Annotated in this window: 54 protein-coding genes; 31 read left to right on the forward strand and 23 right to left on the reverse strand. The window is 68.1% G+C overall.

From position 1 onward, the window contains the following. Nucleotides 1–206: 206 nt before the first annotated feature. The 7 genes from H261_RS09005 to H261_RS09035 form a co-directional block, all read right to left on the reverse strand. The gene (locus H261_RS09005) at nt 207–1,505 is read right to left on the reverse strand and encodes a M16 family metallopeptidase (protein WP_008616665.1); all 1,299 of its coding nucleotides are present in this window, start codon (nt 1,503–1,505) and stop codon (nt 207–209) included. Nucleotide 1,506: 1 nt separating this feature from the next. Beyond that, nucleotides 1,507–2,901 carry a M16 family metallopeptidase gene (locus H261_RS09010; protein WP_008616666.1) on the reverse strand — a complete coding sequence of 465 codons (1,395 nt, stop codon included), beginning with the start codon at nt 2,899–2,901 and terminating at the stop codon, nt 1,507–1,509. Nucleotides 2,902–3,019: 118 nt separating this feature from the next. Continuing rightward, nucleotides 3,020–3,607: a DUF3035 domain-containing protein gene (locus H261_RS09015; protein WP_008616667.1), complete on the reverse strand. Its 588-nt coding sequence runs from the start codon at nt 3,605–3,607 to the stop codon at nt 3,020–3,022. Nucleotides 3,608–3,611: 4 nt separating this feature from the next. Continuing rightward, nucleotides 3,612–4,130 carry a signal peptidase II gene (gene lspA, locus H261_RS09020; protein WP_008616668.1) on the reverse strand — a complete coding sequence of 173 codons (519 nt, stop codon included), beginning with the start codon at nt 4,128–4,130 and terminating at the stop codon, nt 3,612–3,614. Nucleotides 4,131–4,134: 4 nt separating this feature from the next. Beyond that, on the reverse strand, nt 4,135–6,984 hold the full coding sequence (ileS, locus tag H261_RS09025; RefSeq protein WP_008616669.1) for an isoleucine--tRNA ligase: 2,850 nt from the start codon (nt 6,982–6,984) through the stop codon (nt 4,135–4,137). A 9-nt stretch (nt 6,985–6,993) separates the two neighbouring features. After that, nucleotides 6,994–7,983, reverse strand: a complete 990-nt coding sequence (locus H261_RS09030; RefSeq protein ID WP_008616670.1) for a bifunctional riboflavin kinase/FAD synthetase — start codon at nt 7,981–7,983, stop codon at nt 6,994–6,996. A gap of 106 nt (nt 7,984–8,089) precedes the next feature. Next, nucleotides 8,090–8,524, reverse strand: a complete 435-nt coding sequence (locus tag H261_RS09035) for a MaoC family dehydratase (protein WP_008616671.1) — start codon at nt 8,522–8,524, stop codon at nt 8,090–8,092. Nucleotides 8,525–8,694: 170 nt separating this feature from the next. Between H261_RS09035 and H261_RS09040 the strand changes: the two genes are divergently transcribed. Beyond that, nucleotides 8,695–8,970: a hypothetical protein gene (locus tag H261_RS09040; RefSeq protein ID WP_008616680.1), complete on the forward strand. Its 276-nt coding sequence runs from the start codon at nt 8,695–8,697 to the stop codon at nt 8,968–8,970. A gap of 11 nt (nt 8,971–8,981) precedes the next feature. Further along, nucleotides 8,982–9,428, forward strand: coding sequence for a hypothetical protein (locus H261_RS09045; RefSeq protein WP_008616681.1), 447 nt, complete (start codon nt 8,982–8,984; stop codon nt 9,426–9,428). Here H261_RS09045 and H261_RS09050 read toward each other — a convergent pair. Together H261_RS09050 and H261_RS26500 are read right to left on the reverse strand one after the other, a co-directional pair. Continuing rightward, on the reverse strand, nt 9,412–9,858 hold the full coding sequence (locus H261_RS09050; RefSeq protein ID WP_008616682.1) for an acyl-CoA thioesterase: 447 nt from the start codon (nt 9,856–9,858) through the stop codon (nt 9,412–9,414). The genes H261_RS09045 and H261_RS09050 overlap by 17 nt on opposite strands. A 20-nt stretch (nt 9,859–9,878) precedes the next feature. Continuing rightward, nucleotides 9,879–10,772 (reverse strand): DMT family transporter, encoded by an 894-nt coding sequence (locus H261_RS26500; RefSeq protein ID WP_040476103.1) that lies wholly within the window; start codon nt 10,770–10,772, stop codon nt 9,879–9,881. 104 nt (nt 10,773–10,876) lie between these two features. On the opposite strand from H261_RS26500, the gene H261_RS09060 reads away from it, so the two are divergent. From H261_RS09060 to H261_RS09080, 5 genes are all read left to right on the forward strand, one after another. Then, on the forward strand, nt 10,877–11,767 hold the full coding sequence (locus tag H261_RS09060; protein ID WP_008616684.1) for a LysR substrate-binding domain-containing protein: 891 nt from the start codon (nt 10,877–10,879) through the stop codon (nt 11,765–11,767). 84 nt (nt 11,768–11,851) lie between these two features. After that, nucleotides 11,852–12,343: a bacterioferritin gene (gene bfr, locus H261_RS09065; protein WP_008616685.1), complete on the forward strand. Its 492-nt coding sequence runs from the start codon at nt 11,852–11,854 to the stop codon at nt 12,341–12,343. Next, nucleotides 12,340–12,822, forward strand: a complete 483-nt coding sequence (bfr, locus tag H261_RS09070) for a bacterioferritin (protein ID WP_008616686.1) — start codon at nt 12,340–12,342, stop codon at nt 12,820–12,822. The genes bfr (H261_RS09065) and bfr (H261_RS09070) overlap by 4 nt, the downstream gene beginning before the upstream one ends. 80 nt (nt 12,823–12,902) lie before the next feature. After that, nucleotides 12,903–15,284 carry an ATP-binding protein gene (locus tag H261_RS09075; protein WP_008616687.1) on the forward strand — a complete coding sequence of 794 codons (2,382 nt, stop codon included), beginning with the start codon at nt 12,903–12,905 and terminating at the stop codon, nt 15,282–15,284. Nucleotides 15,285–15,339: 55 nt separating this feature from the next. Then, complete coding sequence (locus H261_RS09080; protein ID WP_008616688.1) at nt 15,340–15,546, forward strand: hypothetical protein; 207 nt, start codon at nt 15,340–15,342, stop codon at nt 15,544–15,546. Nucleotides 15,547–15,549: 3 nt separating this feature from the next. Here H261_RS09080 and H261_RS09085 read toward each other — a convergent pair whose 3' ends face one another. Further along, complete coding sequence (locus H261_RS09085) at nt 15,550–16,005, reverse strand: DNA polymerase III subunit chi (protein ID WP_008616692.1); 456 nt, start codon at nt 16,003–16,005, stop codon at nt 15,550–15,552. Nucleotides 16,006–16,062: 57 nt separating this feature from the next. On the opposite strand from H261_RS09085, the gene H261_RS09090 reads away from it, so the two are divergent. After that, nucleotides 16,063–16,995, forward strand: a complete 933-nt coding sequence (locus H261_RS09090) for a glycosyltransferase family 2 protein (protein WP_008616699.1) — start codon at nt 16,063–16,065, stop codon at nt 16,993–16,995. On the opposite strand, the gene H261_RS09095 is transcribed toward H261_RS09090, so the two are convergent. From H261_RS09095 to amrS, 4 genes are all read right to left on the reverse strand, one after another. After that, nucleotides 16,992–18,455 (reverse strand): leucyl aminopeptidase, encoded by a 1,464-nt coding sequence (locus tag H261_RS09095; protein ID WP_008616701.1) that lies wholly within the window; start codon nt 18,453–18,455, stop codon nt 16,992–16,994. The genes H261_RS09090 and H261_RS09095 overlap by 4 nt on opposite strands. Before the next feature lie 131 nt (nt 18,456–18,586). After that, nucleotides 18,587–20,089, reverse strand: coding sequence for a leucyl aminopeptidase (locus H261_RS09100; protein ID WP_008616703.1), 1,503 nt, complete (start codon nt 20,087–20,089; stop codon nt 18,587–18,589). Between the two features lie 254 nt (nt 20,090–20,343). After that, complete coding sequence (locus tag H261_RS09105) at nt 20,344–21,237, reverse strand: lysylphosphatidylglycerol synthase transmembrane domain-containing protein (RefSeq protein ID WP_008616704.1); 894 nt, start codon at nt 21,235–21,237, stop codon at nt 20,344–20,346. Nucleotides 21,238–21,305: 68 nt separating this feature from the next. Then, nucleotides 21,306–22,394 (reverse strand): AmmeMemoRadiSam system radical SAM enzyme, encoded by a 1,089-nt coding sequence (gene amrS / locus H261_RS09110; RefSeq protein ID WP_008616705.1) that lies wholly within the window; start codon nt 22,392–22,394, stop codon nt 21,306–21,308. Nucleotides 22,395–22,472: 78 nt separating this feature from the next. Between amrS and H261_RS09115 the strand changes: the two genes are divergently transcribed. Genes H261_RS09115 through cysQ form a run of 5 tightly spaced genes read left to right on the forward strand, consistent with a single transcriptional unit; the run spans nt 22,473 to nt 27,465 of the window. Beyond that, entirely contained in the window at nt 22,473–22,712 is a 240-nt protein-coding gene (locus H261_RS09115; protein WP_008616706.1) for a type II toxin-antitoxin system Phd/YefM family antitoxin, read from the forward strand. After that, nucleotides 22,709–23,092 (forward strand): type II toxin-antitoxin system VapC family toxin, encoded by a 384-nt coding sequence (locus tag H261_RS09120; RefSeq protein WP_008616707.1) that lies wholly within the window; start codon nt 22,709–22,711, stop codon nt 23,090–23,092. The genes H261_RS09115 and H261_RS09120 overlap by 4 nt, the downstream gene beginning before the upstream one ends. Before the next feature lie 33 nt (nt 23,093–23,125). After that, a complete protein-coding gene (gene amrB, locus H261_RS09125) occupies nt 23,126–24,496 on the forward strand; it encodes an AmmeMemoRadiSam system protein B (protein WP_008616708.1) in 1,371 nt (456 codons plus the stop codon). Next, nucleotides 24,493–26,688, forward strand: a complete 2,196-nt coding sequence (locus H261_RS09130; RefSeq protein WP_008616710.1) for a xanthine dehydrogenase family protein molybdopterin-binding subunit — start codon at nt 24,493–24,495, stop codon at nt 26,686–26,688. The genes amrB and H261_RS09130 overlap by 4 nt, the downstream gene beginning before the upstream one ends. Then, nucleotides 26,689–27,465, forward strand: coding sequence for a 3'(2'),5'-bisphosphate nucleotidase CysQ (gene cysQ, locus H261_RS09135; RefSeq protein WP_008616711.1), 777 nt, complete (start codon nt 26,689–26,691; stop codon nt 27,463–27,465). A gap of 308 nt (nt 27,466–27,773) precedes the next feature. On the opposite strand, the gene H261_RS09140 is transcribed toward cysQ, so the two are convergent. From H261_RS09140 to H261_RS09150, 3 genes are all read right to left on the reverse strand, one after another. After that, complete coding sequence (locus H261_RS09140; protein ID WP_008616713.1) at nt 27,774–28,037, reverse strand: hypothetical protein; 264 nt, start codon at nt 28,035–28,037, stop codon at nt 27,774–27,776. Between the two features lie 77 nt (nt 28,038–28,114). After that, the gene (locus tag H261_RS09145; RefSeq protein WP_152426793.1) at nt 28,115–30,310 is read right to left on the reverse strand and encodes a SulP family inorganic anion transporter; all 2,196 of its coding nucleotides are present in this window, start codon (nt 30,308–30,310) and stop codon (nt 28,115–28,117) included. A gap of 94 nt (nt 30,311–30,404) precedes the next feature. Further along, entirely contained in the window at nt 30,405–32,111 is a 1,707-nt protein-coding gene (locus H261_RS09150; protein WP_008616717.1) for a sensor histidine kinase, read from the reverse strand. 203 nt (nt 32,112–32,314) lie between these two features. Here H261_RS09150 and H261_RS09155 point away from each other — a divergent pair, with 203 nt between their 5' ends. From H261_RS09155 to H261_RS09195, 9 genes are all read left to right on the forward strand, one after another. Then, on the forward strand, nt 32,315–32,725 hold the full coding sequence (locus H261_RS09155) for a hypothetical protein (RefSeq protein ID WP_008616718.1): 411 nt from the start codon (nt 32,315–32,317) through the stop codon (nt 32,723–32,725). Between the two features lie 158 nt (nt 32,726–32,883). Continuing rightward, complete coding sequence (locus tag H261_RS09160) at nt 32,884–34,182, forward strand: PP2C family protein-serine/threonine phosphatase (protein ID WP_235062903.1); 1,299 nt, start codon at nt 32,884–32,886, stop codon at nt 34,180–34,182. Between the two features lie 4 nt (nt 34,183–34,186). After that, complete coding sequence (locus H261_RS09165) at nt 34,187–34,960, forward strand: ATP-binding protein (RefSeq protein WP_008616720.1); 774 nt, start codon at nt 34,187–34,189, stop codon at nt 34,958–34,960. A 177-nt stretch (nt 34,961–35,137) separates the two neighbouring features. Further along, a complete protein-coding gene (locus H261_RS09170; protein WP_008616723.1) occupies nt 35,138–35,443 on the forward strand; it encodes an STAS domain-containing protein in 306 nt (101 codons plus the stop codon). A gap of 60 nt (nt 35,444–35,503) precedes the next feature. Next, nucleotides 35,504–37,213 (forward strand): methyl-accepting chemotaxis protein, encoded by a 1,710-nt coding sequence (locus tag H261_RS09175; protein WP_008616725.1) that lies wholly within the window; start codon nt 35,504–35,506, stop codon nt 37,211–37,213. A gap of 94 nt (nt 37,214–37,307) precedes the next feature. Next, the gene (locus tag H261_RS09180) at nt 37,308–37,577 is read left to right on the forward strand and encodes a hypothetical protein (RefSeq protein ID WP_008616727.1); all 270 of its coding nucleotides are present in this window, start codon (nt 37,308–37,310) and stop codon (nt 37,575–37,577) included. Nucleotides 37,578–37,674: 97 nt separating this feature from the next. Further along, a complete protein-coding gene (locus H261_RS09185) occupies nt 37,675–40,569 on the forward strand; it encodes a molybdopterin oxidoreductase family protein (RefSeq protein WP_008616729.1) in 2,895 nt (964 codons plus the stop codon). Nucleotides 40,570–40,571: 2 nt separating this feature from the next. Beyond that, a complete protein-coding gene (locus tag H261_RS09190) occupies nt 40,572–41,309 on the forward strand; it encodes a 4Fe-4S dicluster domain-containing protein (RefSeq protein WP_008616731.1) in 738 nt (245 codons plus the stop codon). 17 nt (nt 41,310–41,326) lie between these two features. Continuing rightward, complete coding sequence (locus H261_RS09195; RefSeq protein ID WP_008616732.1) at nt 41,327–42,268, forward strand: dimethyl sulfoxide reductase anchor subunit family protein; 942 nt, start codon at nt 41,327–41,329, stop codon at nt 42,266–42,268. 10 nt (nt 42,269–42,278) lie between these two features. On the opposite strand, the gene H261_RS25765 is transcribed toward H261_RS09195, so the two are convergent. Further along, nucleotides 42,279–42,476, reverse strand: coding sequence for a hypothetical protein (locus tag H261_RS25765; protein ID WP_008616735.1), 198 nt, complete (start codon nt 42,474–42,476; stop codon nt 42,279–42,281). A gap of 15 nt (nt 42,477–42,491) precedes the next feature. After that, entirely contained in the window at nt 42,492–42,683 is a 192-nt protein-coding gene (locus H261_RS09205) for a hypothetical protein (RefSeq protein ID WP_008616738.1), read from the reverse strand. Between the two features lie 369 nt (nt 42,684–43,052). Here H261_RS09205 and H261_RS09210 point away from each other — a divergent pair, with 369 nt between their 5' ends. From H261_RS09210 to H261_RS09240, 7 genes are read left to right on the forward strand one after another with little or no spacing between them, the layout of a single operon-like run. Further along, a complete protein-coding gene (locus tag H261_RS09210; RefSeq protein WP_235062904.1) occupies nt 43,053–43,415 on the forward strand; it encodes a DUF2946 family protein in 363 nt (120 codons plus the stop codon). Between the two features lie 48 nt (nt 43,416–43,463). After that, nucleotides 43,464–45,548: a TonB-dependent receptor family protein gene (locus tag H261_RS09215; protein WP_008616740.1), complete on the forward strand. Its 2,085-nt coding sequence runs from the start codon at nt 43,464–43,466 to the stop codon at nt 45,546–45,548. 13 nt (nt 45,549–45,561) lie between these two features. Then, nucleotides 45,562–46,782, forward strand: coding sequence for a sialidase family protein (locus H261_RS26015; protein ID WP_008616741.1), 1,221 nt, complete (start codon nt 45,562–45,564; stop codon nt 46,780–46,782). Continuing rightward, nucleotides 46,779–47,429: an energy transducer TonB gene (locus H261_RS26020; protein ID WP_008616742.1), complete on the forward strand. Its 651-nt coding sequence runs from the start codon at nt 46,779–46,781 to the stop codon at nt 47,427–47,429. Before H261_RS26015 ends, H261_RS26020 begins: the two co-directional genes overlap by 4 nt. A 14-nt stretch (nt 47,430–47,443) precedes the next feature. Continuing rightward, a complete protein-coding gene (locus tag H261_RS09230; protein WP_235062905.1) occupies nt 47,444–48,232 on the forward strand; it encodes a MotA/TolQ/ExbB proton channel family protein in 789 nt (262 codons plus the stop codon). Next, nucleotides 48,232–48,666, forward strand: coding sequence for an ExbD/TolR family protein (locus H261_RS09235; RefSeq protein ID WP_008616751.1), 435 nt, complete (start codon nt 48,232–48,234; stop codon nt 48,664–48,666). Before H261_RS09230 ends, H261_RS09235 begins: the two co-directional genes overlap by 1 nt. 11 nt (nt 48,667–48,677) lie before the next feature. Further along, a complete protein-coding gene (locus tag H261_RS09240) occupies nt 48,678–49,097 on the forward strand; it encodes an ExbD/TolR family protein (RefSeq protein ID WP_008616752.1) in 420 nt (139 codons plus the stop codon). Here the strand turns inward: H261_RS09240 and H261_RS09245 are convergent. After that, nucleotides 49,094–49,999 carry a sulfite exporter TauE/SafE family protein gene (locus H261_RS09245; protein WP_008616753.1) on the reverse strand — a complete coding sequence of 302 codons (906 nt, stop codon included), beginning with the start codon at nt 49,997–49,999 and terminating at the stop codon, nt 49,094–49,096. The genes H261_RS09240 and H261_RS09245 overlap by 4 nt on opposite strands. Nucleotides 50,000–50,195: 196 nt before the next feature. On the opposite strand from H261_RS09245, the gene H261_RS09250 reads away from it, so the two are divergent. Then, nucleotides 50,196–53,156, forward strand: coding sequence for a methyl-accepting chemotaxis protein (locus H261_RS09250; RefSeq protein ID WP_008616754.1), 2,961 nt, complete (start codon nt 50,196–50,198; stop codon nt 53,154–53,156). Here the strand turns inward: H261_RS09250 and H261_RS09255 are convergent. After that, nucleotides 53,146–55,053, reverse strand: coding sequence for a sensor histidine kinase (locus H261_RS09255; protein WP_008616755.1), 1,908 nt, complete (start codon nt 55,051–55,053; stop codon nt 53,146–53,148). The two genes, H261_RS09250 and H261_RS09255, sit on opposite strands and share 11 nt — an antisense overlap. Before the next feature lie 183 nt (nt 55,054–55,236). On the opposite strand from H261_RS09255, the gene H261_RS09260 reads away from it, so the two are divergent. Further along, entirely contained in the window at nt 55,237–55,599 is a 363-nt protein-coding gene (locus tag H261_RS09260; protein ID WP_235062906.1) for an argininosuccinate lyase, read from the forward strand. Nucleotides 55,600–55,702: 103 nt separating this feature from the next. Here H261_RS09260 and rpsI read toward each other — a convergent pair whose 3' ends face one another. Together rpsI and rplM are read right to left on the reverse strand one after the other, a co-directional pair. Next, nucleotides 55,703–56,173, reverse strand: a complete 471-nt coding sequence (gene rpsI, locus H261_RS09265; RefSeq protein ID WP_008616758.1) for a 30S ribosomal protein S9 — start codon at nt 56,171–56,173, stop codon at nt 55,703–55,705. Between the two features lie 4 nt (nt 56,174–56,177). Next, nucleotides 56,178–56,636: a 50S ribosomal protein L13 gene (rplM, locus tag H261_RS09270; RefSeq protein WP_008616760.1), complete on the reverse strand. Its 459-nt coding sequence runs from the start codon at nt 56,634–56,636 to the stop codon at nt 56,178–56,180. Between the last annotated feature and the right edge of the window lie 156 nt (nt 56,637–56,792).

A 56,792-nucleotide genomic window follows, 5' to 3' on the forward strand; every position in this document is an offset into this window, starting at 1 on the left:
TTCTACCCCCAGGGCGCCGACGGTTCCTCGCCCAAGGTCGAGGACCTGCAGGCCAGCGTTTCGGCCCTGCAGAAGCAGATCGACCAACTGACCAAGCAGAAGTAAGGGGCCTGCGGGCGGGACGCCCGCGCTCCACTCTTGGACAATGGCCGGGACGCCCGCGCTCCAAATCCGGCCGGAGCGCGGGCGTCCCGCCCGCCTCTCTTCTATTGGGCCGGCTTTCCCACCGCCACGAAGGACAGCGCGTCGGGGTCGAGCAGCCGTCTGGCGGCACGCCGGGCATCCTCCAGGCTCACCGCCGAGATCATCGCCGCCCGCCGGTCGAGGAAGTCGATGCCGAGCTTGTCCACCTGCATCTGGACCAGCAGCCCGGCGATGGCGGCGGTGGAATCCTGCGACAGCGGGAATGAGCCGTTGAGATAGGTCTTGGCGTCGGCCAACTCCTTCTCGCTCGGGCCCTCGCCCTGCATGCGGCGGAACTCCTCCTTGATCAGGCGGACCGATTCGGGAAAGCGCGAGTTCTCGGTGGCCACCGAGCCGACGATCAGCCCCGAATGGGCAAAGGGCATCAGGTACGAGGTGACGGAATAGGCCAGTCCGCGCTTTTCCCGCACCTCCTCGGTCAGGCGCGACGAAAAGCCGCCGCCGCCCAGGACGTAGTTCACCACATAAGCGGCGTACCAGTCGGGATCGTTGCGGCGCAGGCCGGGCAGGCCGAACAGGGCCAAGGTCTGGGGGTTGTCCTTGGGGATCACCGCCAGACCGGCCGGCGGCGCCGCATCGACATCGGGAATGACGCCCAGCGGACCGCTGGCCGGCAGGGCGCCGAACACCGCGTCGAGACGGCGCGCCAGTTCCTCGGGGCTGATGTCGCCCACCACGCCGACCACCAGCCGGTCGCGGATCAACTGCGCCTTGGCCAGGGCGCGCAGATCGGCGACCTGGATGGCCTTGACGCTTTCCAGGGTGCCGCGCGGCGAGCGGGCGTAAGCGTGGCCGGCGAAGGCCACCTCGAAGAAGCGGCGCGACGCCTGGGCGTTGGGGTCCTGGCTTTCACGCATCAACCCGGCCAGCAACTGGCCGCGGATTCGCTCCACCGGCTCCTTGTCGAAGCGCGGCTGGGAGAGCGCCAGCCGGAACAGGTCGAAGGCGGTATCCTTGTTCTCGGACAGGGTCTTCAAATGCCCGGCGAAGGAATCGCGGCCGGCGTTGAAGCCCAGGCTGATCACCTTGTCCTCGAGAATCTGCTGGAACGCCTGGGAATCGTGGGGACCGGCCCCTTCGTCCAGCAGGGCGGCCATCATGCCGGCCAGCCCGGACTTGGCCGCCGGGTCATGGGCGGCGCCGCCCCTGAAGGCCACCTCCATGGCGATGATCGGGTTGGAATGGTCACGAACCAGCCAGGCCTCGATGCCCGAGGCGCTGGTCACCTTCTCGACGGTGACGGCGGCGGCGGGCAGGCTGAACAGCAGCAGGCCCAGCAGGACGGCGATACGCCCCAGCATCTCAATGCACTCCCTTGGTCGGGCGGCCCGGAGGCGGCGGCGCTGCCCGGCCGGGGGGCGGAACGGCGGCGGGATCGGGCAGCAGCAGGCCGGTCACCGACGAGGCCGGCTTGAACAATGCGGCGGCGGCCTTGGCCACCTGCTCGGGGGTCACGGCCTCGATCCGTTCGGGCCAGGACTCCACTTCCTCGACGGAAACACCCGAGGCCAGGGCCTGGCCCAGGGTCTGCGCCCCGGTATGGAGCGAATCGCGGCCATAGGCGGCGCTGGCCCGCAGGCGGGCCTTGGCGCGCTCGATCTCCTCGGCGGTGAAACCGTCCTTGAGGATACGGGCCAGTTCCTGCTCGATCAGGGTCTCCAGCTTGTCCAACGGCACGCCGGGACGCGGCACCGCCGCCACCCGGAAGGTGGTCTGGCCGACCGCGACGGGATCGTAGGCGGCGCTGGCGGCGGCCGCCGCCCCCTTGTCCACCACCAGGGAGCGGTAGAGCCGCGAGGTGGCGCCGCCGCCCACCAGATCGGCCAGTACTTCCAGCGGATAGGCCAATTCGCGCGCCCCGCCGCCCAGGCTGGGGGCGAGGTAGAGGCGGCTCCACGACGGCTGGGCGACCCGGCCGTCCTTCAGCGTCACCCGGCGCTCGGCCCGATGGGGCGGCTCCTCGGTACGGGCGCGCGGCGGGGTGTCGGCGCGGGGAATGCCGCCATAATACTTCTCGGCCAGGGGCCGCACCGTCTCGGCCGTCACGTCGCCGGCCACCACCAGGATGGCGTTGTTGGGGGCGTACCAGCGGCGGTAGAAGGCCAGGGCGTCGTACAGGGTGAGCGCGGCGATCTCGTCGGGCCAGCCGATGATCGGGCGGCGGTAGGGCGAGTTGAGGTAGAGCGCCGCTTCCATCTGCTCGCCCAGCAGGGCGGCGGGATTGTTGTCGGTGCGCGAGCGGCGCTCCTCCAGCACCACGTCCCGCTCGGTGCGGAAATCGGCCTCGCCCAGCACCAGATTGGTCATGCGGTCGGCCTCCATGCGCATCACCAGTTCCAGCTTGTCGGCGGCGACGTTCTGGTAATAGCCGGTGTAGTCCGACGAGGTGAAGGCGTTGTCGCGGCCGCCGTTGCGCGCCACGATCTTGGAGAACTCGCCGGGGGGAATCGCGGGCGTACCCTTGAACATCAGGTGTTCCAGCAGATGGGCGATGCCGCTCTTGCCCGGATTCTCGTCGGCGGCGCCCACCTTGTACCAGACCATGTGGCTGACGATGGGCACCCGGCGGTTGGAGATCACCACCACCTGCATGCCGTTGGACAGGGTGAAGGTCGCCGGGTCGAATACCCCGGCCCAGGCCGGAACGGCAGCCAGCAGCGCCCCCAGAAACAGCGCGCACGAACGGATCGGGCTCATCGGGCCTCCTGAAAATCAGACGCGACGGATATGGGCCGTATTGTGGGGCTTGGCAAGCAACCTGAACAAACCGTCATGCCGGGCGCGACGGCCCGGCGGCGGCGACGGTGGCGGGATGCTAGTTGAAGACGCCTTCCAGCCAGGCCTTCTTGCGGCGCTGGACCTGGGGGGTCTCGCCCTCGGACACCGACTTGCCGAGCGCCTGATTCTCGCGCAGGCGCTGGGTCTCCTTGGTGGCGTCCACGGCGGTGCCCGGGGGCTCGGCCTTGCGCCAGAACATGACGCGGTCCTGGAAGCTCTTGTCCGCCTCGACCAGGGCCTGGCTTTCCTTGTTCACCAGGACGCGGATCTCGGGCTGGATGGAATCGGCGCCGACCCGCTTCATCATGGCCAGATCGCCGGCGGTGCGGCCCTCGGTCGAGATGGGGGTGGCGGTGCGCCCGCCCACCAGGACCTGGCGGGCCTGATCGCGGGTCGTGCCTTCCTGCGGCCGGACGGCGCCCGGCTGCGGCGGCCGCAGGGTGAATTCCGGCGGCATGGAGAGCGGCGCGCGCTGCACCACCTGGAATTCGTCCGGCGGCTGCTTCTCGTAGCCAAGCGAGCGCTTGACGTCGGTGCAGGCGGACAACGCCACCGGCGCCAGCAGGGCGGCCAGGGCCAGCAGGCGGGCGGTGGACAGGCGGGTGGTGGGGCGCTTGGTCTTCATGGCCTTAATTCTTAGACGAATCCCGGCCGGCAAACAAGGAGTCGGCGATGAGAAAAACCGCGCCGATGGTAATGGCCGAATCCGCCACGTTGAAGGCCGGCCAGTGATAGCCCGCCACATGGACGTCGAGGAAGTCGGCCACCGCCCCGAACCGCGCCCGGTCGATGACGTTGCCCAGCGCGCCGCCGATGATGCCGCCCAGCGCCAGTTGCAGCGGCAGGGTCTCGGCCTTGGCCAGCCAGACGGCCATGCCGACGCAGATGGCCACCGCCAGGGCCGAGAGGATCACCGCGTTCCATTCCCCGCCGCTATTGCCGATGCCGAAGCTGACGCCTCGGTTCCAGGCCATCACCAGATCGAAGAACGGCAGCACCTCGATGCGGGTGGCGGAATGGAACGGCGTGCCGTCCACGCCTTCGGGCCGCATCACCTTCTCGATGATCCAGTACTTGGACAACTGGTCGAGGAGGATGATCAGGCCGGCGACGGACAGCCCCCGGGGCAGCGCGTTGGACAGCATCATCGCCCTACCCCGCCTCGACCGCGTCGGAGCAGCGGTGGCAGGCGCCCTCGTGCCGGGCGGTTCCCACCTCGTGCAACACCTTCCAGCAGCGCTGGCATTTCTCGCCCTCGGCCGGATTGGGCGACACCGAGACGCCGGGCACCTCGGGCAGTTGGAATTCGCCCTCGGCCGGCAGGCCGTCGATGACGCGGATACCCGACGTGATGCAGATTTCCGCCATGTCGAGGCCGGTCAGCAACTCATGAATTTCCGAGGACACGGTCAGGCGCGGGCTGGCCTGCAGGCTCGATCCGATGCGCTTTTCGCGCCGTTCGATCTCCAGGGCGCCGGTGACCACCTTGCGCACGTCGCGGATTCTGGCCCATTTGGCGGCCAGGTCCCCGTCGCGCCACTCGGCCGGTATCTCGGGGAACAGCTCCAGATGGACCGAACCGTCCTCGGACGGATGGCGGGCCAGCCAGGCCTGCTCGGCGGTGAAGCACAGGAAGGGGGCCAGCCACTTGGTCAGGGCGTCGAGCACGATATCCATTACCGTGCGCGCCGCCCGGCGGCGGATGGACGAGGCCGCGTCGCAGTACAGCGCGTCCTTCCGGATGTCGAAGTAGAAGGCCGAGAGGTCGACGGCGCAGAAATTGTGCAGTTCGGTGAACAGCCCGTGGAATTGGAAACCGTCGCAGGCATCCCTGAACTGCGCATCCAGTTCGGTCAGGCGGTGCAGAACCCAGCGCTCCAACTCGGGCATCTCGGCCGCCGGCAGCTTTTCCGCATCCGTGAAGCCGTCGAGCGCCCCCAGCAGATAGCGCAGCGTGTTGCGCAGGCGGCGGTAGATATCCACCTGGGTCTTGAGGATCTCGGGGCCGATGCGCAGGTCGTCGGAATAGTCCGAGCCCACCACCCACAGGCGCAGGATGTCGGCACCCATGCTGCCCACCACTTCCTGCGGCGCCACCACGTTGCCCAGCGACTTGCTCATCTTGCGGCCGTCCTCGTCGAGGACGAAGCCGTGGGTCAGCACCGCGTCATAGGGGGCGCGGCCCCTGGTGCCGCAGGATTCCAGCAGGGAGGAATGGAACCAGCCGCGATGCTGGTCCGAACCCTCCAGATACAGCGACGCCGGCCACGACAGGCGCGGCCACTCCTCGCCCTCCAGCACGAAGGCGTGGGTGCAGCCGGAATCGAACCAGACATCGAGAATGTCGGTGACCTTGTCGTAATCGGCGGGATCGCGGTCCGGCCCCAGGAAGCGCGAAGGATCGGAGGTAAACCAGGCGTCGGAGCCCTCGGCCTTAAAGGCGGCGACGATGCGGTCCATGACGCCCTGGTCGCGCAACGGCTGGCCGGTCTTCTTGTCCACGAACACGGTGATGGGCACGCCCCAGGCGCGCTGGCGCGACACGCACCAATCGGGGCGGTTCTCCACCATGGAGCCGATGCGGTTGCGCCCCTGGTCGGGCACGAAGCGGGTGTCGGCGATGGCCTGGAGAGCCTTGGCGCGCAGGCCGGTGCTCTCCATGGAGATGAACCATTGCGGCGTGTTGCGGAAGATCAGCGGCGCCTTGGAGCGCCAGGAATGGGGATAGGAATGCTCCACCTTGCCGTGGGCCAGCAAATTGCCGGTGGCGGTCATGGCCTCGATCACCGGCTTGGCGACGGGGGAGTAGTACTTGCCGTTCTTGCCCTGGTTCAGCACCTCCATCCCGGCGAAGATCGCCACATGGGGGAAGTACTTGCCGTCGGGCTGCACGGTATCGGGAATGGCCAGCCCATGCTCCTTGCCCAGGTGCCAGTCGTCCTCGCCGTGGCCCGGCGCGATGTGGACGAAGCCGGTACCGGTGTCGGTGGTGACGAAGCCGCCGGCCAGCAGCGGCACGGTGAAGTCGTAGCCGCCCGCCGCCGTCTCATGCAGCTTGAGCGGATGATGGCAGACGGTGCCGGCCAAGGCCGCGCCCTTCAGGGTATGCAGGATCTTGAAGGCGCACTTGGCGTCCTTGGCCACCTGCCCGGCCAGATCGGCGCAGACCACCAGCCTGTCGCCCACGCCGGCCAGGGAACCGGGCTCGGCGCTTTCCACCTCGACCACCACGTAGTCGAAATCGGCGCCGTAGGCGACGGCGCGGTTGCCGGGCATGGTCCACGGCGTGGTGGTCCAGATCACCACGGACGCGCCCTCGACCTCGGGCACGCTGGCCGTGACCACCGGGAACTTGACCCAGATGGTGATGGAGGTGTGGTCGTGATACTCCACCTCGGCCTCGGCCAGGGCGGTCTTCTCCACCACCGACCACAGCACCGGCTTGGCGCCCTTGTAGAGCGAGCCGTCCAGCAGGAACTTGCCCAGCTCGGCGCAGATCACCGATTCGGCGTGGTTGGTCATGGTGGTGTAGGGATGGTCCCAATCGCCGGTGATGCCGAGACGCTTGAACTCTTCCTTTTGAATTCCGATCCACTTGGCGGCGAACTGGCGGCATTCCTCGCGGAAGGCGACGATGTCGACCTCGTCCTTGTCCTTGCCGGATTCCCGGTATTTCTCCTCGATCTTCCACTCGATGGGCAGGCCGTGGCAGTCCCAGCCCGGCACGTACTCGGCATCACGGCCCAGCATCTGCTGCGAGCGGGTGATGACGTCCTTGAGGATCTTGTTCAGCGCGTGCCCGATATGCAGGTTGCCGTTGGCGTAGGGCGGGCCGTCGTGAAGGATGAACTTCTCCCTGCCCTTGGCGGTGGCACGCAGGCGGCCGAACAGGCCGATCTTCTCCCAGCGGGCCAGCAGCTCGGGCTCCAGCTTGGGCAGTTCGCCCTTCATGGGGAAATCGGTCTTGGGCAGGAAGACGGTGTTCTTGTAATCGGCGCTCATGATCGGCTCTCAAACGGCAGGGGCGACGGGCACCATGGGCCCGGCGGCGGCGGAAAATCGGCGGGCGGCCAGCATGCGCCGGCCGGCCTCGACGTCGGCGGCGATCTGGCTGGTCAGTTCGCTGAGCCCGGCGAAGCGGCGTTCCGGGCGGATGTGCTCGACCAGAGCCACCCGCAGATGGCGGCCGTAAAGGTCTTCGTCGAAGCCGAGCAGGTGGACTTCCATCAGTTCGTCGGTCTTGTCGAAGGTGGGGCGGCGGCCGAAATTGGCGACGCCGTCATGCCACATGGTGGCCCCGCCCTTGTCGATACCGGCCCGCACCGCGTAGACGCCGGTGGCCGGGCGCTGATACTCGCCCAGGCGCAGGTTGGCGGTGGGAAAGCCCAGCAGGCGGCCGCGGGCGTCGCCGTGCTCAATGCGTCCCTCCACCTCCCAGTAATGGCCGAGCAGGCGGGCGGCGGCATCGGGGCGGCCGGCCACCAGATGGTCGCGCACGGCGGTGGAGGAATAGGTCTCGCCGCTGTCGGACATGGCGGGCGGCACCACGGTGACGCCGAAGCCCGATTCCTCGCCGCATTTCTGCAAGAAGGCGCAGGTGCCCAGGCGGCCCTTGCCGAACACGTAGTCGTAGCCCACCACCACATGGCTGGCCTTCAGGCAGGAGACCAGCACGTCGCCGACGAATTCCAGCGCCGTCATGGCGGCAAAGTCGCGGTCGAAATGCTGCTGATAGAGGAAGTCGGTGCCCAGCGCCTCGATCAGGCGGGCCTTGACGCGGAAGGGGGTCAGGCGGAAGGGCGGCTGGTCGGGATTGAACAGCGAGCGCGGATGGGGCTCGAAGGTCATCACCGCATGGGCGACGCCCAGTTCGGCGGCGATGCGGCGCGCCGTCAGGATCACCGACTGATGGCCGAGATGGACGCCGTCGAAATTGCCCAGCGCCACCACGCAACCGCGGTGGTCGGGGGAAAGCTCGCCGCAATGCCGGATCAGGCGCATCTTAAGGACTGGACCCCAGGAAGAAACCAAGGGGCAAGGGGTAGTGCAAAAGGCTTCGAAGCGCAAGACTTCCCCCTCTCCCGCCGGGAGAGGGGGGCGCCTGGCCTCAGCCCTTGGAGGGGACCATCAGGGTGGCTTCGCCGTCCATGACGATCTTGCCGGCCACCGAGCAGGTGGTCTTGAAGGTGGCGAACTTCTTTTCCGGGGTCAGCGCGGTGACCTCGACGCGGGCGGTGACGGTGTCGCCGATGCGCACCGGAGCCTTGAACTTCAGCAGCTGCGAGACGTAGATGCAGCCTGGGCCGGGCAGCTTGGTGCCGAACACGGTGGAGACGAAGGCCGCCGACAGCATGCCGTGGGCGATGCGGCCCTTGAACATGGTCTGGGAGGCGAATTCCTCGTTGATGTGGACCGGGTTGAAGTCGCCCGACACGCCGGCGAAGGCGACGATGTCGGCTTCGGTGACGGTCTTGGCGAAGATGGCCGACTGGCCGACCGACAATTCCTCGAAATACATTCCGTTCAACGACTCGCCGCTCATTCTTCGTCTCCACATTTATGGTTGTTGCTGCGACGCAGCGCAAAGCGCGGGCGGAGTATAGACGCAAGGAGGGGCGATCCTCAACCGACGGATTGGAGCGGTTCAAGCCTTGCCTTGGCGCGCCGGCTGTGGCCGAATGCCGGCCTTGCAACAGCCATGCGTGCCCGCCCGTGAGATACCGCATCATCCTCCTGCTTCCCCTGCTGCTGGGCGCCTGCGCCGCCGGCAATCCCTGGATGCATCCGCAATTGCCCAAGGACCAGTGGAGCCGCGACTATTCCGCCTGCCGCCGCTCGGCCGACCGGGATTCCGGCTACCGCGACGACGGCCGCGACAGCTACAGCCCGACCCGCGAATACGAACGCGCCCAGGCCAAGCGCATCTATGATTCCGGGTTGAACGCCTGCATGCGCTCCCTCGGCTATTTCCCCGTTCCCCAGAAATGAGGTTCCCCACCATGCGCCGTGCCGCCCTGGCCCTCTGCTGCCTGCTCGCCGCCGCTCCCACCTGGGCCGAGGACCTGCCCCAGGGCCCCAAGGCCCCGCCGCCCGAGCCGCTGCCCGACGCGCCTTGCGACACCGCCCGGCCCGATTCCGGCGACTGGCTGGTGGGCCGCTGGGTGGCGCCCTATTCCAAATGGGAGTTCAGGCGGGATGCCCAGGGCCTGGCCTGGAAGCTGGAGCAGAAGCCCGACGTCAACCGCAACCTGGGCTACAAGCAGGGCGCGGTCATCGAGGGCAAGGTGACGGCCGTCAGCCCCTGCACCATGACCCTGCAGGCCGCCGAGAACGGCGAAACCGCCTTCGCCTTCGAGGGCGTGCGCACCGAGGACGGCAAGATCTACGGCTACGCCGTCAACAAGGCGGGACAGAACGCCCGTTGGACCCTCAGGCGGGAACGGTGATCATCATCGCCTCGACCCGGGCCCGCAGATCGTCGGGAAGCGGCGTCGAACGCCGCGTCTGCTGATCGGCCAGCACCAGCACCGAATCGGCGATGGCGACGCAACGGTCGCCGACGAACACCCCCTGGCCCAGATGGAACGAGGAGCGGCCGATCCCGGTCACCCCGGTGCCGATGCGCACCTCGCCCGGCCAGTGGATCTCGCCGATGAAGTCGAGCACCAGCCGGGCGATGACCATGAAGGTGCCGGGCGGCGTCAGCGGCCGGTCCGGTTCCAGCAGGAACTGGGTGCGCCCCGTCTCGCAGAACACCGAGAACGCCACGTTGTTGATGTGGCCCTGCTGGTCGGTATCGCAATAGCGCAGGGTCTCGCGGCACCAATGGGGATAGACGGCGGGGTTCTTCAGGTCGGGCTTGGCGGTATGGGTCATGGGCTCTCTCAACGGTTCCCTCAGGCTATGCAGCGCCGCCGCGACGGCAGCATGGAGAATACCACGGCGGCGATCACCACCGCACCGCCTCCCAACTGGGCCGGGTTGGGCGGCGAGCCGCCCAGGGTGGCGATGACAGCGGCGAACACCGGCACCAGATTGAGGAACAGCGCCGTCCGCCCCGCCCCCAGGCGGGTGATGGCCATGCTCCAGAACAGATAGGCCAGCACCGAGCCGGTCACCGCCATCAGCAGTAGCGCCGCCCCCGCCTTGGGGCCGGGCATGGTGTAGGCCGAGCCGGCCACCAGGGCGGCCAGCGCCAGCGCCAGGGTCCCGGCGGCCATCATCACGGTGGTGTTGGCCAGTTGCGGGCCGGGCGGCGTCAGCTTGCGGGCCAGCACGTTGTAGCCCGCCCAGGCCAGGTTGGCGCCCATCATCTCCACGTCGCCCAGGCCGAATTCCATGGCCCCGCCCGCCGATCCGCCGCCCAGCACCACCATGGCCACCCCGGCCATGGCCACCGGAATGGCGGCGATCTGGCGGCCGGGAAGCCGCTCGCCCAGGGTCAGCGCCGCCAGCAAAGCGGTGAGCAGCGGATTGGTCGCCATGATCAGCGCACCGTTGACCGCCGTGGTCGTGCGCATGGCATCGAAGAACAACGTGTTGAAGCCGGCGATGCCGACCACCCCCACCAGGGCCAGCCGCCCGCCGTACCGCCGGGCGATGCCCAGCATGGCGGAGACCTCGCCGCGCCCGGCCACCAGCGCCGCCATGATCAGCGTCGCCAGCCCGAAGCGCGCCGCCGCCGCGTTCATGGGGGCCATGTCCGCCAGCACCGGGCCGGCCAGATTGAAATTGGCCCCCCAGAACAGGGCGGACAGGGCGGCAAGGGTATAGATCGCGGCCGGGCCCATGGGAGCCTCCATTGAGATAGACTAATCCATTCCTCGACGATACGCTCTGGAAATACTTGACCTCAAACGAGCTTTTCTCGCTCTCGGGGTAAGGAAATCTAATCATGCGTCGCCGCCTGCCCCCGCTTCGCGCCCTGCACGCCTTCGAGGCCGCCGCCCGCCACCTGTCCTTCGCCCGCGCCGCCGAGGAGATGGGCGTCACCCCGGCGGCCATCAGCCAGCAGATCAAGCAGCTGGAGGATATCCTGGGAGTGGCGCTGTTCCATCGCGGGGCGCGGCTGTCCCTGACCCGTCCGGCCGCCCTGGTCAGCGTGGATCTCAGCGATGCCTTCGATCGCCTGGCCTCGGCGGTCGGCCGCCTTGCCCCCGACGGCCCGGCCAGGCCGCTGGTGGTCTCGGCCCCGCCGGCCTTTGCGGCGCGCTGGCTGGTGCCGCGCCTGACCCGCTTCCAGGAGGCCCATCCCGGCATCGACCTGCACCTGTCGGCGACGCTGCGGCTGGTGGACCTCGACCGCGAGGGGGTGGACGTGGGCATCCGCTACGGCCCGGGCCGCTATCCCGGCCTGCTGGTCGAGCGCCTGCGCCTGGAGGAGGTGGTGGCGGTGGCGGCGCCGCGCCTGGCCGGCAGCCTGCGCGACCTGGCCGACCTCACCCGCGCCACCTTGCTGGTTAATGAGTTCATGGGCTGGGACCCGGCCTTCCCCACCTGGCCGGGCTGGCTGGCCGAGATGGGCGCCGCGCCCGACGAGCCGCTGAAGCTCCGCCCGTTCGGCGACGCCTCGCTGGTGGTCGAGGCCGCCCTGGCCGGATTGGGCGCCGCCCTGGTCTGGCGGACCCTGGTTTCCGACGAACTGGCCGCCGGAAGGCTGGTGGCCCTGTTCCCCGGACGCCCGCTGGCCAGCGCCTATCATCTGGTCTGCCTACCCGACCGGGCCGAGACCCCGGCCATCCGCGCCTTCCGGGACTGGATCAAGACCGAGGTCGTCACCACCTGATGGGTTTACCCCGACAGCCCCCTTGCCTTCCGAAGGCGGGGTGCTAGGCTGATATCGGGTCAATTCCGGATCAGGAGACCGCCGATGAAGGGCAAGAAGAGCGTCATATCCAGGCTCAACAAACTCTTGGTCGGGGAGCTTGTGGCCGCGGACCAGTATTTCGTGCATTCCCGCATGTACCAGGAATGGGGCCTGCACAGACTTTACGAACGCATCGACCACGAGCGCCAGGACGAGATCGGCCACGCCGACCTGCTGATCCGCCGCATCCTGTTCCTGGAAGGCACCCCCGACCTCTCCAAGCGGCCGGCGCCGACCATCGGCAAGGACGTGCCGTCCATGCTGAAAGCCGACCTGGACCTGGAACTGGCGGTCATCGCCGAGCTGAAGGAGGTCATCGCCCATTGCGAGGAGCAGGGCGACTACGACAGCCGGCGCATCCTGGGCAAGATTCTCGAGGACACCGAGCAGGATCACACCCTGTGGCTGGAACAGCAGTTGGGCCTGATCGAGCGCATGGGCCTGCAGAACTACATCCAGTCGGCGGCCGGCGATATTTCCGGGGGGGCGTCATGAAGGGCGACAAGGAGGTCCTGCGCCACCTGAACGGCGTGCTGAAACTGCACCTGACCGCCATCAACCAATACTTCCTGCATGCCCGCATGCTGAAGAACTGGGGCCTGAAGGATCTGGGCAAGGCGATCTACAAGTATTCCATCGAGGAGATGAAGCAGGCAGACGAGGTCATCGAGCGCATCCTCTTCCTCGAGGGACTTCCCAACCTGCAGGACCTGGGCAAGCTCGGCATCGGCGAGACCGTGGCCGAGATGCTGGCCTCCGACCTGAAGATGGAGCAGGGCGAGCACAAGGCCCTGGCCGAGGCCATCGCGCTGTGCGAGGCCAAGCAGGACTTCGTCACCCGCGATGAACTGGCGGAGATTCTCGAAGATACCGAGGAACACATCGACTGGCTGGAAACCCAGATCGACCTGATGGCCAAGATGGGGACGCAGAACTACCTGCAGGCGGCCATGGGCGGAATCGAGGGCGACTGAACCTAAGGCCTGGGGAACAGGGGGGGGGTAGGCTGAACGTCATTGGCAGGGCATATCGGCCACTGACCTTCACGGTCGCGGTGCTGCTGGTCGTATGGACCAGCGGCATCCTGGTGGCATGGCGGGACCGCAGCGATTCGCTCAACGACAGCGGCCGCCTGACCGGAGCGCTGACCCGCGTGGTGGCCGAACGGATTTCCGGTTCGCTGCGCGGCCTCGACCTGATGCTGCAGGACGTGGCCGTGCACTCCCAGGACAAGGGCGGCCAAGCCGCCGAACTGCTGACCCTGATGCGCTATCGCGCCGCCGGCTTGCCCGAAGTGCGCAACGTCTTCGTGATCGCCGCCGACGGGCGGGTGACGGCGTCCACCCTCGGCTCCATGGTCGGCATCGACCTCAGCCGCCGCCCCTATTTCGAGACGGCCGCCAAGGCGCCATTCCGCACCGGCCTGGTCGTCGCGCCGCCCGCCATCAGCCCGGTGACCGGCAAGCCCGGCCTGGTGGTGGCGCGGCCGATCATCAGCCCGCTCGGCACCTTCGCCGGAATCGTGGCGGCGGCGCTGAACCCCGAATTCTTCACCGAGGCGCTGAGCGGCGTGGTGGAAGGCGAGGTGGACCGGGCGGTGATCGCCAACCTGGACGGCGACGTCATGGCGCGGCTGCCCGATCCCGGCCGCCACATGGGCAGCTCCATCCGCTCCGGCCCCCTGTTCACCCAATACCTGCCCAAGGCCCGCGCAGGCACCTTCACCGCCCCCAGCGCCTTCGACGGCCTGGAACGGCTGGCCTCCTATCAGGCGCTGGACCAGCACCCCGTGGTGGTCTCGGTGGGCATCACCACCCAGGCGGCGCTTCGGCGCTGGACCATCAACACCCTGATCATGGGCGGGGCCGGCCTGGTGTTCTCCGCCCTGGCCCTGGTGGCGGCGGTTCAGCTGGAACGGCGCGAGCGGGACCGGCGCCGGGCCGAAGCGGCGCTCCAGGCCAGCGAGGAAAGCTACCGCATCCTGGTCAACGACCAGGACGACCTGATCCACCGCTATGCTCCCGACACCACGTTGCTGACCGTCAACCGGGCCTATGCCCGCTTCTACGGCGAGCAGCCCGACCAGTTGGTGGGGCGCAAGTGGATCGACCTCGTCCCGGTGGAGGAGCGCGCCTTCACGCTGTCCTGCCTGCAGGCCCTGAACCACGTTCAGCCCTACCGCGAGGACCATCGCCGGGTAGTGCGTCCCGACGGCCAGGAACGCTGGATCGAATGGCGGACCACGGCGCTGTACGATTCCCTCGACAACCTGACCGGCTACCAGACGGTGGGGCGCGACGTCACTGATTCCCACCGGGCCCAGCAGGCCATCTCCGAGCGGGAGGAGCTCTACAGCCAGAGTTTCCACCGCAACCCGGCCATCAAGCTGCTGATCGATCCCAAGACCGGCGCCATCACCGACGCCAACGATTCGGCGGCGCTGTTCTACGGCTATCCCATCGAGGTGCTGAAGCGGATGCAGATCGGCGACATCAACATCGCCGCGCCGGACGAGATCAGTCGGGAAATGGCGGCGGTGGAGTACGAGGGGCGCAAGTTCCTGCGCTTCAGGCACCGCCTGTCCTCGGGCGGCATCCGCGACGTGGAGGTCTATACCTCGCCCCTGCACGTGGGCGGGCGCGCCTATCTCAGCAGCATCGTGGTGGACGTCTCGGACCGCAACCGCTTCGAGGCGGAACTGCAGGCCAAGACCGCCGAACTGGCACGCTCCAATGCCGAGCTGGAGCAGTTCGCCTACGTGGCCTCCCACGATTTGCGCCAGCCGCTGCGCATGGTCAGCTCCTACGTCACCCTGCTGGAACGGCACCTGGGCGAGCGCCTGGATATCCCGTCGCGCGAATTCATCGGCTATGCCGTCTCCGGGGTCAAGCGCATGGAGGCCCTGATCAAGGGCCTGCTCGACTATTCGCGGGTCGGGCGCGGCACCGAGGATTTCACCGGCGTCAATCTGGAGGAGACGGTGGCGGAGGCCTCGGCCAATCTCGGCCTGGACGGCGGCAATGCCGATGCCAGGGTGACCGTCGTGCCCCCGCTGCCCACCCTCCCCGGCATCCCCAGCGAACTGGCCAGGCTGTTCCAGAACCTGATCGGCAACGCCGTCAAGTACCGCCATCCCGACCGCAAGCCGGAAATCCGCGTCAGCGCCCGGCAGGACGGCGCCGAGTGGGTGATCGCCGTCGAGGACAACGGCATGGGCATCGAGCCCGAGCATTTCGAGCGCATCTTCGGCATGTTCCAGCGCCTGCACGGCGAGGGGGAGTACGAGGGCACCGGCATCGGCCTCGCCATCTGCCGCAAGATCGTCACCACCCACCAGGGCCGCATCTGGGTCGAGTCGGAACCCGGCCAGGGCTGCCGCTTCCTGGTGGCGCTGCCGGCCGACCACGCCGCCAAACCGGCCCTTCCGGCGCATTGACGCCGCCGGCCAATTGGGCGACTCTCATGGTCGCGTCCAGAAGGAGTGTTCGACCATGAAGGTCGCGGCCATTTCGTTCAACGACAACCACAGCCTCAGCATGGACGTGGAGGGGGTCAGCTATATCGGTGCCGCCCAGCCCATGGAGCTGGAGGACGGCACCTGGTTCCTGGAACTTCTGATCCGCACCGGCAACGGCACCGTCGCCCTGCAGCTGGTGGCCGATTCGCCGGAAAAGCTCGACATCACGCGCTACGAGTAGCGCCTAGCCCCGCGCCTTTTCCTCCCAGCCGCCGCGTTCGGTCTGCTGGTAGTAGACCAGTTGGTGGCCCGCCGCCTTCCAGCGCTTCCAGCGTTCGCGCGCCTTCTCGACCGCCTCGGAATCGTTGCCGTCGAACAGGTCGAGGCAGCGCTGGAACCCCGCCACCTGCTCCGATTCCGCGCCGTCGCACATCACCAGGATGGTGGCCTGATTGGGGTTCTCGTCCGTATCGGTCAGCCAGATGGGCTGGGCCGCCGCCTCGCCGTCCCGGGCCGAGCCGTGGGGCAGCCAGGAATCCGGCTCGTAGGTCCAGAGCCGGTCGTTGAGGAATTCCACCCGCTCGGCCGAACCAGCCAACACTACGGCGCGGAAGCCGGCGGCCAGCGCCTTGTCCAGCAGCTTGGGCAATGCCTGCTCCAGCGGCAGGCGCATCAGGTGGTAGAAGCCGATCTGGGTCATGCCCCAGGTTTACCATGGGAATGGCGTTCCGGCGAGCCGTGGGTATAATCCCCTGCCATGACGATCGCCGTGATCATCCCCTGCTACAAGGTCACCCGCCATATCGAGGCGGTGCTGGCCGGTATTCCCGACACCATCGACCACATCCTGGTGGTGGACGATTGCTGCCCCGAGGGCTCGGGCGATGCGGCGGCCAGGGTCGCCGACCCGCGCGTCGAGGTGATCCGCCACGCCGTCAACAAGGGCGTCGGCGGCGCGGTGGTCACCGGCTACCGCCGCGCCCTGGAACTGGGCGCGGACATCTGCGTCAAGATGGACGGCGACGGCCAGATGGACCCGACCGAACTGCCCCGGCTGATCGAGCCGCTGGCCTCGGGCCGGGTGGACTACACCAAGGGCAACCGCTTCCGCCATCTGCCCGAATTGAAGGCCATGCCGCCGGTCCGCCTGATCGGCAATTCGGCCCTGTCGTTCCTGGTCAAGGCGGCGTCGGGCCAGTGGGGGGTGATGGACCCCACCAACGGCTATACCGCCATCCACCGCCGCGCCCTCGACGAGATCGACCTGGGCCGTCTGGCCGAGCGCTATTTCTTCGAAAGCGACATGCTGATCCAGCTGGGCATGGCCGGGCTGCCGGTGGAGGACGTGGCCATGCCGGCCCGCTATGGCGACGAGGTTTCGTCCCTGTCGGTGGCCAGGGTGCTGCGCGACTTCCCGCCGCTGCTGGCGAGGGGCTTTCTGAAGCGCCTGCTGTTCCGCTATTTCATCAGCGACTTCACCATCGCCTCGCTCTATCTGCTGATCGGCGTGCCGCTGCTGGCCTTCGGCCTGTTCGAGGGGATCGGCCAGTGGATCGCCTCGGTGAGCAGCGGCGTGCCGCGTACCGCCGGCACGGTCATGCTGGCCGCCATGCCCACCATCCTGGGCTTCCAGCTGCTGCTGCAAGCCATCGCCCACGACGTCCAGTCGGCGCCGCGGCCGCGCGGCTAACCCCCCGCCAGGGCGTCGAACAGCCGCACCCCGTACCCCGTCGCCGTCTCGGGACAGAGCGGATCGTCCTCGTCGGCGAATTCGCGCCCGGCCATGTCGATATGGGCCCAGGGCAGCCCCTCGGGTACGAAATGCTCGAGGAAGCGGGCCGCGTCGTCGTTGTCGGGCACGTCGCCCCAGGCGCAGTGCTTCAGATCGGCAATGTCGGACTTCAGGTCCCCGTCGCAGGCCTTGGTCAGCGGCAGCCGCCACAGGGGTTCGTCCTCCGCCTTGGCGTGCTTCAGCAGCCGCCGGGCCAGCAGATCGTCGTTGACGTAGAGGCCGGCGTATTCGGCGTCGAGCAGTTCCTCGGTGGTGCCGGTGAGCGTGGCGATATCCACCAGGGCGGCGGGCTTCAGCGTCGCCGCCGCCCAGGCCAGGGCGTCGGCCAGCACCAGACGCCCCTCGGCGTCGGTGTCGATCACCTCGACGGTCTGGCCCGAGAAGGATCTGACCACGTCGCCGGGCCGCTGGGCCGCGCCCGAGGGCATGTTCTCGGCCAGGGCCAGCACGCCGCACACATGGGCCTTGGCCTTGCGCCCCGCCACGGCGCGGAGGGCGCCGATCACGGCGGCCGCCCCGGCCATATCGGCCTTCATCAGTTCCATGTCCTCGGCATCCTTGATGGTGATGCCGCCGGTGTCGAAGGTGACGCCCTTGCCCACCAGCACCAGCGGCCGCGCTTCCGCCCCCCTCCAGCGCAGCAGCACCAGGCGCGGCGGCCGGCGGCTTCCCTGCCCCACCGCCGCCAGCAGGTTGAGGCCCTGCTCGCGCAGCGCCGCCTCGTCCAGCACGGAGACCTCGACGCCCAGGGCTTCCAGCAGGCGGGCGCGCCCGGCGAATTCGTCCGGTCCCAGGGCGTTGGCCGGCTCGTCGGCGAGGTCGCGGGCCAGGAACACCCCCTGGGCCACCGCCTCGCGGGCGGCGAACAGCCGCGCCGCCTCGTCCGGCTCGGCGCAACAGACCACCACGCCGTCCAGCACCGGCGGCTGGTCGTCCTCGTCGTCGGGATCGTACCTGGTGCGGTATTTGGACAGCGGGCGATAGCCCTTGAGCCGCAGGCCGTAGGCCAGTTCCGCCACCTGATCCGGGGCCAGGTCGAGCAGCAATGTGACCGACTTGGCCCGGCTCTCGTCCAACTCGTCCAGCAGGGCTCCGCCGATGCGGCGCAGCTTCCTAGGCGTGAGTCTGCGCCCCTTGCCCAGCCCGAACACCACCAGCGAGGACAGCGGCGGCGACGGAGCGCGCAACAACTCGGTCTCCCCTGCGTCACCGTCGAAGCCCAGGCGCTTCAGCGCCCTGGACAGCCCCCCACCGCCATCCAGGGCGGTGAAGGACGGCGTGGCCAGACGCCCCCGCCACAGCCCGACGGCGACGGCGCCGTCGGGGGTGGCGGGAAGGGAGCGGAAGGTGATGCGCATGGACGCCCTATCAAACATGTCATCCCGACAACCGAGGGGCGGAGGGATCTCATCCTGATCCGGCGGGTCAAAACCGGCACCATCGGATCAGGCGGAGATCCCTCGCCGAAGCTCGGGAAGACAGATTATTCCTACTTCTTCTCCTCGTAGAAATCGGCCACCAGCCGGTCCAGCAGGCGGACGCCGAAGGCGGTGGCGCCCTTAGGCGCGGTGGCGGCGTCCTTCTTGCTCCACGCCACGCCGGCGATGTCGAGATGGGCCCAGGCCACGTCGTTGGTGAAGCGCTTGAGGAACTGGGCGGCGGTGATGGAGCCGCCTTCCCGCCCGCCGACATTCTTCATGTCGGCGATGTCGGACTTGATCTGCTTGTCGTAGGACTCGCCCAGCGGCAGACGCCACAGCTTCTCGTCCACCGCCTTGCCGGCGGCGGTCAGGCGGTCGGCAAGCTTGTCGTCGCTGGCCATCAGGCCGGCGTATTCGTTGCCCAGCGCAATGATGATCGCCCCGGTCAGGGTGGCGAGGTCGACCATGAATTTCGGCTTGAAGCGGTCCTGGGTGTACCACAGGGCATCGGCGAGAACGAGACGGCCCTCGGCGTCGGTGTTGATCACCTCGATGGTCTGGCCCGACATGGAGGTCACCACGTCGCCGGGACGCTGGGCGGTGCCCGACGGCATGTTCTCCACCAGCCCGACCACGCCGACGGCGTTGACCTTGGCCTTGCGCCCGGCTAGGGCGGCCATGGCGCCGATCACCGCGCCGGCCCCCGCCATGTCCCACTTCATGTCCTCCATGCCGGCGCCCGGCTTGATGGAGATGCCGCCCGAATCGAAGGTGACGCCCTTGCCGACGAAGGCCACCGGGGCCTCGTCCTTCCTGGCTCCATTCTGCCAGCGCATGACCACCAGTTTGGATTCGCGCTCCGAACCCTGGCCGACGCCGAGCAGCGAGCCCATGCCCAGCTTCTTCATCTGCTTCTCGCCCAGCACCTCGACCTCGATTCCGAGGTCCTTGAGGCTCTCGGCCTTCTCGGCCAGAGATTCGGGGTGGATGACGTTGGCGGGTTCCGAGACCACGTCGCGGGTCAGGAACACCGCGTCGGCCACCTTGTCCAGGGCGGCGAAGGCGCCCTTGGCCTCGGCGGCCGCGTCGGTCATGAGCGTCAGCTTCTTCAAGGAGGGCTTGTCCTCCTTCTTCTGCTTGGTCATGTACTTGTCGAAGCGGTACGAGCGCAGCCGCGCCCCCAGCGCCGCCTGGGCGGCGAACTCGGCCGGCGACAGCGGCGAGCCGGGGACGACGTCCAGCGCCAGGGCCACCTCGGCATCGCCCGAGGTCTGCAACTGGCCCACCACGGCGCCGCCAAGGGCCTGGGCCGCCAGGGCATCCAGGTCCTTGGCCTTGCCCAGGCCGACCAGCAGCACGCGGGCGAGGTCCAGCCCAGCGGGAGCCAGGATCAGCAGCGTCTGGCCCTTCTTGCCCTCGAAACGGCCCGAGGCGGCGATGGCGCGGGCAATGCCGCCCTTGGCCTGGGCGTCAAGCGCCTGGGCGGCGCCGGTCAGCACCTTGCCTTCAAGAATACCGACGGCGACCGCGCCGCTGGTGGGCTGCGACGGCTTGGAAAAGGCGATCTTCATGGACATCCTCGCGCTCGGACATTGGGATGGAATTCACTTGTCCCAATGTAGCGCGCCCGGAGCGGAAGGAAAGGGGGTATGCCATATTGGGACGGACGAAGTCCGGTGGAACATGGCCAGGCCCAGGGGCCGCCCGGCGATCGGGGGCACTGTGAATCAGGCCTTTTCCGCCTGCTTTTCCGCTTCCTCGTCGGCCTCGTCCTCGATGTGCTCGATTTCCTCGAGCTTGGGATGCTCGCCCGACATCAGCCAGATCAGGCCGCCCGGCGAGGGCGGTGACGATGCTGCTCACCCCGAACAGCACGCCCCAGCACGGCGGCCGAGCCGGGTTCGACCCCGACATAGCCGAAGGCCACGATCATGATGTTCTCGCGCAGGCCGAAGCCGGCGATGGAGATGGGCAGGGTCAGGGCGAGGATGACCGGCGGGAACAGGATCAGGCAATCGATGATGGAAACATCGAGGCCGAGTCCCAGGGCCAGGACATAGACCACCAGCGACAGGTTGGCGTGGCCGATGACGGCGACGGCCAGCGTGCCGAGGCTGAAAGGCACCCGGCGGCACAGCTTGCGCGTATCGCCCGCCAGATGGACCATCCCCCGCACCACCCGCCAGCGGTGCAGCGAGACCGGCAGCCGGTCCAGCTGGCTGATGAAGGCGATGCCGCTGATGCCGACGGCCGACAGCAGGGGAAACACCCAGGTTCCGGGAATTTCCGGCACCCGGTCCAGCAGCAGCGGCTGCATGGCCGCCACCAGCAGGACCAGCCCCAGGATGGTGACGATACGCTCCAGCATCACCGAATTGACGCTGGCCTGCAGGGACAGGCCCGACCGGTGCGCCTTCCACATGCGCATGGCGTCGCCCACCACCGGGGTGACGATGGAGAAACAGACGCCGATATAATAGACCGGCAGCGCCTGCAGCGCAGAGAACGCCGCCTTGAGGGCGCGCAGCACCAGCCACCAGCGCATGGCGCCGAGGAATACCTGGGCGACGCCCAGCGACAGGGCGGCAAGCAACATCAAGGGATCAAGCGTCTTGGCCTGACCCCAGGCCGCAGCAAGATCGACATTCCTGAATGCGAACCAGATCAGCCCGACCGAGAGCACGCCCTTGAGCACCCACGGCAACCAGCGTTTCACCATCAATCCCGAAACCCGTCAGAGCGCGAGGCGGCAAGCTTTACCACATCCGGCGGGAAAGGGAATATGCCTCAGCGCTGAAAACGTACCGGCTGGCGCTTGCGCCCCCAGGTGCCCGGCGCCGCCTCGAAGCGCCCCGGCAGCGGCGTGCCGCATTCCCGGCAATGGCCCTCGGGGGTCAGCCCCCAGGTGGACAGCTCGTACCAGTCCCGCCCGATCAGCAGGGCGCCGCAGCCGGAACAATAGGTCCCGCCCCCCGCCGGGTCGTGGACGTTGCCGGTATAGACGTAGCGCAGGCCGTTCCCGAGGGCGATGTCGCGGGCTCGGGTCAGGGTGGCGGGCGGCGTGTTGGCCTTGTCGCGCATCTTCCAGTCGGGATGGAAGGCGGAGAAGTGCAGCGGCACGTCGGGACCCAGCGCCGCCATCATCCACTTGCTCTGGGCGTCGATCTCCTCCGGGCTGTCGTTCTCGCCGGGGATCAGAAGGGTGGTGACCTCGAACCACACGTCGGTCTCATGCCTGAGATAGACCAGGGTGTCCTTCACCGCCTCGAGATGGGCGCCGCACAGGCGGTGGTAGAAATCCTCGGTGAAGGCCTTCAGGTCCACGTTGGCGGCATCCATGTGGGCGTAGAACTCGGCCCGGGCCTCGGGCTTGATATAACCGGCGGTCACCGCCACGGTCTTCAGGCCGCGGGCGTGGCAGGCCTTGGCCACGTCCACGGCGTATTCCAGGAAGATGACCGGATCGTTGTAGGTGAAGGCCACCGAGCGGCAGCCCAGCTGCACCGCCGCCCGGGCGATCATGTCGGGATCGGCGGCATCGTTGAGCCGGTCGATCTCCTTCGCCTTGGAGATGTCCCAGTTCTGGCAGAACTTGCAGGTCAGGTTGCAGCCCGCCGTGCCGAACGACAGGATCGGCGTGCCGGGCAGGAAGTGGTTCAAGGGCTTCTTCTCGACGGGATCGACGCAGAACCCCGACGAGCGGCCATAGGTGGTCAACACCATCTTGCCGCCGTCGTTGGCCCGCACGAAGCACAGCCCCCGCTGCCCGTCGTTTAAGCGGCACTCGCGCGGGCAGACGTCGCACTGCACCCGCCCGTCGTCGAGGACACGCCAGTGGCGTCCGGGAAAATGCGACCCCTGGAGGACGTCGTTCATGGCCCCATCATACGCTGAACTTGACCCGGCGGCCATTGCGGGCGCATCCTTGACCAAGCTTGGTCAAGGAGCATTTCCGTGAGCGAAGCCGTTAATCTCTACGACGCCAAGACCCACCTGTCGCAACTGGTGGAGCGCGCCGCGCGAGGCGAAGAGATCATCATCGCCAAGGCCGGGCGCCCCCTGGCCCGGCTGGTGCCGCTGGAAGCGCCGGGACCGCGGCGGGTGCCCGGCGCCCTGGCCGGTCGTGTCCGTATCGGCGGCGATTTCGACGCGCCGTTGCCCGATGATCTGATGGCCGGATTCGCGGGCGCATGAGGCTGCTGCTCGACACCCATGTAGTGCTGTGGTGGCTGGCCGACGATCCGGCCCTGCCCCGGACGATCCGCGCCGCCCTGGCCGATCCGTCCGTCGAGGCCCTGGTCAGCGCCGCCACCGCCTGGGAGATCGCCATCAAGCGGGCTCTGGGCCGGCTGGATTTTCCGGCGGATGAACTGGAGAGCATCCTGAAAGACAACGGCTTCAAGCCGCTGCCCATCACGACCGCCCACGCAGTGGCGGCAGGCGCCCTGCCCCGTCACCATGCTGATCCCTTCGACCGCATGCTGGTCGCCCAGGCAGCCTGCGAATCCCTGACCCTGGCCAGCGTCGATCCCATGGTCGCCCGTTACGGCGTACCGGTGCTGAACGGCGTCTGATCTGCTATCCTGAAACGGATGAGGGAGGCCGCCATGACCGCCATCCGTCCCACCGCCGTGGCCGGACAGTTCTATCCCGCCGATTTCGCCGAGGCCAACCGGCAGCTCACCGCCTTTCTCGACGGCGCGGCGCCCGCCCCTTGCGCCGGACGGCGGCCCAAGGCGCTGATCGCGCCCCATGCCGGCTGGGTCTATTCCGGCCCGGTGGCGGCGGGGGCCTATGCCCTGTTGAAGCCTTTCCGGGGCGGCTATGCCCGCGTGGTGCTGCTGGGCCCCAGCCACCGGCTGGCGTTCCGGGGCATGGCGCTGTCGTCGGCCGACCAGTGGGCCTCGCCGCTGGGGCCTCAGCCGCTGGACAAGGACTGGTCGCGGCTGGCCGGGGTGGCCGGCGTCGGCGTGCTGGACCAGGCCCATGCCCAGGAGCATTCCCTGGAGGTGCACGTTCCCTTCCTGCAGGCGACCCTCGGTGAATTCACCCTGCTGCCGGTGGTGATCGGCGACGCCACCCCCGAGATGGTCGCCGGATTGCTCGACGCCCTGTGGGGCGGCGACGAGACGCTGATCGTCATTTCCACCGACCTGTCCCACTACCTGCCCTACGAGCAGTGCCGCGGCACCGACGGCCAGACCGCCGCCGCCATCGAGCGCATGGACCCGGTGGCCATTTCCCGCGAGGGCGCCTGCGGCCGCCTGCCGGTGGGCGGGCTGCTGACCGCCGCCAAACGCCGGGGCCTGGAGATCGTCACCCTGGACGTGCGCAATTCCGGCGATACCGCCGGACCGAAGGACCGGGTGGTGGGCTATGGCGCATGGGCGCTGTTCGAGACGGAGAAGGCCATGAGCGAATCCGACGAGATCAAGGCCATGGGCCAGACCCTGCTGGACCTGTCCTGGGCCTCCATCCGCCACGGGTTGGAGACCGGCGCCCCCGCCGCCCCTCCCGCCGAGCGGCCCGGCATCCTGGGCCGGCCCGGCGCGGTGTTCGTGACGCTCAACCGCCTCGGCAATCTGCGCGGCTGCATCGGCTCGGTGACCGCCTGGCGGCCGCTGGCCGAGGATTTGGTGGACAACGCCTTCAAATCGGCCTTCAAGGACCCGCGCTTCCCGCCGCTCGGCCCCGAGGAGATGGACGGCCTCGGCCTGTCGCTCTCGGTGCTGACGCCCCCCGTGCCCATGACCTTCAGGGACGAAGCCCACATGCTGGAACAATTGCGGCCGCGCACCGACGGCCTGATCATCGAGGATGGCGGCAAGCGCGCCCTGTTCCTGCCCTCGGTATGGGAGCAACTGCCCGACAAGCGCCTGTTCCTCGCCCACCTCAAGGCCAAGGCCGGCATGAAGGCCGACCACTGGTCGCCGGGCTTCAGGGCGTCGCGCTTCCAGGCGGTGGAGATCGGCAAGTGAAGCGCTTCGGCTTCGGCCAGAGCCGCACCCGGGTCGAGGACCTGCGCTTCCTCGGCGGGCGGGGCCATTACGCCGACGACATCAACCTGACCGGTCAGTTATACGGGATGGTGGTGCGTTCGCTGCTGCCCCATGCCGACGTCGCGGTGGATGCGGGGGCGGCGCGGAGCATGCCCGGCGTGCTGCTGGTGCTGACCCATGCCGAGATGGCCGAGCAGGGAATCGGCCCCATGGTCTACGGCTTCCTGCCCGAGGGCGCCCGGCCGCCGCCGCCGCGCCCGGTGATCGCCGGCCCCCGCACGCGGCATGCCGGCGAGCCGCTGGCCTTCGTGGTGGCCGAGACCCTGGCCCAGGCCCGCGACGCCGCCGAGGCGGTGCTGGTGGACTACCATCCCCTGCCCCCCACCCCCGAGGACGCCTTCGTCTGGGAGATGGGCGACGCCGCCCGGGTGGCCGAGGCCTTCGCCCGCGCCGACCGGGTGGTGGAACTGGACCTGGTCAACAACCGCCTGGCCCCCACCGCCATGGAGCCGCGCGCCTGCCTGGCCCGGCCGCTGCCCGGGGGACGGCTGGAACTGATCTCCGGCAGCCAGGGGGTGCACGAAATCCGCGACCGCCTCGCCCCGGTCCTGGGCATCGCGCCGGAAATCCTCGACGTCATCACCCCCGACGTGGGCGGCGGCTTCGGCCTCAAGATCAGCCCGTTCCCCGAGCAGGCCATGGCGCTGGTGGCGGCGCGCATGCTCGACCGCCCGGTCAAGTGGACCGCCGACCGCACCGAAAGCTTCCTGTCCGACACCCACGGGCGCGGCCATGTCAGCACCGGGCGGCTGGCGCTGGACGCCGAGGGACGCTTCCTCGGGCTGCAGGTGGAGACGGTGGCCGATCTCGGCGCCTACGTCTCCAATTACGGCGCCTACATCCCCACCCTGGCGGGGACCGGCATGCTGACCGGGGTCTACGACATCCCCGCCTTCCATGCGCGGGTGCGCTGCATCCATACCCACACCACTCCCACCGATGCCTACCGGGGCGCCGGACGGCCCGAGGCCGCCTATCTCATCGAGCGGCTGGTCGAGGCGGCGGCGCGCGACAGCGGCCTCACCCCGATGGAGATCAGGAAGCGCAACTTCATCCCCCCCGAAGCCTTCCCCTATGCCAGCGCCGGCCAGCACACCTACGATTCCGGCGAGTTCGCCCGGGTGATGGATGCGGCGCTGGAGCGTTCCGGCTGGGCGGATTTCCCGGCCCGCCGGGCGGACAGCGAAGCCCGGGGCCGGCGGCGCGGCATCGGACTGGCCTATTACATCGAGATCTGCGGCGGCACCTCGGGCGAGGACGTGGCGGTGACCGTCGGCCCGGACGGCACGGCGGAAATCCTGGTCGGCACCCAGTCCAGCGGCCAGGGTCACGAGACCGCCTATGCCCAGATGCTGGCCGCCGAACTGGGCCTGGAGATGGAGCGCATCCGGGTGGTCCAGGGCGACACGCGGCGCATCGGCAGCGGCGGCGGCACCGGCGGCTCGCGCTCGCTGTCGCAGCAAGGCGGCGCCATCGCGGCGGCGGCCATCTCCCTGGCCGAGCAGGCCCGCCCCCTGGCCGCCAGGCTGCTGCAGGCCGGGCAGGTGGAGTTCGAGGACGGCCGTTACCGGGCGGCGGGCGGCTCGGTATCCTTCGCCCAGGTCCTGGCCGATCACGGAATGCCGCTGCACGCCCGGCTGCGCTTCCGTCCGCCGGCCTCGACCTTTCCCAACGGCTGCCATGTCTGCGAGATCGAGGTGGACCCCGAAACCGGCGAGAGCGAAATCCTGCGCTACACCATCGTCGACGACGTGGGCACCGTGCTCAACCCGCTGCTGCTCAAGGGCCAGATCGTCGGCGGCGCCATCCAGGGCATCGGCCAGGCCCTGCTGGAGCAGGCCGTATTCGATCCCGAAAGCTTCCAGCCGCTGACCTCGAGCCTGATCGACTATGCGCTGCCCAGGGCCGCCCATGTTCCGGAGATCGACTTCTCCACCGTGGAGATTCCCTGCCGCACCCATCCCCTGGGGCTCAAGGGGGCCGGCGAGGCCGGAACCATCGGCGCCGCCCCGGCGGTGATCAACGCCCTATGCAACGCCCTGGATATCCGCCATATGGACATGCCCGCCACGCCGCTGGCGGTCTGGAACGTCCTCAACCGGAAGACCTGAATGTCCCTGCCCGCCGATCTGTCGCCGCTGCTCGAACCCCTGGAAGACCTCGCCCGCCGGGCCGGCGCGGTGATCATGGAGGTCTACCAATCCGACTTCGCCGTGCGCGACAAGGACGATGCCTCGCCGGTCACCGAGGCCGACGAGAAGGCCGAGGCGGTGATCCTGCCCGGCCTGGCCGCCCTGGCCCCCGGCGTGCCGGTGGTGGCCGAGGAGCAGGTGGCGGCCGGGCGTATCCCCGAGATCGGCGCCGGCCCGTTCTGGCTGGTCGATCCCCTGGACGGCACCAAGGAATTCATCAAGCGCAACGGCGAATTCACCGTCAATATCGGCCTGATCCGGGACGGCGTCCCGGTGCTGGGCGTGGTGCTGGCCCCGGCGCGGAACGAATTGTGGTCGGGGACCGGTTCCACCGCCTTCAAGGCCGACCGGACCGGCCGCCGCCCCATCGCCTGCCGCCCCGTTCCCGCCACCGGCGCGGTGGCCATGACGTCCCGCTCGCACCGCAACCCCGAGGCCATGGACAAGTGGCTGGAGCAATATCCCGGCGCCACCCTGGACTTCGCCGGCTCGTCGCTGAAGTTCTGCCTAGTGGCCGAGGGCGCCGCCGACCTCTATCCCCGCTTCGGCCCCACCTGCGAGTGGGACATCGCGGCGGCCAGCGCCGTGCTGCTGGCGGCGGGCGGCAGCGTCGCCACCTTCGACGGCGCCGCCATGGCCTATGGCAAGGCGCCCAGATTCCTCAACCCGGATTTCATCGCCAAGGGCAGAGGGTAATTCCCCAAACAAGGGTTGGCGTCCCGACCATGGGCATAGGTGAAAGACCTTGCATTTTTGGCGGATTTGAGCGACTATTTCCAGGTGACGGGAGTCCCCGCCACCTAACAGCCGCCGTAATGCACGTACGGTGACTTGGAGACGGTTCACAACCCAGAGGGGTTGTGGCGGCGCGCGACGCCGCCCCTGGGGCCGTCCCTGCAAAAGCGTCAGAAAAGGCCGCCGGTGATTCCGGCGGCCTTTTCGTTTGCGCGGCGCCAGGCGGCCAAGCCCCCCCCCTTCCGCGGGAGGGGGGGACGAAGCGGCGCCTACTTCTTGGCGGGGGCCGGAGCGCCGGCGGTGGCGGTCTGCTCGTTGCGCTTCAGCACGCCGGCCTCGACCAGCTTGTTGACCAGGTCGCCCATGGTGTTGAGGGAGTGCAGGAAGCCGTCCACCGGCATGGCGATGCGCTGGCGCACTTCCATCTTGCCCTGGCCGGATTCGGTGGGCTCCAGCGACACCAGCTCGATACGCACCACGCCGCTGACGAAATCGACCCGGCCGACGCCGTCGGCGAAAATCTCGGAAACCATGGGCTCTACCCCTTCCTGTTAAACTGCCGGGATGGTGGGCCAAGCCGGAGCCCGGGTCAATCGGGCAAAGGCTGGGGTCAATCGGTCAAAGCCCGGATCATGTGGTCGGTGTTGCGCAGCCGCTCGGCCAGCTGGCGGGCCATCAGGCGGTGGAAGGCCGCCGCCGCCTGGGGCGCCTCCTCCTCCATGCGTTCCAGGTTGCGCGCCGTCAGGCGGTGGATGACGCAGTCGCTGTCCGCCACCACCGAGGCCGAGCGCTCCTCGTTGAGATAAAGCCCCATCTCGCCCACCACGGTGCCGGCATGCATGGTGCGCAGCCGGATGGAGGTGCCGTTGTCGTTCATCAGCCGCACCGTCACCTGGCCCGAATCCAGGATGAACAGGTCGTGGGCGGCGCTGCCCTGTTCCAGCACCACGGTGCCGGCGGGAATGCTCAGGGTCTCGACGAAGGACATCATGCGGGCCACCTGCAGCGGCTCGCCCAGATCCTCGGCCAGATCGGCCATCAGCGAGCGCGGCTTGGCGCAGGCCTCAACCTCCAGCCGGGCCAACAGGCGGTTCTCCGACCATTCCAGCGCGTGGTCCAGGTCGGGGGAAGTCCGCCAGGTGGCGCCCTCGGCGCCGACGAAGCCGGCGCGTTCCAGCACCATGCCCACCTCGTCGTTCTGCCCGGCGAAGACCAAGGACAGGTCCCGCTTCTCGGCAAACTGGCGCAGCTTCACGAAGCTCATGGCCGCCGAGGTGTCGATGCCCGCCACCCGGCGGAAGTCGAACACCACCACCTCGACCGGGTCGCCGCCCGGGTCGCCGCACCGCCCGATCACCCGGGTCAGCAGCTTGTTGGCGGTACCGAAGAACATGAAACCCTGCAGACTGAACACCAGGACGCGCCCGCCATACTCCTTGAGCAGCCGCACCTCGTCGCGCGGCCGGTCGACGTTGGACGAGACCTCGGCGGCGGTCAGCTCGTGCTTGGCCACCGCGACCCGCGAGTAGTTGACCACGAACAGCACCACGCAGGCGACGATGCCCACCGCCGCCCCCTGGAGATAGCCGAAGGTTCCCACCACGCCGACGATCATCAGGATGATGGCGTAATCGGCGGCCGGCATCTGGTGACGGCCCTCGACCAGCCATTCCTCGAGGAAGCCCAGGCCGATGAACATCAGCAACCCGCCCAGCACCGCCTTGGGGAACAGGGCCAGCGGCTCGGTGCCGATCACCAGCATGGTCAGGCAGACCAGCGCCGAGATCAGCCCCACCAGGCGCGAGCGCACCCCCATCTTCAGTACCATGGACGACAGGCCCAGGGTGTGGAAGCCGATGATGCCGCCCCCCGCCCCCGAGACCATGTTGGCGATGCCGGCGATCTTCAGTTCGCGGTTGAGGTCCATGTCGCGGTTGGCCGCCACCTCGATGCCGCTGGAATTGAGCAGGAGGCCGATGGCGCTGATCAGCAGGATGGTGGACACCGAACCGGCCTGATCGGCGATCGTCAGCCAGTCGGCCGACAGGGCGCGGACCATCGCGTCGGGGCGCCAGCCGCCGGCGGCGGGAAAATGGCCGAGCAGGTAGCCGCCCTGCTCCAGTTGCTCCAGGCTCATGCCCAGGGCGCGGGCCGCCAGGTGATAGCCGAGAATGCCGCCGGCCAGCAGCAGCGGCAGGGTCGCCACATGCTTCCAGCGGCGCATGCCGGCGATCAGCGCCACGGCGAACACCAGCCCCGGCCCCCACTTGATCATCTCATCGACCGAGAACAGGTGCAGCGCCGTCTCCAGGGTGGGGGCGTGGCCGGTCATCACCTTGATGGCGCCCTTGACCAGCAGCCAGCCGGTGCCGGCCAGGAAGCCGCCGATCACCGGATAGGGGATGAAGCGGATGAAGCCGCCCAGGCGGAAATGGCCCAGGGCGAACAGCAACAGGCCGGTCAGCGCCGTGGCCAGCATCAGGGCGGTGGCCACCGTGGCGAACAGCCGCTCGGGGTCGGTGCCGGGCGGCGTCTCGGCGACGATCATCGAGGCCATCAGGGCCAGGATGGGGGCGATCTTGTCCTGGGGAAAGGCGATGGTGCCGGCATAGGAGCCGAACAGCGCCACCAGGGCGCCGACCACCACGGCGGTGAACAGCGCCATGCCGATGGCGGTACCCACATGCCCGGCCAGTTCGCCCGAAAAGATCAGTACGGCGAAGGACAGCGACAGGATGACCACCACCAGACCGGTCACCGCCCCCGCCACCAGGGCCGCGGGCAATTCTTCCCTGCGGATCGTCACCGCCCCATCTCCCCGGCAATAAACCTTAAGGAGGATGGTAGCCCTATCCGCATAGGCTGTTAAGCGATATCGGAGCGATATGGAAACGCCGCCCCTATCCCTTGGGGAAGGCGACCAGGAAGGTGCTGCCGGCGCCCAGTTCGGACTCGGCCCAGATGCGGCCGCCGTGGTGCTCGGCGATCTTGCGGCAGACGGCGAGGCCGATGCCGGTCCCCTCGTACTGCTCGCGGGCCACCAGGCGCTGGAAGATGCCGAACACCCGCTTCAGTTCGTCGGGGGGGATGCCGATACCGTTGTCCCTGACCCCCACCACCCATTCGCCGCCGGAATCGCTGCACAGCACCTCGATGCGGGGCTTGCGCCCCTCGGGCATGTACTTGATGGCGTTGGCGATCAGATTCTGGAACAACCGCAGCAATTCGTTGGCGTCGCCCGAGATGGCGGGCAGGATTTCGGGTACCATGATCTCGGCGCCGCTTTCGGCGGCGGCCACCTCCAGGTGGCGGATGCTGTCGGCCACCACCTCGCCAAGGCTGACCGGCGCCATGGGCACCGATACGCGGCCGATGCGCGAATATTCCAGCAGATCGACGATCATGTGGTCGAGGCGCTTGGCCCCGTCGAGGGCGAAGCCGAAGAAGTCGCGGGAATCCTGGTCGAAACTGGCCCCCAGCTTCTTTTCCAACAGGCCGAGATAGGCGCTGATCATGCGCAGCGGCTGGCGCAGGTCGTGGGAGGCCACATAGGCGAACTGCTCCAGCTCCTCGTTGGAGCGGCGCAACTCCTCGACCAGTTCGGCCAGCTTGGCGGCGGCGCGTTTCTGCTCGGTGACGTCGGCCTTGATGGCGAGATAATTGGTGATCTCGCCCTCGATGTTCTGGATGGGCTGGATGGTGGCCATCTCCCAGTAGATCTCGCCGTTCTTGCGGCGGTTGGCCAGTTCGCCCTCCCACTTCTCACCCGCGGACAGCGCCGCCCACATGGCCTGATAGGTCTCGGGCGGGGTCTTCTCGGAGCGCAGGATGCGGGGATTGCGGCCGATCACCTCGTCCATGGAATAGCCGGTGACCCTGAGGAAGCTGCCGTTGACATACTGGATATCGGCGTTGAGGTCGGTGATGACGATGGACACCGGGCTCTGCTCCACCGCGCGGTTGAGCATGTGCATGCGGTGGGCGTTCTCCACGGCGGCGGTGATGTCGCTGCCGGTGCCGCGATAGCCGATGAACACCCCGTCCTCGTCGAAGCGCGGCAGGCCGTTGACCTTGATCCAGCGGGCCCGGCCGGCGCCGTCCTCCAGCCAGTACTTGAAGTCGCGGAACGGCCGCTGGGCGGTCAGGTCGGCGATATGGGCCTGCCACTGGTCGGAATCGATTTCCATGCGCTCGCTGACGATGTCCCACGAACGCTTGCCCAGCAGGTCGTCGGACGAGATGTTCATCACCGCCTCGAAGGACGACGAGAAGAAGGTGAAGCGCTGCTCGGCATCGCTCTCCCAGAACCAGTCGGCGGCGGCCTCGGAATACTCGCGGTAGCGCTCGGAACTTTCCTTTACCACCTCGCACAGCAGGCTGAGGCGGTCGCGCTCCTGGCGCAGCGCCGCGTTTTCCTGGCGCAATTGCCCGACCGGGCCGGCCTCGGCCCGGCCGCAGCGGGCGGCAAGCCACAGAATCGCCGCAGCCCCAAGCCCCAGGGCCGCCATTGCCCAGGGGGACGGGGCGGGAGTCTGCGCCCACAGGAGCAGCAGCCCGGCCGCCTGGATCAGGGCGATCAGCACGAGAATGGGCCTGCGCTGGGTCATCGCCGGCGCACAGGCCGCCCGGTGGTCATGGACATCGGTTGTTTCCGCCCCCTTCCCCACGCCAGCCGGATCGGGCGGCGGCGCGCCCAGCCTGGACTTGCTTCCTGGCGGCATGATAGCCAAGTTGCCGAGGCAAGGCACCTGGGATGATGGCCATGACACAATCTGTTCCGCGTCGCCTTCTACCGGCCGGGAGAACCTCCATGAGACACGTCGCCACCGCCCTGACCCTGCTGCTGCTCGCCGCCTGCGTGCCGCCCCCGGACCAGCCGGCCCATTACACCCGCATGGGCCGCTTCATGGGGCTGGTCGCCAATTGCGGCTGCTCCGACATCGGCGCCGAACGGATGATCGCCGAATACCGCAAGGCCCTGGGGGACCTCTACCCGGCGGGCGAGGTCGCCGCCATGAAGGGCTATGTCGACCTGGGAGCCGGCGAGACATGGGAAAACCAGATACAGATCTGCGCCGAGGTCTGCGCCCAGCGCTGCATGGTCCAGGCCGTGGCCGCCCCCCTGGGCGGACGCGGCACCGGGGAAAAACCCTGCCTGGTCAGCGAGCGCGACCTGCACCTGACCGACGGCGCCCAGATCAATCCCGGAGGCGATTTCTGAACCTTGGCGGTCAGGCGGGGAATTACGCTATGTTACGAAGGCTTGCGCCCGCGTTCACATTGCGTTGACAATGTGCGTGAATTGGAGACACACCTATCCATTAGTCTGTAGTACGCAATCATACCGACACCAAGCCTACCGGGAGCGGGACGATGAATATGGCGAGCAGGGGAGGACGACTGATCCGCCTGCCCAGCCGCACCGGCGGCTGGCGCACCGACCCCGAGGCCGGAGAGACGGCCAATGTGGCGGGAATCGGCGGAACCCGGGTGGTGAAGGACACGCTGCACGTCCTGCTGGTCGAGGACGAGCCGGGCGACGCCCGGCTGGTGGAATACGCGCTCAGGATGTCGAGCGCCCCGGTCTTCATGGTCAAGCATGTGGGCACCCTGGCCGCCGCCATCGAGCATATCGACAGCGGCCAGACCGTGGACGTGGTGCTGCTGGACCTCTCGCTGCCCGATTCCACCGGTATCGCCACGGTGTCGCGCATGCAGGAGGCGGCGTCGCGCACCCCCATCGTCATCATGACCGGCATGGACGACCCGCGCTTCGCCTCCTACGCCCTGGAGGCCGGCGCCCAGGACTACCTGATCAAGAGCGACGACCCCGAGCGCACGGTGGGCCGCGCCATCCGCTACGCCATCACCCGCATGGCCGGCCAGTTGGAACGCCAGGCCCTGCTGGAACGCATCGCCGAGCAGCAGCGCCATCTGGTCGAGGAGGTCAACGCCGCCCGCGCCATGCAGTTCGACCTGCTGCCCCGCCCGGAACGCCTGGACGAGCGGCTGGCCACCCTGGGCGTCGAGGTCGAATCCTTCTTCGAGCCGTCGTCGGGCATCGGCGGCGATCTGTGGGGCTGCCTGGATTGCGGCGGCCCGCGCATGAGCTTCTATTGCTTCGATTTCACCGGCCACGGCATCGGCGCGGCGCTGAACGTCTTCCGCCTGCACGCCCTGATCTCCGACCACTGGGACCCCCGGCGCCAGCCGGGCGAGATGCTGACCACCCTGAGCGCCGCCCTGAAGGGCCTGCTGGGCCGCGGCCAGTTCGCCACCATGTTCCTGTGCACCATCGACACCGAGGCCGGCGAGATCGAATGGGCCTCGGCCGGCGCCCCCGCCCCGGTGATGATGCTGGGCCAGGATTCCCGCTTCCTGGACGCCAGGGGCATTCCGCTCGGCCTGTCGCGCTCGCCCGGCTACCGCGAGCATCGCGAGCCCTTCCCGCCGGGTGCCGCCCTGTTCATGTATTCCGACGCCATCACCGATTCCCCCGTGGAGGGCGAGACCCTGTTCGGCGAGGGCGGTCTGAGCGAGGCGATCCAGGGATTGCTGCTGCGTCACGGCGAATTGCGGGTCGATCACCTGCTCGACGAGGTCTGCCGCCAGGTCCACATGCCTTTCGAGGACGACCTGACCGCCGTCTGCATCCGGCGGCTGCGGGGGGAGGGCTGAACCCATGGCCAGCGTGATGAGCGTCCCCTCTCCCGACTGCCGCGCCATCGAGCGGCGCCCCTGCCTGGTGGTCGAGGCCGCCCCGTCCGAGGATCTGGCCGCCCAATGCCGGGCCCTGGGCATCGATCTGCGCCAGGGCGACATGGATGGCGAGGCGCCGTCGGCGCCGGTCCTGGGCGGCGCTGGAACCACCGAAACGGTCCGCGCCGGCCTGGGCTCCCCTTATTGCGGCTTCGTGGAACTGGGCGCCGAAGGGGTGGTGGGCATCGGCCTGCGCTGCTTCGAGACGGTCCGGGGCGGCGGCATGACCCTGTCGCTGCAGACCACCACCGCCTACCGCCTGGAAACCCTGGAACTGGTGGCGCAGGCCATCCGCGCCAATTTCACCGGCATCTCGCAGGACACCGCCGACCTGATGGAGATTTCCCTGGCCGAGGCGCTCTCCAACGCCGTCATCCACGGCAATCTCGGCATCCCCAGCCACCTCAGGACCACCACCGAGGGCTTCATCCAGTTCCAGAAGCTGATGCATGCCCGCATGGCCGATCCCACCCTGGCCGGCCGGCGGGTCGAGATCAACGTCCAGGCCCGGGGGCCGGACTTCATCGGTATCGCGGTTTCCGACCAGGGCAACGGCTTCGACCTGAGCGCCAAACTGGCCCATACCGCCAAGGCCACGGCGAAAAACGGCCGCGGCCTGTGCCTGATCCGCAAGGCCACCCACTCGCTGCACGGCGAGGACGGAGGGCGGACCCTGGTGATGACCTTCGCCCGCTGATCGTTGCGTTACACAACGACTTTTTTCGCCTGATCGTGACACTCGCCTCTTGCAATCGCCCCGGCCCCGGAGGTAAGGCTTTCACCCGAATACTCGACGGAGCGACACGCCCGTGGCGCGATGGAGGGCTGGGCGGCAGCGGGCGAAATCAGGCGTCGGGACCAGGAGGACGGTAGCATGCAATTTCGTGTCAAGGACGATGGAACCGCTGTCCACGTGTCGCTCGAAGGGCAGCTGAATTTCGCCGCCAACGAGGATTTCCAGGCCCTTCTCGGCCAGTTGAACAACTTCAAGAACCGCAAGGTCGTATTCGAGATGTCTGGCCTCAGCCATATCGACTCGGTGGGGCTCGGCCTGCTTTATATCGCCCGCGAGGATCTGGCCGAAGGCGGCTCCTCCATCAGCCTGGTCAATCCGCGCGACAACGTGTTCCGCATGCTGGAACTGACCGAGGCCCACAAGACCTTCGAAATCAAGCGCTGACGCCCGCCGCCCGGGGAGGCGGCGAACCAACAGGCGGAAGACGCGAGGGGGAAATTTCGCATGTCCGACGGTGTCTGGCAGAATTTGAGACTGCGCCAGCGGTTCATGATCGTCGTTGGCCTGGGCGTCATCGTCATGGCCGCGGTGATCGTGGTCTTCATCGCCCGGTTCGAGGAAGAGGCCCTGGAGCGCAAGCTCCACGAGCTCTCCGTCAACGAAATGACCTCGCTGCACGCCCTGATCGTCAACGTCATGGCCACCCGTCCCGAGGACGGCGACAACATCGGCATCAAGGTCTTCAACAAGTGGTTCGATTCCCGCAACATCCATTACGCGGGCAAGGTGTGGAGCGTGTGGGGCCCCAAGGTCGCCGCCCACATGAAGGACGTCGAACCCGACCGCGCCCCCAAGCTCGCCCAGGACGACATCGACCGCGAGGCCCTGGCCACCGGTCGGCCGGTCGGACGCCTGGTGGGTGAGTCCTACCGCTACGCCATGCCCATCGTGCTGGGCGTCACCGACGGCGCCAAGGACGAGGTCTGCCATTCCTGCCACGGCGGCATGGGCATGAACGACGGCGAGGTGATCGCCGTGCTGTCCTCGTCGCTGTCGACCGCCGCCGAGAAGGCCGAGCTCCACAACATCCTGATCGGGCTGCTCGCCTTCGGCATCATCGCCACCCTGGTCTCGATGCTCGGCGTGCGCTGGATTCTGACCAGCGTCATCACCCGGCCCATCGGCCGCATGACCACCCTGATGGGACGGCTGGCCGATGGCGACACCTCGGTGGAGATCGAGGCCGTCGACCGCAAGGACGAGGTGGGCGACATGGCCCGCACCGTCCAGGTGTTCAAGGAGCACATGCTGGAGGCCGAGCACCTGCGCTCCGCCCAGGAACAGGAGCGCCTGCGCGCCGCCGAAGAGCGGGCCCGGACCATGCGCGACATGGCCGACCATTTCGAGGCCACCGTCAAGGCCAAGGTGGCCGAGGTGGAGGTCTCCACCACCGGCATCCACAAGACCGCCCACGCCATGGCCACCCGTTCGGGCCAGAGCGGCTCGCGCTCGCTCGACGTCAGCGAGGCGGCCAACATCACCACGGCCCGCGCCGACACGGTGTCCGACGCCACCCGCCAGTTGGCCCTGTCCATCAACCAGATCGCCCTGCAGGTGGGCGAGTCGAGCCGCATCGCCCAGCAGGCGGTGGCGAACGTCAACACCACCGCCGGCCAGATGTCCGGCCTGTCGGATTCCGTCCAGGCCATCGGCAACGTCGTGCAGCTGATCAACGACATCGCCGCCCAGACCAACCTGCTGGCGCTCAACGCCACCATCGAGGCGGCCCGCGCCGGCGAGGCCGGAAAAGGCTTCGCCGTGGTGGCCAACGAGGTCAAGAACCTCGCCAACCAGACCGCCAAGGCCACCGAGGAAATCTCCAACCAGGTGATGGCGGTGCAGACCTCCACCCGCGAGATGACCGCCTCCATCGAGGGCGTGGTGGAAACCATCCGCACCATCGACAACATCTCCACCGCCATCGCCGGCGCCGTGCAGCAGCAGGAATCCACCACCCGCGACATCGCCAGCCACATCGACGAGGTCGCCGTCCAGGCCGGCGAGGTGTCTTCCAGTGTCTCGACCCTGTCGCGCTCGTCGGCCCGCTCGTGCGCCGGCGCGGTGCGGGTGATCTGGAGCGCCAAGGCCCTGTCCGAGGCGGTGTCCGACCTCAAGACCGAGGCCGAGGATTTCCTTCGGTCGGTACGCGGCTAGGCCCTATAGCAGGGGCAAACTATCACTACTTATTACAAGACACCCCCCTAGACCGAAGGTATGATCCCTCCTTCGGGATGGGAGAGGGCGGATCATGGACAACTGGCGCAAGAGCTTGAAGCGGGCCTTCAGCGACACCATCGGCCCCGCCCCGGTCGGGCTGGACGATGTACTGGCCGCCAGCCGCCAGATCACCAAATTCAACCGCCTGTCCAAACATCTCCAGGGCCTCGACGCCATGGCCGCCGCCAAGAAGGGGGTCGGTCCGGCCGAACTGTCGGCCATCCACGGCCTGCGTGTCTCGGAAATCGCGCCCAAGCGCCTCAACGAGCTGTGCGAGACGCTGCTGGACGACAAGGGCTGATCCCCTTTCGCGATTGCCTTATTAGAGCCCCCTAAAGTAGAGTGTCCTAAAAGCCCTTTCGAGGCTATGGACAATAAACAGGGGGGAGCAGACCGGCATGAGGGATCCCGCATCCATTCCGGATTCCGATCTCGGGCGATCCGAGGTCAAAACCACCACATGCTACATGTGCGCCTGCCGCTGCGGCATCCGCGTGCACCTGCGCGACGGCGAGATCCGCTACATCGAGGGTAACCCCGACCACCCCCTCAACAAGGGTATCATGTGCGCCAAGGGCGCCTCGGGCATCATGAAGCAGTACTCGCCCGCCCGCCTGACCAAGCCCCTGAAGCGCAAGGAGGGCAGCGAACGCGGTGCCGGCGCCTTCGAGCCCATCTCGTGGGAAGAGGCGTTCTCCACCCTGGCCGAGCGCCTGGGCCACCTGCGGGCCACCGACCCGAAGAAGTTCGCGCTGTTCACCGGTCGCGACCAGATGCAGGCGCTGACCGGGCTGTTCGCCGCCAAGTTCGGCACCCCCAATTACGCCGCCCACGGCGGCTTCTGCTCGGTCAACATGGCGGCCGGCATGATCTACACCATCGGCGGCAGCTTCTGGGAATTCGGCGGCCCCGACCTGGAGCGGGCCAAGCTGTTCATCATGATCGGCACCGCCGAGGACCACCATTCCAACCCCATGAAGCGCGATCTCGCCGCCTTCAAACGCGGCGGCGGGCGCTTCATCGCCATCAATCCGGTGCGCACCGGCTATGCCGCCATCGCCGACGAATGGGTGCCCATCCGCCCCGGCACCGACGGCGCCCTGCTGCTGGCCCTGGTGCGCGAGATCATGGAACTGGGCCTGTTCGACCGCGACTTCCTGATCCGCTACACCAACGCCGCCGAACTGGTGAACCAGAACGCCGACAGTGACCAGTTCGGCCTGTTCGTGCGCGAAGGCAGCGTGCCCGTGCGGCCCGACACCTTCGAGACGCCGGACAAGATGTGGTGGGACCGGGACTCCGACAAGCCGGTGATCGCCCGGACCAAGGGGACCGAAGGCCGGCTGTTCGGCTCCTATCACCTGCCCGACGGCACGCCGGCCAAGCCCTCGCTGCAATTGCTCAAGGAGCGGGTCAAGGACTACACGCCGGAATGGGCCGAGGGCATCACCGGCATTCCCGCCGCCACCATCCGCCGCCTCGCCCACGAGATGGGGGTCACGGCGCGCGACCAGACCATCGAGCTGCCCATCGCCTGGACCGATTGCTGGGGCGAGGAGCACGACAAGATCACCGGCAACCCGGTGGCCTTCCACGCCATGCGCGGACTGGCGGCCCATTCCAACGGCTTCCATACCACCCGCGCCCTGGCCATCCTGATGACGCTGCTGGGCACCATCGACCGGCCGGGCGGGTTCAGGCACCGGGCGCCCTTCCCGCGTCCCATCCCGCCCTGCCCCAAGCCGCCCAAGGGGCCCCAGGCCATCAAGTCCGGCGAGCCGCTGACCGGCACGCCGCTGGGCTGGCCCGCCGACCCCGACGACCTGTCGGTGGATGCCGACGGCGAGCCCATCCGCCTGGACAAGGGCTTTTCCTGGGAATACCCGCTGTCGGTGCACGGCATGATGCACAACGCCATCACCAATGCCTGGCGGGCCGATCCCTACCCCATCGACACGCTGCTGCTGTTCATGGCCAACATGGCGTGGAACTCGACCATGAACACGTCCGAGGTGAGGAAGATGCTCACCGACAAGGACGAATCCGGCCAATACAAGATTCCCTTCCTGGTGGTGTGCGACGCCTTCCAGTCGGAAACGGTGGCCTTCGCCGATCTGGTGCTGCCCGACACCACCTATCTCGAACGCCACGACGTGATGAGCATGCTGGACCGGCCCATCTCGGAATTCGACGGGCCGGTGGATTCGGTGCGCGTCCCCATCCTGCCGCCCCTGGGCGAGTCCAAGCCGTTCCAGGAGGTGCTCATCGAGCTGGCCACCAGACTGAAGCTTCCCGCCTTCACCAACAAGGACGGCAGCCGCAAGTTCCGCGACTATCCCGACTTCATCGTCAAATTCGAGACCGAACCGGGATCGGGCATCGGCTTCCTGGCGGGCTGGCGCGGAAAAGCGGGCGAGAAGGCCATGGTGGGCGAGCCCAACCCCAACCAGTGGGACCAGTACGCCCGCAACAACAATCACTTCCACTACGCACTGCCGCCCAGCTTCCAGTACATGCGCAACTGGAACAAGGGCTACCTGGAATGGGCCTACCGCCACCGTCTGGTGCGCTTCACCGACCCGATCATGCCGCACATCTATTCCGAAGTGCTGCAGAAGTTCCGCCTGGCCGGCGAGGGCAAGTGGAAGGGCAAGCAGCCGCCGGATCGCCTGCGCGAGAGGGTGAAGACCTTCTTCGATCCCCTGCCTTTCTACTACACGCCCTTGGAATGGCGGTGCTCGGACGGGCATGCCTATCCCCTGTCGGCGCTGACCCAGCGGCCCATGGCCATGTACCATTCCTGGGATTCCCAGAACGCCTGGCTGCGCCAGATCCACACCAGCAACGTGCTGTTCATGCACCCCAAGGTCGGCGCGCTGGGCAATTTCGGCGATGCCGACTGGGTGTGGGTGGAAAGCCCGTGGGGCAGGATCAAATGCCAGGCCCGCTTCACCGAGGCGGTGGAGCCCGGCACGGTGTGGACCTGGAACGCCATCGGCAAGGCGTCGGGGGCCTGGGGCCTCGATCCCGATGCCGACGAATCGCGGAAGGGGTTCCTGTTGAACCACCTGATCAGCGAAGAACTGCCCAACATGGTGGGCGACCGCCATGTCTCCAATTCCGATCCGGTGACCGGCCAGGCGGCGTGGTACGACCTCAAGGTCCGGGTCACCAAATGCAAGCCGGGCGAGGCGGGGGAAAGCTGGCCCCAGTTCAAGCCCATGGCGCCGCTGCCCGGCCAGACCATCGGCTTCAAGTCGAAGGTCCGCGCCTTCCTGGCCGGGGGGAAATAGCCATGACCAAGAAACAGTTGGCCCTGGTCATCGACCTCAACGTCTGCGTCGGCTGCCATGCCTGCGTGACGTCGTGCAAGGAATGGAACACCTCGGGCTGGGCCGGTCCGCTGCCCGACGTCAATCCCTATGGCGCCGATCCCAACGGCGTGTTCTTCAATCGCGTCCAGACCTATGAATGCGGCACCTTCCCCAACACCGAGACCATCCACTTCCCCAAATCCTGCCTCCATTGCGAGGAGCCGCCCTGCGTGCCGGTCTGCCCGACCGGCGCCAGCTACAAGCGGGACGAGGACGGCATCGTCCTGGTGGATTACGACAAGTGCATCGGCTGCAAATACTGCTCGTGGTCGTGCCCCTACGGCGCCCGCGAGTTCGACCCGGTCCAGGGCGTCATGAAGAAGTGCACGCTGTGCGTCGACCGCATCTACGACCAGACCATCGAGGCGGAGCGGCGCAAGCCGGCCTGTGTCCTGGCCTGTCCCGCCGGCGCCCGTATCTTCGGCGACATCAACGATCCCGAATCCGAGGCGGCCAGGGCCATCCGCGACAATGGCGGCTTTCCGCTGATGCCGGAATGGGGTACCAGGCCGGCCAACCACTATCTGCCCCGGCGCAAGACCACCACCACGCTTCATCCCGACCAGTTGACGCGCGTCGACAATCCGCTGAAGGCCGAGGGCGAGACGCCGCGCCCCGCCTTCACCACGCCGACCATCGACGGCGTTTCCAGCTGGTAAGGGGGAGAGAGAGCATCATGAAACCCGCCTTTTCCGTGATCTTCCTCACCACCCTGATCGGCGCGGCCCAAGGCCTGCTGATCGCGCTCACCGCCGGGCAGATGTATGCCGGCGGCCAAAGCGGCGGCTTTTTCGCCCTGGGCGCCGCCCTGGCCCTGGCTCTGCTGTGTCTGGGACTGGTGGCCTCGGTGTTCCATCTGGCCAATCCCCAGCGCGGCTGGCGGGCGGCGGCCCGCTGGCGCACCTCGTGGCTGTCGCGGGAAGTGATCCTGATCCCCGCGCTCTCGGCCCTCGCCTTCCTCTACGCGGTGATCCACGCCTTCGGCTGGGCGCCGGTTCTGGTCCGCCTGGGCAACGGCGCCGCCATCGACCTGCCCCTGGCGCTCGGCCTGCTGACCACCCTGGCCTCGCTGGCCCTGTTCGTGTGCACCGGCATGATCTATGCCTGCGTCCGCTTCATCCGCCAGTGGGCCTCGGGCTGGACGGTGGTCAATTACCTGCTGATGGGCCTGGCTTCCGGCTTCACCCTGGCCGCCGCCTACGCCCGGCTCCAGGACAGCCTTTTGTCCGGCTTCATGAGCGGGGCTGCCGTGTGGCTGACCCTGCTGGCCCTGGCGGCCCGCGCCTTCCAGCTGTGGCGGAACACCACCGGCGCACCCTGCTCGACCCTGAAGAGCGCCATCGGCGTGCACCATGCCCAGATCCGCCAGATCACCCAGGGCTTCATGGGCAGCTCGTTCAACACCGTCGAGTTCACCGCCCCCGGCGGCGCCGAGACGGTCAGGGGGCTGTCGGCGTTCTTCCTGGCGGTGGGTTTCGTGGCGCCCGTGGCGCTGCTGCTGGCCGGAATGCCGGTGCTGGCCTTCCTCTGCCAGTATGTGGGCCTGCTGGCCGAGCGCTGGGTGTTCTTCGCCGACGCGGACCACGTCCAGAACCTGTACTACCAGGCCAAGGGGTAGCCGGCCTTCCTCACTCCGCCGGGTGGAGGTCGCCCATCAGCGGCGCCGCCAGACGAAGCGCCACAGCGCAGGCCGATTCCTCGCCGCACCGGGTGGAGCAGGAGCGGATGCTGTCGATGATGCACAGGCATTCCGAGTACTTGCCCTCGTCATAAAGGCGACGGGCCTCGGACAGCATGGCGATGCAGCGATAGGATTGCCCGGTCACCGCGTCCTCACCCGATCATGCGGCGCGTTCTCCCGCCGCCAGGGAATAGAGTTGATCCACAAGAATGCGGGCCGCACCCGGGGACAGGCTGGAATCGCGCGCCAGCAGCACCGCCCACGCCGCGTCGCGCTCCTCGGCGCAATCCAGGCCCAGCCGCCGAGCGGCGGCAATGGCGCCGCCGATGATCCCGATGAGTGAACCGTTCATGCCCTGCCCCGGATGCCGACCGTTGGAATACTTCCACCTCATGATGGAACCCTCTGACGCCGCAGGCCAGAGACGAAGCGAAAGAACTTGTGAGTCCATGTGACGAAGCCCATCTCTTCCGCCGCCAAGGCCGCAAACCCCGCCGATCGGCGCCGGTCAATTATAGATATTGAATATTATGACTTCTGAATTATTCGCCTTCCCCGGAGACACGCCGCCGCAAGGGAATCTTCGTTGACTTTGGAAAAGCCCGCGCCTACACCCATGCCGTCGTCTTGACATGCATTTGGAGCGGCCGGGCTGATGAGCGGCGGCGTCTTGGGTCGAAGCGGGTGGTTGCGGAGGATACGGGCCGGAGGGGCCGGTGTCGTGCGGCTGCTATTGCTGGCCTTCACCCTGCAGTTGGCCGTGCCGGCATTCGACCTGGGCGGGATCGCCGCCCTGGCCGGCGAGGCGGCGCTCCGGGCCGATCTGCAATCCTCGCTCTGCCACGATGGAAGCAGCGGCGCGGCACCGGACCAGTCCCCGGCTGCGCCGCCCCAGGTCAAGCATTGCATCTTCTGCCTGCCCATGGCCGGCAACCCGGCCACCGCCGTCTTCATTCTCCAGGCTCCCGTCCCCACCGTCGCCGCGGCCATCGTCCCCTTCGCCGCCGATGATCAGGTGCCCTCCGTCTCGCGGCCGGCCTTCGCCCGCGCACGCGCGCCCCCATCCTCGCCTCGTACCGTCTGAGCCATACCTGCCCCCTTTCGGGCATTCCACGGTTTTCGAGGATCAATCATGCCTGCCCAGTTCTCCCGCCGCGCGCTGCTGTGCGCCGGCACCGCCTTGTGCTCCATTCTCGCCCTGGCATCCAACCCCGCCCCGGCCGCCGACGATTCCGGCGACATCACCGAAGTGGTGGTGACCGACAAGCTGCAGAAATCCAAGCTGAACCCCAACGCCGCCGAGGCCAAGGCCGCCATCCGCGAAACGGCGGGCGGCGTCGATTCGGTGTCGGCCGAGGAATTCCGCGACGGCCGCACCCAGACCGTCAAGGACATGCTGGACTTCGTGCCCGGCGTCTTCGCCCAGGCCAAGTGGGGCGAGGATTCGCGCCTGTCCATCCGCGGCTCGGGCCTGGCGCAGTCGGCACACACGCGCGGCGTCAAGCTGATGCAGGACGGCGTGCCGTTCAACGCCGCCGACGGCTTCACCGACCTGCAGCAGATCGACCCGCTGAGCGTCGAGCATGTGGACGTGTGGAAGGGCGGCAATGCGCTGCGCTACGGCGCCGCCATGCTGGGCGGCGCCATCAACATGACCAGCTTCACCGGCCACACCGCCTCACCCGCCCAGGCGCGGCTGGAGCTGGGCAGCTTCGGCTACCGCCGCGCCCAGATCAGCTCGGGCATGGCGCTGGGCGCCTGGGACTACTACATCAGCCCGACCCGGCTGCAGAGCGGCGGGTACCGCAACCACAGCGGCACCGACAGCAACCGGCTCACCGCCAACACCGGCTACCGCTTCGCCAACGGCGCCGAGACCCGGATCTACGTCAACCTCAACGACATCCGCCAGGAACTGAACTCATCCCTGACCATGGCGCAGTTCCGCGCCAATCCCAAGATGGCGGGCGACAACCGGAATTTCTCCAACAACACCAAGCGCGACATCCAGTCCATGCGCTTCGGCAACAAGACGGCGTTCCAGGTGGCCGACTGGGAGATGGAAGCCGGCATCTACGGCGCCTACAAGAACCTGTTCCATCCCCTGACGACGACGGTCATCGACCAGGTCAGCGAGGACATGGGCACCTTCGTGCGCGGCACCCACGAGCACAGCCTGTTCGGGCTGCGCAACCAGCTGACGCTCGGCGGCAATTACGCCTGGGGCCACACCGACGCCAAGACCTTCGGCATCATCAACGGCACCCGAGGCACGCTCACCGGCAAGTCGCAGCAGCAGGCCCAGAACATCGAGTTCTATGGCGAGGACCGTCTCTACCTCACCCCGGCGGTGTCGCTGATCGCCGCCGGCCAGGGCCTGATCGCCGACCGCAACGCCACCGACCAGTTCCTCAGCAACGGCAACAGTTCGGGCTACCGCACCTTCACCGCCTTCAACCCCAAGGTCGGCGCCATGTGGCAGCCCTCTCCCGACCTGCAGGTGTTCGGCAACCTGTCGCGCGCCGTCGAGCCGCCGATCATCTCGGACCTCAATCCCTCGGGCCTGACCGGCAATTTCGCACCGCTCGATCCGCAGGAATCCGTCACCCTGGAATTGGGCACCCGTGGCAACCACAAGGGCTGGGGCTGGGACGCGGTGGCCTACCGCTCGTGGATGAAGCACGAATTGCAGCGCTTCACCCTGTCCGACAACAACACCTATACGGTCAACGCCGACCGCACCATCCACCAGGGCGTCGAACTTGGCCTCTCGGTTCCGCTGGCCCAGGGCCTGTTCACCGGCTCGGACTCCGAGAAGCTGGTGTGGCGCAACTCCTATACGCTGAACCACTTCACCTTCGACGGCGACCGGCAGTACGGCGACAACGAGTTGCCCGGCGTGCCGCTGCACTATTACCGGGGTGAAGTCCGCTACACCCATCCCAGCGGGGCCTATTTCGGCCCGAACCTGGAATGGGCGCCCCAGTCCTACCACATCGATAACGCCAACACGGCGCGCACCATCGGCTATCACCTGTGGGGCGTGAAGACCGGCTGGGACGTCAACGAACACCTGTCCATCTTCGCCGACGCCCGCAATCTGGCCGACCGGGCCTATATCGCCCAGGTCAACGTCCTCCCCACCATGGGGACGTCGGGAACCATCAGCCCCGGCGAAGGCCGCGCCGTCTATATGGGCGTCAACGTCAAGTGGTAACCGGAGAGCGGTCATGACCCCGTCCCTGCGCATCCTTATCGGGCTTCTGGCCATCCTGTGGGGAGGGGCGGCGCATGCCGCCCCGTCCCATGCCGGCCATGGCGGGCATGCCGCGCCGGCCTGCGCCGACATCGCCCTCCGCCCCGATTGCGCCCGGGTGGCGACGCCGGCCTTCGGCCCCGACGGCAGCCTGCTGCTGGCCTGGCCGGCCGGGGACAGGGTCATGGTCGCCCGTTCCCCGGACGGCGGCCGCAGCCTCGAGGCTCCGGTCGCCATCCCGATGCCCCAGGGGGTGTTCGACATGCCCGAGGGCCGCCCGGCCCTGGCCGCCGATTCCAAGGGCCGCGTCTTCCTGGCGGTCACCGCCAAGCAGCCGGATTCCCGCTATGCCGGCACCTTGATGTTCGCCAGCTCCGAGGACGGCGGCCGCAGCTTCGCCCCGCCCCGGGCCATCGCCACCGACCCCGCCAGCCAGGGCTTCGTCACCATGGCGGTGGGAAACGACGACCGCCTGACCCTGGCCTGGATCGACAAGCGCGGCGCGGCGGCGGCCAAGCGGGAGAACCGCCCCTACCGCGCCGTGGGCCTGATGCTCGTCTGGTCCGACGACGGCGGCCGCACCTTCTCGCGCCAGGACATGGCCGCCGACCACGCCTGCGAATGCTGCCGCATCGCCATGACCCTGGACCGCCACGGCCAGCCGCTGGTCATGTGGCGGCAGGTGTTCGAGCCCAACATCCGCGACCACGCCCTGATCTCCTTCGCCGCCCCGGGCCGTCCCAACCCGCCGGTCAAGGTAGGCGAGGACAACTGGCGGGTGGACGCCTGCCCCCATCACGGCCCGGCCATCGCCGCCGGTCGGGACGGGGCGGCGCACGCCGCCTGGTTCACCAAGGGCGCCGCCGGGCCGGGGCTCTACCACGCCCATGCCGCCGACGGTGTCCACTTCGCGCCCCAGGCTCCGCTGGGCAATGCCGAGCACGCCCCCGCCCACCCGCAATTGCTGTCGTTGGACGGCGCCATGTGGATGGCCTGGAAGGAATTCGACGGCACCACCACCCGCATCATGGGGCAGCGCTCCGCCGATGGCGGCGCGACCTGGGGCGAGACCCGCACCCTGGCGGAAACGACGGATTCGTCCGACCACCCGCTGCTGGCGGGGAATGGAAAGCGGGCGTTCCTCTCCTGGCTGACCCGGCGCGAGGGCTGGCGGCTGGTGGAACTGCAGCCGTGAGCTACGCGGCGGCCCGGCAATCCTCGCCTTCCAAGCGCCTGACCGGGCTGGCCGGCGTGGTGGCGCTGCACGCCGCCGCCGTCTATGCCCTGGTCAGCGGCCTCGGTCATCAGGCGGTGGAATTCCTGAAAGCGCCCGTGGAAACGAAAATCGTCGCCGAGTTGGTCAAGCCGCCGGAGCCGCCCAAGGTCGAGCCGCCGCCGCCCCAGCCCAAGGTGGTGAAGCCGCCGCCGCCGGCCTATGCCCCGCCGCCCAGGGTCAAGCCCCAGGCGCCGCCGCCCGCCGCCATCACCGCCGTGACCGACGTGGCGCCCACCGCTCCCCCGCCGCCGCCGGTGACGGCGCCCGCCCCGGCGGAGGCCCCGGTCACGGTGAAGCCCTCCCTCGACCAGGGCCGCTATTGCCCGCCACCGCAATACCCCCCCGCCGCCCGCCGGGCCGGAGAGACCGGAGCGGTGGTGCTGAAATTCCTGATCGACGCCGACGGCTCGGTGATGGAAAGCGTCGTCGACTCCTCCAGCGGCTTCGAGCGCCTGGACGAGGCGGCGCGCCAGGCCCTGTCGGTCTGCCGCTTCAGGCCCGGCACCGTCGACGGCCGCCCGGAACGATCCTGGGCCCGCATCCGCTATGTCTGGAAACTGCAATGACCGGAAAACACACCATGCTCCGCACTGCCCTTGCCGCCCTGCCGGTCCTGCTGCTGGCCACCTCGGCCCTGGCCGGCCATGTGGACGACGCCCATCAGGGCGCCGTCAAGCAGGTGGTCGACAACCCCTACGGCCTGGACGCCCTGTGGGCCCAGGGCGACTTCGTGTCCAAGGGCACGCTGATCATCCTGGCCCTGATGTCCATGGCGTCATGGTACATCCTGGTGGTCAAGCTGGTGGAGCAGGCCCGCATGCTGCGCCACGCCAAGGCCGCCGCCGCCGGGTTCTGGAAGGCCGCCTCGGTGGCCGATGGCGCCCGCCTGCTGGCCGAGGACAGCCCCTTCCGCTTTGTCGCCACCACCGGCATGGAGGCCGCCCAGCACCACGAGGGCTCGCTGACCGAGAAGATCGACCTGCACACCTGGGTGACCATGTCCATCCAGCGCTCGGTCGGCGAGATCGTCTCGGACCTGCAGGGCGGGCTGGCCGTCCTGGCCACCGTGGGCTCCACCGCCCCCTTCGTCGGGCTGTTCGGCACCGTCTGGGGCATCTACCACGCGCTGACCGCCATCGGCATCGCCGGCCAGGCGGCCATTGACAAGGTGGCCGGCCCGGTGGGCGAGGCGCTGATCATGACCGCCTTCGGCCTGGCGGTCGCGGTGCCCGCCGTACTGGGCTACAACCTGCTGGTCCGCAGGAACAAGCTGGTGGCCGAGAAGGTCCGCGCCTTCGCCGCCGACCTGCACGCCGTGCTGCTGGCCGGCAGCGGCGGATCGGGCAACGGCCTTCGGGTGGTGCGCTGATGGCCATCTCCTTCGGTCCGGCCGGGGACGGCGACGAGGACGGCGATGAGGTAATGGCCGCCATCAACACCACGCCCCTGGTGGACGTGATGCTGGTGCTGCTGATCATCTTCCTCATCACCATCCCGGTGGTGACCCACACCGTGCCGCTGCAATTGCCCAAGGAAGCCAACCAGCCCACCGTCACCCAACCGGGCAACGTCACCATCGCCGTGGATCACCACGGCAAGGTCTGGTGGAACGAGGAAACCGTCGCCGGCCGCGCCGAACTGACCGCCCGCCTGGACGCCGCGGCAACCAGGGCGCCGCAGCCGGAAATCCACATCCGCGGCGACAGGGACGTGGCCTACGAGCATGTGGGCCGGGTGCTGGCCACCGCGCAAAAGGCCGGAATCGCCAAGGTCAGTTTCATCACCGAACCGCCGCCGCGCTGAGGTCTCATCCGATGATGTTCGAGGACAGGTCCGACGACCCCGACGTGCTGATCGACATCAACACCACGCCGCTGATCGACGTGATGCTGGTGCTCTTGATCATGCTGATCATCACCATCCCGCTGCAGACCCATTCGGTGCGCCTCGACATGCCCGACGGGCCGCCACCCCCCGCCGCCGTCCTGCCCGAGGTGGCGCGCATCGACATCGACCCCCAGGGACTGATCACCTGGAACGGTGAACTGGTCCCCGACCGCGCCGATCTCGAGGCGCGGCTGCGCCAAGCGGCCATAGCCGCCAATCCGCCGGAAGTCCATGTCCGCCCGGACAAGGCGGTGGCCTATGCCCACGTGGCCGGCGTGATGGCCGCCGCCCAGCACCAGGGCGTCACCCGGCTGGGCGTGGTGGGGGCGGAACAGTTCCTGGATTAGTCCAGGGAGAACGTGTCCCCGGGCGGCATGATCAGGGTTCCGGTCATCTCGGCGCACACTGCCAGGACGATCAGGGCCAGCAGCAGACGCAACTTTTCACCGCCCAGCCTGGCCCCCAGGCGCGAACCGAACTGCGCCCCCACCGCGCCGCCCACCAGCAGGATCAGGGCCAGCGGCAGGTCCACCGAATGGGTGGTGACCGCCTGCAGCAGGGTGACGTTGGCGGTGACGAAGATCATCTGGAACAGCGAGGTCCCCACCACCACGGCGGTGGGCATGCCCAGGATGTAGATCATCATCGGCACCAGGATGAAACCGCCGCCCACCCCCATCAGGGCGGCCAGCAATCCGCCGAAGGCCCCCACCCCCAGGGGCAGCAGGGCGCTGATATAGAGGCCCGAGCGGGGAAAGCGGGTGCGGAACGGCAATCCGTGCCAGATACGGTGGACGTGGCGCTTGCCCACGGGGCGACCGGCGGCGCCGGCGCGCAGGGACAGCAGCGTCTCGACCAGCATCAGCAGGCCGACCGAGCCCAGGAACCCCACATAGGACAGGCTGATCACCAGATCGATCTGCCCCAGGCGCTTCAGCAGGGCGAACAGCCACACCCCGGCGGCCGAGCCGGCGAAGCCGCCGGCCAGCAGGAACACCGCCATCCTGATGTCCACGTTGCGCCGCCGCCAATGGGCGAACACCCCCGACACCGACGAGCCCAGCACCTGATTGGCCCCCGACGCCACCGCCACCGCCGGCGGAATACCCAGCATGATCAGCAGCGGCGTCAGCAGGAAGCCGCCGCCCACCCCGAAGATGCCCGACAACACGCCGATTCCGCCGCCCACCGCCAGCAGGCTCAGGATGCCGACCGATTGTTCGGCGATGGGAAGATAGATGTTCGGCAAGACGGGCTCCCCGGCGGCATGGAACCGCCATCCTACATCCCGAAGATGACGTGGAGATTACGGCGGGACAGGAATATTATATTTTTATGAGCAATTGGGGATTTTCCGGGGTCTTGGCCGAACGGGCAGGTAGACAGCCCAGACCCCGTCGGATCATATACTCCCTTGGTATATGTCCTGCGGAACGGATCTGTAAATGCGTGTAAACGAGCCGATCACCAATCGCGAGATCGAACTCCCCGAAGGCACCATCCTGGTGTCGAAGACCGACCTGGGCGGCCGGATCACCTTCGTCAATCAGGCCTTCGTCGAGATCGGCGGCTTTTCCGAGGAAGAGCTGATCGGCGCGCCCCACAACATCGTCCGTCATCCGCACATGCCGGAAGTGGCCTTCGCCGACCTGTGGACCACCATCAAGGCCGGCAAGCCGTGGGAAGGCATCGTCAAGAACCGCGCCAGGAGCGGCGACCATTACTGGGTGCGCGCCAACGCCACCCCGGAGATGGAGGGCGGCCAGATCACCGGCTACATCTCCATCCGCACCGCCCCCTCCCGCGCCCAGGTCGCCGCCGCCGAGCAGCTCTACGAGCAGGTGCGCACCGGCAAGGCCCGCAACATCAAGGTGGTCGAAGGCCAGGTGGTCAGCACCACCCTGGCGGCCCGCCTCGGCCGGGCGCTCCATTCCATCGCCGGCCGCCTGGCCATGATCATCACCGGCTTGGTCCTGCTGATGGGCGCGGTGGCGTGGATCAGCCTGGCCGGCATGGCCGATTCCAACGACGCCCTGCGGTCGGTCTACGAGAACCGCACCGTCCCCGCCGGCCAGCTGGCCGACATCATCGACCGCATGCGCGACAACCTGCTGCAGGCGCAGCAGATGCAGATCGACCTGGCGGCCGGCGAGAACGGCGGCATCGCGCGGCGCGTCCTGCGGATACGCGCCACGGCGGAGCATGTGGGCTCGGTGTGGGCGGCCTATCTCGCCAATCCTCTCTCCCCCGACGAAAAGGAACTGGCCGCCGATTTCGAAACCCGGCGCAAGGACTTCGTCGGACAGGGATTGTCACCGGCCATCGCCCTGGCCGAAGCGGGCGACGCGGCCGGGCTGGCCCGCCACAACGCCACCACCCTGATTCCCCTGTTCGAGCAGGTCCACGAGGTGCAGAAGGACCTGATGACCCTGCAGTTGCGCCAGGCCTCGGAGATGTACGAGGAAGCCAAGGCCGACTTCCTCGACCATATGCGCCTGGGTATCGGCTTCCTGCTGTCCGGGACGGCGCTCGCCGGCCTGATGGCGTGGATGCTGACCCGCTACCTCAACCGCCCCATCGCTACCCTGGAACACCATTTCAACGCTATCGCGCGGGGCGACTTCACCCACGAAATCCAGGCCGAGCCGGTCCGCGAATTCCAGCGTTCCAACGCCATGCTGCGCGCCATGGAGGCCAAGCTGGCCTACAGCGTCCAGGAACGCGCCGAAACCGCCCGCAAGTCGCAGGAAAAGCTGCGCAGCGAGATGCTCAACCTCACCGAACTGCTGGAAGGCGAGGTGGACAACACCGTGGCGGAAATCTCCGCCCAGGCCGAACGCCTGAAGGAAGGCGCCGGCCGCCTGCTGGACACCGCCGAGGAAGTGCGCACCCGCTCCGAGACGGTGGCCCGCGCCATCGAGATCACCAGCGGCAACGTCCAGACCGTGGCCGGCGCCACCGAGGAACTGGAGGCCTCGTCGCGCGAGATCACCGCCCGCATCCAGAACAGCTCCGAACACAGCGAGGCCGCCCGCCACCGGGTGGACGAGGCCAGCGCCAGCGTCGGCACCCTGACCCAGGCCACGGCGCGCATCGGCGACGTGGTCACCCTGATCCAGGCCATCGCCGGCCAGACCCGCATGCTGGCGCTCAACGCCACCATCGAGGCGGCCCGCGCCGGCGAGGCCGGAAAAGGTTTTGCGGTCGTGGCCAGCGAGGTCAAGGGCCTGGCCGAGCAGACCGAGGACGCCATCGGCCGGGTCAACGCCCAGGCCCGCGACATCGAGAGCACCACCCAGCAGGCGGTGGCCACCGTCGAGGCGGTGGCCGGCACCATCCGCGACATGGAGCAGATCGCCGGCCAGATCGCCTCGTCGGCCGACGAACAGCGCGCCGCCACCGGCGAGATCATGGCCAGCGCCGTACAGGCCGCCGACCATACCCGCGATGTGGCCGAGGCCGCCGCCGCCGTGCTGAAGGCGTCGGAGCAGACCGGCATCACGGCGCGCAAGGTCAGCGAGCTGTCCATGCTGGTCAACCACGACATCGGGGCGCTGCAGCGGCGCCTCAACGTCATCCTGCGCACGTCCTACGGCGGCAACCGCCGCGCCGTGGAGCGCATTCCCGCCTCGCTGGAATTCACCGCCGCCTTCGCCGGCCACACCTTCACCGGCCATACCGGCGACATCTCGCTGATGGGCGCCCTGCTGGTGGTGGGCGACGCCCCCAAGCTGGAAGGCGAAGTCGGCACCCTCACCTTCCCCGGGGTGGGCGACATTCCCACCAAGGCCATCCTGGGCAGCAAGCTGGGCATCCAGTGCCAGTACCTGAAGGTGGGCTCGGACACGAAGAAGCGGCTGGCCGAGGCCATCGAGGCCGCCCAGGCCAAGGACCGTCCCTTCGTCGACGCCGCCCGCAAGGCCGCCGCCGACGTGGCCCTGGCCTTCGAACAGGCGGTCGATGCCGGGCGCATCAGCCTGGCCGCCCTGTTCGAGAGCGAGTACACCCCCATCCTCGACACCGATCCGCAGCAGATGCTGGCCCCCCACAGCGATCTGGCCGATCAGGCGGTGCCCGGCATCATCGATCCCATGCTGGCCGCCAATCCGCGCGGCGTGTTCTGCTGCGTCGCCGACCGCAACGGCTATATCGCCACCCACAACAAGATCTATTCCCAGCCCCAGCGCCCCGGCGACACGGTGTGGAACACCGCCAATTGCCGCAACCGCCGCATGTTCGACGACCGCACCGGCATCCTGGCGGCCCGCAACACCAAGGAATACCTGGCGCAGACCTATGCCCGCGACATGGGGGGCGGCAATTTCGTGGTGCTGAAGGAGATCGATTGCCCGATCACCGTCGCCAAGCGCCACTGGGGCACCATCCGCTACGGCATCAAGCTGTAACCGGCACCGCCACGGCGAATTCGGCGCCGCCGCCGTCGCGGGGGCGGCAGCAGACGCTGCCGCCATGCATCTCGGCCACCGCCTTGACCAGATGCAGGCCGAGGCCGGTGCCGGGAATACCCATGGCGCCCGATCCCCGATAGTACTTCTCGAAGATACGGTCGATCTCGGCGGCGGCGACGCCGGGCCCCCGGTCGGCCACCACCAGTTCCAGCCGGCCGCCGGCCCCGCGGGCCCGGATTTCCACCGGCTGGTCGGCGGGGCCGTAGCGGCGGGCGTTGTCGATCAGGGCGTCCAGGGCGATACCCAGCAATTCGGCGTCGGCGACGCAGCGTTCGGGAAGGTCGGCGGTGGTGACGATCATCTCGGCATGGTCGGGATCGCGGTTGCGCTCCACCACCCGCTCCAGCAGGTCGGCGGGCGCCATGGGCTGCAGGCGCAGGGCCAGGGACATGTCGCGTTCGCCCGCCAGGCAGGTCTCGATCAGCTTGACCAGACGCCGCACCGCCCGGCGGATGGCAAGGAAGCGCTGGGACACAGCGGGCGGCACCCGTCCCAGATCCAGTTCGACCACCTGCACCGCGCTGTCGATGATGGCCAGCGGCGTCTTGAACTCGTGGGCCACCATGTCGAAGAAGGTGCGCAGGCGCTGGCGGGTCAACTGCTCGCCGGCCAGGGCCAGCTCGGCCTGGAGACGGGCCCGCTGGATGAGGTGAAGACGGTAGCCCAACGCGCCGCACAGCAGGGCCACATGAAGGATGCTCGCCCCGATATCGATGCTGCGCCCCAGATCGGCGGGAACCAGGGCGGTCATCCGGGCGGCCACTTCCACCACCCAGGCGATCACCACCGGCAGGAAGGCCAGCAGGTAGATACGGGTCACCACCTCGCCGCGCCGCCGCATGGCCCGCATCGCCGCCAGGGACATGCCCACCAGCCCGCCCGCCGCCGTCAACACCTGCACCGGAAGCACGATCAGGTGGAAGGCGGGATGCAGCACCAGCAGCAGGCCCAACCCGATCAGTCCGGCGCCGCCCATGAACAGGCGGTGCAGCCCGGGAGCGGTCCGGCGCAGGTCGAGGATGCGATCCCACAGCAGCAGCAGCGCGGCGCCTCCCCCCACCAGGCCGATACCGCTCAGCAGGTAGTTGGTGTCGCGCCCCGCCGCCGAGAAGATCAGGGGCGCGATGCCGGTATGAACCAGGCCCCGGCACAGGATGGTGGCGACGTAAAGGGTGTAGGCCAGCATGGGGCCGTCCCGCAGCCAGGCTCCGAACAGGCCGGAAACCACCGCCAGCACCAGCAATGTCCCCATGTGCAGCCCGTACACCGCCGATCGCCGCGCCTCCTCGTGGACCAGGGCGGCGGGCCGCCACAGGGCGGCCTCCTCCATGCGGATCTTGTGCCGCGACGACAGGCGCAGGTGGACGGTGACCGGCTGGCCCTCGGGCAGGATCAGTCGGGCCACATGGAGGCGGGACGCAGTGTCCAGCTCCCGGTTGGGAATGCTGCGCCCCAGCCGCGTCTCGGCCAGACCGCCCGTCCCGTCCGGGACATAGACCCGGACGTCGTCCATGTCCGGTTCGCCGAAGGCGAGAAGCCATTCTGCCGGCTGGCCGGCAGCCCGCTCCACCTGGAAGCGGAACCAGATGGTGCCGGTGGTGATGGCGGGAAAGTCGGCGGAAAAGGGCCGCCGGACGATCTCATCCACCGGGGCCGAGCCGTCGTCGCCGGCATGGGCGGTCATCCGGCCATCCAGCGGGAAAGACGGGGCATCGCCCCTCAGCACCAGCGGGGCGGGTTCCGCCAGGGCAAGGGCGGGCAACAGCAGACACAGCACGGCCAGGATGGCCGGCAGCCCCCCGTTCCACCGCCGATGCCCAGGCTGGCGCGCCATGCGATCCCGCTCCATTCGGTTGCCCGGAGGGACCATAACATTCGGGAACATTCCGCCACAATCCGTAGGGCAAATATCCCCAGCATTCCGGTTGACAGTCTTCGACCGCCCCCCCCATCATCGGTCATGGCCAAGAAGAAATGCGTACAGCCATATGAAATACATCATTAAATGGGGGTATCGATGGGAAGGTTGTTCGCCGCGCTTTTGCTGTCCGGAATCGCCAGTTCGGCCATCGCCGCCGAGGCCAAGCAGGATTTCACCCTGGTCAACAAGACCGGCTATGAACTGAACGCCGTTTATGTTTCCCCCGGCCATGCCGATGCCTGGGGAGAAGACGTCATGGGTCAGGACATCCTTGGCGACGGCGAGTCGGTCCACGTCACCTTCAAGCGCGCCGAGAAGAGCTGCCAGTGGGACCTGAAGGTGATCTATACCGAGGATGATTCAAGCGCCGTCTGGCACGACATCGACCTGTGCTCGGTGAGCAAGATCACCATCCGCTATAACCGCAAGAGCGACAAGACCACCGCAAGCTACGAGTGATCCCGAACGGGCGGGATACCCGCCCGGCCAAGGCACCCAATGGAAAAAGGGCCCGGAAGATACCTTCCGGGCCCTTGATCTTCTCGGCTTTCGCCGACCCAGCTTAACGCTTGGAGAACTGGGTCGAACGGCGGGCCTTGTGCTTGCCGTACTTCTTGCGCTCGACCACGCGGGAATCGCGGGTGAGGAAGCCGCCGGCCTTCAACGCCGGGCGGTGCGCCGGGTCGAAATAGGTCAGCGCGCGGCTGATGCCGTGACGGAGCGCGCCGGCCTGGCCGGACAGACCGCCGCCGGTGACGGTGCAGTGCACATCGAACTGCCCCTCGACGCGGGTCGCCTCGAACGGCTGGTTGATGATCATGCGCAGCACCGGGCGGGCGAAGTAGACCGGCAGTTCGCGACCGTTGACGATGATCTTGCCCGAACCGGGCTTGATCCACACGCGGGCGACGGCATTCTTGCGCTTGCCGGTGGCGTAGGCACGGCCCTGGGCATCAACCTTGCGCACGTGCACAGGGTGGGCCTGGACCGGCGAGGCGGCCTTCAGGTCGGCCAAGCTGGAGAGATCGGCCATGGGACTACCTCTTGTTCTTCGGGTTCATGGACGCAACGTCCACCACCTCGGGCGCCTGAGCCTCGTGCGGGTGGGCGGGGCCGGCATAGACGCGCAGGTTCTTCATCTGCTGACGGCCGAGCGGACCACGGGTGATCATGCGCTCCACGGCCTTCTCGATGACCCGCTCGGGGAAGCGGCCGGACAGCAGCTGACCCATGGTACGGTCCTTGATGCCGCCGGGATGGCCGGTATGCCAGTAGAAGCGCTTGTCGGCGAGCTTGTTGCCGGTCAGCTTGACCTTCTCGGCATTGACGATAATCACGTTATCGCCCATGTCCACATGCGGGGTGTAGGTCGGCAGATGCTTGCCGCGCAGGCGCATCGAAACGATGCTGGCCAGGCGGCCGAGCACGACGCCGTCCGCGTCGATCACGACCCACTTCTTCTCAACTTCGGACGGTTTGGCGTTAAAGGTCTTCATGGCACCCACGGCAAAACCAGTTGGCGACACCCCGAAAAGCCGGGACGTCGAGGGCGCGGAGTATGCCACAGCGGACGCCCGAGTCAACAGCATTTAAATCATTGAAAATCAATGTGTTAGGCTGGAGGTATCCGAATACCGCGCACGGAAGCCGCG

Source organism: Paramagnetospirillum caucaseum (assembly GCF_000342045.1).
Lineage (GTDB): Bacteria > Pseudomonadota > Alphaproteobacteria > Rhodospirillales > Magnetospirillaceae > Phaeospirillum > Phaeospirillum caucaseum.

Excerpts from the sequence above, each read along its gene's own strand:
- H261_RS09015 (WP_008616667.1), bottom strand. The coding sequence starts at position 3,607 with ATGAAGACCAAGCGCCCCACCACCCGCCTGTCCACCGCCCGCCTGCTG.
- H261_RS09150 (WP_008616717.1), bottom strand. The coding sequence starts at position 32,111 with ATGACCCAGCGCAGGCCCATTCTCGTGCTGATCGCCCTGATCCAGGCG.
- H261_RS09190 (WP_008616731.1), top strand. The coding sequence starts at position 40,572 with ATGACCAAGAAACAGTTGGCCCTGGTCATCGACCTCAACGTCTGCGTC.
- H261_RS09240 (WP_008616752.1), top strand. The coding sequence starts at position 48,678 with ATGATGTTCGAGGACAGGTCCGACGACCCCGACGTGCTGATCGACATC.
- H261_RS09045 (WP_008616681.1), top strand. The coding sequence starts at position 8,982 with ATGCGCCGTGCCGCCCTGGCCCTCTGCTGCCTGCTCGCCGCCGCTCCC.
- H261_RS09080 (WP_008616688.1), top strand. The coding sequence starts at position 15,340 with ATGAAGGTCGCGGCCATTTCGTTCAACGACAACCACAGCCTCAGCATG.
- H261_RS09035 (WP_008616671.1), bottom strand. The coding sequence starts at position 8,524 with ATGAGCGGCGAGTCGTTGAACGGAATGTATTTCGAGGAATTGTCGGTC.
- H261_RS09185 (WP_008616729.1), top strand. The coding sequence starts at position 37,675 with ATGAGGGATCCCGCATCCATTCCGGATTCCGATCTCGGGCGATCCGAG.
- amrB (WP_008616708.1), top strand. The coding sequence starts at position 23,126 with ATGACCGCCATCCGTCCCACCGCCGTGGCCGGACAGTTCTATCCCGCC.
- H261_RS26500 (WP_040476103.1), bottom strand. The coding sequence starts at position 10,772 with ATGGGCCCGGCCGCGATCTATACCCTTGCCGCCCTGTCCGCCCTGTTC.
- H261_RS09235 (WP_008616751.1), top strand. The coding sequence starts at position 48,232 with ATGGCCATCTCCTTCGGTCCGGCCGGGGACGGCGACGAGGACGGCGAT.
- H261_RS09250 (WP_008616754.1), top strand. The coding sequence starts at position 50,196 with ATGCGTGTAAACGAGCCGATCACCAATCGCGAGATCGAACTCCCCGAA.
- H261_RS09165 (WP_008616720.1), top strand. The coding sequence starts at position 34,187 with ATGGCCAGCGTGATGAGCGTCCCCTCTCCCGACTGCCGCGCCATCGAG.
- H261_RS09230 (WP_235062905.1), top strand. The coding sequence starts at position 47,444 with ATGCTCCGCACTGCCCTTGCCGCCCTGCCGGTCCTGCTGCTGGCCACC.
- H261_RS09060 (WP_008616684.1), top strand. The coding sequence starts at position 10,877 with ATGCGTCGCCGCCTGCCCCCGCTTCGCGCCCTGCACGCCTTCGAGGCC.
- H261_RS09175 (WP_008616725.1), top strand. The coding sequence starts at position 35,504 with ATGTCCGACGGTGTCTGGCAGAATTTGAGACTGCGCCAGCGGTTCATG.
- bfr (WP_008616686.1), top strand. The coding sequence starts at position 12,340 with ATGAAGGGCGACAAGGAGGTCCTGCGCCACCTGAACGGCGTGCTGAAA.
- bfr (WP_008616685.1), top strand. The coding sequence starts at position 11,852 with ATGAAGGGCAAGAAGAGCGTCATATCCAGGCTCAACAAACTCTTGGTC.
- H261_RS09010 (WP_008616666.1), bottom strand. The coding sequence starts at position 2,901 with ATGAGCCCGATCCGTTCGTGCGCGCTGTTTCTGGGGGCGCTGCTGGCT.
- H261_RS09140 (WP_008616713.1), bottom strand. The coding sequence starts at position 28,037 with ATGGTTTCCGAGATTTTCGCCGACGGCGTCGGCCGGGTCGATTTCGTC.
- H261_RS09155 (WP_008616718.1), top strand. The coding sequence starts at position 32,315 with ATGAGACACGTCGCCACCGCCCTGACCCTGCTGCTGCTCGCCGCCTGC.
- H261_RS09260 (WP_235062906.1), top strand. The coding sequence starts at position 55,237 with ATGGGAAGGTTGTTCGCCGCGCTTTTGCTGTCCGGAATCGCCAGTTCG.
- rpsI (WP_008616758.1), bottom strand. The coding sequence starts at position 56,173 with ATGGCCGATCTCTCCAGCTTGGCCGACCTGAAGGCCGCCTCGCCGGTC.
- H261_RS09100 (WP_008616703.1), bottom strand. The coding sequence starts at position 20,089 with ATGAAGATCGCCTTTTCCAAGCCGTCGCAGCCCACCAGCGGCGCGGTC.
- H261_RS09005 (WP_008616665.1), bottom strand. The coding sequence starts at position 1,505 with ATGCTGGGGCGTATCGCCGTCCTGCTGGGCCTGCTGCTGTTCAGCCTG.
- H261_RS09085 (WP_008616692.1), bottom strand. The coding sequence starts at position 16,005 with ATGACCCAGATCGGCTTCTACCACCTGATGCGCCTGCCGCTGGAGCAG.
- H261_RS09215 (WP_008616740.1), top strand. The coding sequence starts at position 43,464 with ATGCCTGCCCAGTTCTCCCGCCGCGCGCTGCTGTGCGCCGGCACCGCC.
- H261_RS09030 (WP_008616670.1), bottom strand. The coding sequence starts at position 7,983 with ATGCGCCTGATCCGGCATTGCGGCGAGCTTTCCCCCGACCACCGCGGT.
- H261_RS09095 (WP_008616701.1), bottom strand. The coding sequence starts at position 18,455 with ATGCGCATCACCTTCCGCTCCCTTCCCGCCACCCCCGACGGCGCCGTC.
- H261_RS09195 (WP_008616732.1), top strand. The coding sequence starts at position 41,327 with ATGAAACCCGCCTTTTCCGTGATCTTCCTCACCACCCTGATCGGCGCG.
- H261_RS09105 (WP_008616704.1), bottom strand. The coding sequence starts at position 21,237 with ATGGTGAAACGCTGGTTGCCGTGGGTGCTCAAGGGCGTGCTCTCGGTC.
- H261_RS26015 (WP_008616741.1), top strand. The coding sequence starts at position 45,562 with ATGACCCCGTCCCTGCGCATCCTTATCGGGCTTCTGGCCATCCTGTGG.
- H261_RS09255 (WP_008616755.1), bottom strand. The coding sequence starts at position 55,053 with ATGGCGCGCCAGCCTGGGCATCGGCGGTGGAACGGGGGGCTGCCGGCC.
- H261_RS09050 (WP_008616682.1), bottom strand. The coding sequence starts at position 9,858 with ATGACCCATACCGCCAAGCCCGACCTGAAGAACCCCGCCGTCTATCCC.
- H261_RS09090 (WP_008616699.1), top strand. The coding sequence starts at position 16,063 with ATGACGATCGCCGTGATCATCCCCTGCTACAAGGTCACCCGCCATATC.
- cysQ (WP_008616711.1), top strand. The coding sequence starts at position 26,689 with ATGTCCCTGCCCGCCGATCTGTCGCCGCTGCTCGAACCCCTGGAAGAC.
- rplM (WP_008616760.1), bottom strand. The coding sequence starts at position 56,636 with ATGAAGACCTTTAACGCCAAACCGTCCGAAGTTGAGAAGAAGTGGGTC.
- amrS (WP_008616705.1), bottom strand. The coding sequence starts at position 22,394 with ATGAACGACGTCCTCCAGGGGTCGCATTTTCCCGGACGCCACTGGCGT.
- H261_RS09160 (WP_235062903.1), top strand. The coding sequence starts at position 32,884 with ATGGCGAGCAGGGGAGGACGACTGATCCGCCTGCCCAGCCGCACCGGC.
- lspA (WP_008616668.1), bottom strand. The coding sequence starts at position 4,130 with ATGATGCTGTCCAACGCGCTGCCCCGGGGGCTGTCCGTCGCCGGCCTG.
- ileS (WP_008616669.1), bottom strand. The coding sequence starts at position 6,984 with ATGAGCGCCGATTACAAGAACACCGTCTTCCTGCCCAAGACCGATTTC.
- H261_RS09120 (WP_008616707.1), top strand. The coding sequence starts at position 22,709 with ATGAGGCTGCTGCTCGACACCCATGTAGTGCTGTGGTGGCTGGCCGAC.
- H261_RS09205 (WP_008616738.1), bottom strand. The coding sequence starts at position 42,683 with ATGAACGGTTCACTCATCGGGATCATCGGCGGCGCCATTGCCGCCGCT.
- H261_RS09180 (WP_008616727.1), top strand. The coding sequence starts at position 37,308 with ATGGACAACTGGCGCAAGAGCTTGAAGCGGGCCTTCAGCGACACCATC.
- H261_RS09170 (WP_008616723.1), top strand. The coding sequence starts at position 35,138 with ATGCAATTTCGTGTCAAGGACGATGGAACCGCTGTCCACGTGTCGCTC.